Below are 57671 nucleotides of genomic sequence, written 5' to 3' on the forward strand. Positions count from 1 at the left end.
GATGTGTCGGATCGTGCGGCTGTGGCGGGGCTGTTGGGTTCGGTGGTGGGGGAGCGGCCGTTGTCGGGTGTGGTGCATACGGCGGGTGTGCTGGATGACGGTGTGATCGGTGCGTTGTCGCGGGAGCGGTTGGCGGGGGTGTTCGCGCCGAAGGTGGGTGCGGTGACGCATCTGGATGAGTTGACGCGTGAGTTGGTGCCTGGTCTGGGTGCGTTCGTGGTGTTCTCGTCGGCTGCGGGGGTGTTCGGTTCGGCGGGGCAGGGTAACTATGCGGCGGCGAACGCGTATGTGGACGCGGTGGTGCAGCGGCGCCGGGCCGACGGTTTGGCGGGTGTGTCGTTGGCGTGGGGTCTGTGGGAGCAGGCCACCGGCATGACCGCCCACCTCGACACCGCCGACCAGGCCCGGGTGAGCCGGAGCCGCAGCCAGACCATCGCCTCCGACGAGGGCCTGGACCTGTTCGACGCGGCCCTGCGCGCCGGTGACCCCCTGCTCGTCCCGATCAAGCTGGATCTGCGATCCATGCGTGCCGATGCCGTTGCCGGCCGGGGCGTACCGCCCCTGCTGCGCGGCCTGGTCAAGATCCCCCGGCAGGTGGCACGCGCGGCCACCGCCACCGACGGCACCAACGAACTCGACCGCCGTCTGGTCGTGTTGGAGACGGCGGAGCAGGAGGCGCTGCTGCTGGACCTGGTGCGCACGCACGCGGCGACCGTGCTCGGACACGCCGGCCCCGACGGGATCAAGCAGGAGACAGCGTTCCGCGACTCCGGGTTCGACTCGCTCACGTCGGTCGAACTGCGCAACCGGCTGCGTGACGCCACCGGCCTCAAGCTGCCCGCCACCGTCGTCTTCGACCACCCGACCCCGCTCGCCCTAGCCCGCCACCTGCTCGGCGAACTGGGGCAGACGACAGCCGCGATCGCCCACGCCCCCACCCCGGCGGTCACCCTCGCCGACCCGGACGAGCCGATCGCGATCGTCGGCATGGCCTGCCGCCTGCCGGGAGGCGTCAGCAGCCCCGACGGACTCTGGCGGTTGGTGGTCGAAGGCCGGGACGCGATGTCCGGCTTCCCCGACGACCGCGGCTGGGACCTGGAGGGCCTGTTCGACTCCGACCCCGACAAGGCCGGCACCTCCTACGTCGACCAGGGCGGCTTCCTGCACGAGGCGGCCCTGTTCGACGCGGGCTTCTGGGGCATCTCGCCGCGCGAGGCGCTGGCGATGGACCCGCAGCAGCGGCTGCTGCTGGAGACGTCCTGGGAGGCGCTGGAACGGGCCGGCATCGACCCGCTCTCCCTGAAGGGCACCGACGTCGGCGTCTTCTCCGGCCTCATGGGCCAGGGCTACGGCTCCGGCGGCGAAGTCCCCGCGGAACTGGAGGGATTCGTCACCACCGGCGCCGGCAGCAGCGTGGCCTCGGGCCGGGTGTCGTACGTCTTCGGCTTCGAGGGCCCGGCGGTGACCGTGGACACCGCCTGCTCCTCCTCCCTGGTCGCCATGCACCTCGCCGCGCAGGCCCTGCGCGGCGGCGAGTGCGCCCTCGCACTGGCCAGCGGCGCGGCCGTCATGTCCAGCCCCGGCGCCTTCGTCCAGTTCTCGCGGCAGCGGGGTCTGGCATCGGACGGCCGGTGCAAGTCCTACGCGGACGCGGCCGACGGCACGGGCTGGGCCGAGGGCGCGGGAGTCGTCGTACTGGAGCGACTGTCGGAGGCCCGGCGCAAGGGGCACCGGGTGCTGGCGGTCGTCCGGGGCAGCGCGGTGAACCAGGACGGCGCCTCCAACGGCCTCACCGCCCCCAACGGGCCTTCGCAGCAGCGCGTGATCCGCAAGGCTCTCGCGAACGCGGGGCTGACTCCGGCGGACGTCGACGCGGTGGAGGGGCACGGAACGGGCACGGTCCTCGGTGACCCGATCGAGGCCCAGGCCCTTCTCGCCACCTACGGCCAGGACCGCGAACGACCGCTGTGGCTGGGCTCGTTGAAATCCAACATCGGCCACACCCAGGCCGCCTCCGGCGTGGCCGGCGTCATCAAGATGGTGGAAGCCATGCGGCACGGCATCCTGCCGCCCACACTGCACGTGGACGCGCCGTCCTCCCAGGTCGACTGGACCTCCGGAGCGGTCGAACTGCTCACCGAAGCACGCGACTGGCCCGAGACCGGACGCCCCCGCCGGGTCGGTGTCTCCTCCTTCGGGCTGAGCGGCACCAACGCCCACCTGATCCTGGAGCAGGCACCGGAGGAGCCTGCTGCCGAGGCTGTGGTTCCGGACGGTGGTGTGATGCCGGTGGTCGTGTCGGCGCGCAGTGCGGGGGCGCTGGCCGGGCAGGCGGGGCGGTTGGCGGAGTTCGTCACCGACACGGATGCTTCGTTGGCGGCCGTCGCGGGAGCGCTGGTGTCCCGGCGGGCGGTGTTGTCGGAGCGTGCGGTGGTCGTCGCCGGGTCCCGTGAGGAGGCGGTGGCCGCGTTGGAGGCGTTGGCTGCGGGTGAGTCGTCGCCGGTGGTGGTCACGGGTGCGGACGCCGACGGGAAGACGGTGTTCGTCTTCCCGGGGCAGGGCTCGCAACGGGTCGGTATGGGTCGGGAGTTGTACGACCGGTATCCGGTGTTCGCACAGGCCCTCGATGACGCATGCGCCGCCTTGGACGGCCACCTCGGTGCGGAGATCCCTGTCAAGGATGTGATCTTCGGCAACGCGGGCTTGCTGGATCAGACGGTGTTCACGCAGGCCGGGTTGTTCGCGGTGGAGTCGGCGTTGTTCCGGCTGGTGGAGTCCTGGGGTGTACGACCGGACGTGGTGGCCGGGCACTCGATCGGCGAGGTGGTCGCGGCTCATGTGGCCGGGGTCCTGTCCTTGGAGGACGCGGCGGCACTGGTCGCGGCCCGGGGACGGCTGATGCAGGCCCTGCCGGCGGGCGGCGCGATGGTCGCCGTAGCCGCGACCGAGGCGGAGATCACCGAACACCTTGGCGCTGGCGTGGACTTGGCGGCGGTGAACGCACCGGGCTCGATCGTCTTGTCCGGCGACGAAACGGCCGTCCTCACCCTGGCGGAGAAGCTGCGCGAGCAGGACCGCCGCGTCAAGCGACTCACCGTCTCCCACGCTTTCCACTCGGCGCTGATGGAGCCGATGCTCGCGGACTTCGCCGAGGCGCTGGACGGTCTGACCTGGAACGAACCGTCGATCCCGGTGGTGTCGAACGTGTCCGGCCGGCTCGCGGAGCCCGGCCAGTTGACGGACCCGTCCTACTGGGTGGACCACGTCCGCCGCCCGGTCCGGTTCGCCGAGGGGATCGCCGCGTCCGGCGGGGCGGTGTTCCTGGAACTCGGCCCCGGCGGCGCCCTGGCCGGTGCCATCACGGAAATGCTGGACGCGGCCTGCGTGCCCGCCCTGCGCGACGACCGGCCCGAAGCCCGGACGCTCCTCTCGGCCGTAGCCCACCTCTTCGTACGCGGCACCAAGGTGAACTGGGCGGCCTCCCTCCCGAAGGGCGCCACCGAAGCTCACGTGGACCTGCCCACGTACGCCTTCGACCACCGCCACTACTGGCTTCAGGCCGCACCCGCCACCGACGCCGCCGCCCTCGGGCAGACCACGGGGAACCACCCGCTGCTGGGAGCGGTGGTGTCGTTGCCGCAGTCGGACGGGGTGGTGTTCACCTCCCGGCTGTCCCTGCGCACGCATCCCTGGCTGGCCGATCACGCCGTCGGGGGAGTGGTCCTCGTACCCGGCGCCGGGCTGGTGGAGCTGGCCGTACGGGCAGGGGACGAGGTCGGCTGCGGGGGAGTGGAGGAGTTGGTGATCGAGGCGCCGCTGGTGGTGCCGGAGCAGGGCGGAGTGCGGGTGCAGGTCACGGTCGAGGCCGCGGGCACGGGGGGCCGCCGGGCGGTGGTCGTTCACTCCGCGCGGGAGGATGCCGTCGGCGAGATCGGCGCCGAGGCGTGGACCCGGAACGCCACCGGAAGCCTCACCGATACGGTGCCGACGGGCGGCGCGTTCGACTTCGCCGCCTGGCCACCGCCCGGGGCGCGGCCGGAGAACCTGGCCGGTGTCGAGGAGCGGCTGCTCCGGTACGGCTACGAGTACGGGCCGGTGTTCCAGGGCCTGCGGGCGGTGTGGCGGCGCGGCGAGGAACTGTTCGCCGAGGTCGCGCTGCCGGACGGGCAGCGGGACGCGGCGGCACGGTTCGGCATCCACCCCGCCCTGCTGGAAGCCGCTCTGCGCCCGGCGCTGCTGGATGCCTCGGCGGCCGATGACGGTCGGCTCAGGCAACCGCTGGAGTGGGGCCGGCTGGCGCTGCACGCGGAGGGCGCCACCGCACTGCGGGTGCGCCTGGCGCGGTCCGCGGCCGGCACCCTGGCGGTCGAGGCCGCCGACGAGGCCGGCGGCACGGTCGTCACGGCGGAAGCCGTCACGCTACGGCCGCTCTCGGCCGACCAGTTGTCGACGGCGGCCGGTGCCGGCGCGGACGACGGGCTGTTCCGGGTGGAGTGGAGCGAGCTGCCGTCGGCCACCGGCACCGGGGAGGTGCCGGAGGCCACGGTCGTGGAGACCCGGGGAGCGGGTGCTGACGACACGCCCCTGGCGTTGGCGAGCCGGGTGCTGGAGGCCGTACAGGCGTGGCTGGCCGACGAGGGGACCGAGGACGGCCGGCTGGTCGTGGTCACCCGGGGTGCCGTGCCCGCCGGCGGTGACGCGGAGGTCACCGACCCGGCCGGTGCGGCCGTCTGGGGCCTGGTGCGTGCCGCGCAGGCGGAGCACCCCGACCGGATCGTCCTCGTCGACACCGGGACGGGCGAGGCCGACCTCGGTCCCGTCCTGGCGAGCGGCGAGCCGCAGGTGGCCGTGCGGGGTAAGGCGCTCTACGTGCCGCGGCTGGCGCGCCTGGCCCCGGCCGGTGGCTCCGAGGCGCCAGGGCTGGACCCGGAGGGCACGGTCCTGATCACCGGTGGCACCGGGACGCTGGGCGCCGAGGTCGCCCGGCACCTGGTCCAGCGGCACGGCGTACGGCACCTCGTGCTGGCCGGCCGTCGCGGGAAGGCGGCCGAGGGCGCGGACCGGCTCGTCGCCGAACTCGAGGAGCGGGGCGCCGACGTATCGGTGGTGGCGTGCGACGTCACCGATCGCGAGGCGCTCGCCGCGCTTCTCGCCGCCGTACCCCAGGCGCACCCGCTGACGGCCGTCGTGCACGCGGCGCGCGTCTTCGACGCCGGGGTGATCGGCGAGATGGACCGGGACCGGCTCGCGCGGGTCTTCGCCCCGAAGGTGACGGCCGTCCGGCACCTGGACGAGCTGACCCGGGAACTCGCCCCCGATCTGGCCGCGTTCGTCCTGCTGTCCTCCGCGTCGTCCGTCTTCCTGGGCGCGGGCACCGGTGGCTACGCGGCGGCCAACGCCTGCCTCGACGCGGTCGCCCACCGGCGCCGGGCGGCCGGTCTGCCCGCGGTCTCGCTCGCCTGGGGCCCGTGGGAGCCGACGAGCGGACCGGACACGGCCACCGGTGACGCCGTACGCAACTGGACCGGAGCCGCACCGGACACGGCCACCGGTGAGACCGTACGCAACCGGACCGGCCGGCGTGGCGGTGTCGTACCGCTCACGCCCGCGGAGGGAATGGAGCTGCTCGACGCGGCACTGTCGGCCGACGAGGCGCTGGTGCTGCCCGTGAAACTGGACCTGCGGGCGTTGCGCGCCGACGCCGCACTGGGTGCCGGTGTCGCGCCCCTGCTCAGGGGACTGGTACGCACCGGACGGAAGGCGGCCAGGGCCGGCGCCGGAGACTCCGGCGGACTCGCCCGCAAGCTGGCCGCACTGTCCCCGGCCGAGCAGCAGACGCTGCTGCTGGAGCTGGTGCAGGGCCGCGTGGCAACCGTTCTCGGCCACACCGGGGCCGACCAGGTCAGGGCCGAGACGGCCTTCAAGGACGCCGGGTTCGACTCCCTCACCTCCGTCGAACTGCGCAACCGGCTGCGCGAGGCCACCGGCCTCAACCTGCCCGCCACCGCCGTCTTCGACTACCCGACCCCGCTCGCCCTCGCCCGCTACCTGCACGACCGGCTGGCCCCCGGCGACCAGGCCGCTCCGACCACGAATCCCCTGCTCGCCGAACTCAGCAAGCTGGAGGCGCTGTTGGCCGACACCCAGGCCGACGACACCACCCGCAGCCAGGTCGCCACCCGGCTCCAGGGCCTGCTGACCGCCTGGTCCACCACGAACGTTTCCGAACCGGACGCCGAGGAGGACCTGGACTTCGATTCCGCCTCCGACGACGAACTGTTCGAACTCATCGACACCGAATTCGGCCAATAGCCAATAGCCAACAGGCGATGGTTACCGGCGACCGGCCTCCGCGGCTCCCCACACGCCACGCCCACGTCCACGCCCGCCCCGCAGTCCACCTGACGCCCTTAGCCCCACTAGGAGCTGACCCGCAATGGCGGATGAAAGCAAGCTTCGCGACTACCTCAAGCGCGTTCTCGCCGACGCGCGCCGCTCCCAGCAACGCGTCCGTGAACTTGAGGCCGAGAAGGCGGAGCCGATCGCGATCGTGGGCATGGCGTGCCGACTGCCCGGCGGGGTGGCCGGCCCCGACGACCTGTGGCGGCTCGTCCGCGACCGCGGCGACGGCGTCTCGGCGTTCCCGACCGACCGGGGCTGGGACCTGGAGGCCCTGTTCGACGCCGACCCCGACAAGACGGGCAAGTCCTACGTCGACCAGGGCGGCTTCCTGCACGAGGCGGCCCTGTTCGACGCGGGTCTGTTCGGGATCTCCCCGCGCGAGGCGGTGGCGATGGACCCGCAGCAGCGGCTGCTCCTCGAAATGTCCTGGGAGGCGCTGGAGCGGGCCGGTATCGACGCGGTGACACTCAAGGGCTCGGACACCGGTGTCTTCGTGGGCGTCATCAACGAGGGTTACGCGACCGGTGGACCGGTCCCGCCGGAGCTGGAGGGCTTCACCGGCACCGGCACCACCGGAAGCGTCGCCTCGGGCCGCATCTCCTACGTCTTCGGGCTCGAGGGCCCGGCGGTGACCGTGGACACCGCCTGCTCCTCCTCCCTGGTCGCCATGCACCTGGCCGCCCAGGCCCTGCGGCGCGGCGAGTGCTCGATGGCCCTGGCCGGCGGCGCCACCGTCATGGCAGGACCCGGTATGTTCCTGCAGTTCTCGCGGCAGCGGGCGCTGGCCGCCGACGGCCGCTGCAAGTCGTACGCCGACGCGGCCGACGGCACCGGCTGGGCCGAGGGCGCCGGTGTCGTCGTCCTGGAACGCCTGTCCGACGCCCGCCGCAACGGCCACCGGGTCCTCGCCGTCGTCCGCGCCTCCGCCGTCAACCAGGACGGCGCCTCCAACGGCCTCACCGCCCCGAACGGCCCCTCCCAACAGCGGGTCATCCGCAAGGCGTTGGCCGAGGCGGGCCTCACCCCGGCGGACGTGGACGTGGTCGAGGGCCACGGCACGGGCACGGTCCTCGGCGACCCGATCGAGGCACAGGCCCTCCTCGCCACCTACGGCCAGGACCGCGAACGACCCCTGTGGCTCGGCTCGTTGAAGTCCAACATCGGACACACGCAGGCGGCCGCCGGGGTCGCCGGTGTCATCAAGATGGTGCAGGCGATGCGGTACGGCATCCTGCCCCCGACCCTGCACGTCGACACCCCGTCCTCCCAGGTCGACTGGTCGGCCGGGGCCATCGAGCTGCTCACCGAGGAACACGAGTGGCCCCGAACCGGCCGCCCCCGCCGGGCCGGCGTCTCCTCCTTCGGCGTCAGCGGCACCAACGCCCACCTGATCCTCGAAGAACCCCCGGAGGAGCCGGCCGCGGAACCGGTGACCCCGACCGCCGGCGCGGTACCGCTGGTGGTGTCGGCGGCCTCCGAAGCGGCACTGTCCGGCCAGGCCGGACGCCTGGCCACCTTCACCGGCGACACCGACACCCCAGTCGCCCACCTCGCCGACGCCCTCGTCACCCGGCGCGCCCTCCTGAACGAGCGGGCGGTGATCGTCGCGGAGTCGCGGGACGAGGCGGTTGCGGGGCTGGCCGCGCTGGCCGCCAGGGAGAACAGCCCAGCGGTGGTGACCGGATCCGTGGGGGCGCCTGGGCGGACGGTGCTGGTGTTCCCGGGGCAGGGGTCGCAGTGGCTGGGGATGGGCCGGGAGCTGCTGGACTCCTCGCCGGTGTTCGCGGAGCGGATCGCCGATTGTGCTCGGGCCCTGGCGCCTTGGGTGGACTGGGACTTGGAGGCTGTCCTTCGCGGTGACGTCGATCTGCTGGAGCGGGTGGACGTGGTGCAGCCGGCGAGCTTCGCGGTGATGGTGGGCCTGGCCGCCGTATGGGCGTCCGTCGGGGTCGTACCGGACGCGGTGGTCGGCCATTCGCAGGGTGAGATCGCGGCCGCGTGTGTGGCCGGTGCGCTGTCGTTGGAGGACGCGGCCCGGATCGTCGCGGTACGCAGTCAGGTGATCGCCGGGCGGTTGGCGGGCCGGGGTGGTATGGCCTCCGTGGCGCTCCCCGAGACGGAGGCTGGCGAGCGTATCGCCGCCTGGGACGGCCGTGTTGAGGTCGCCGCCGTCAACGGTCCCTCCTCCGTGGTGATCGCCGGTGACGCCGAAGCGCTGGACGAGGCCCTCGCCGCGCTGGAGGGCGACGGGGTGCGGGTGCGGCGGGTCGCGGTGGACTACGCCTCCCACACCCGCCATGTCGAAGCTATCGAGGGCGCGCTATCGGAAGCCTTTGCCGACATTCGCACTCAGGCCCCCATGGTGCCGTTCTTCTCGACGGTCACCGGTGAGTGGGTGCGTGAGGCTGGCGTGTTGGACGGTGGTTACTGGTACCGCAACCTGCGCAGTCAGGTCCGCTTCGGCCCGGCGATCACCGCGCTCCTTGCCGAGGGGCACTCGGTGTTCGTCGAGTCCAGCGCCCACCCCGTCCTGGTCCAGCCGGTGAACGAGATCGTGGACGAGACGGGGACGGAGGCCGTCGTCACCGGCTCTCTGCGCCGTGAAGAGGGTGGCCTGCGGCGGCTGTTGACGTCGATGGCGGAGGTCTTCGTCAGGGGTGTCCCCGTCGACTGGACCGGCGTACTGCCCCAGGGTGCCCGTGACGCTCGCCTGGAGCTGCCGACGTACGCCTTCGACCACCGCCACTACTGGCTCCGGTTGAACGGCGCGAGTGACGCCACCGCGCTCGGGCAGGCGCCCACGGACCACCCGTTGATCGGTGCCGTCGTGGAAGTGCCCGAGACCGGCGGGGTGCTGTGCACCGCTCGGCTGTCGCTGCGCACGCATCCCTGGCTGGCGGATCACACGGTCGGCGGGGTGGTCCTCGTCCCCGCCGCGGCCCTGGTCGAGCTGGCGGTGCGGGCCGGTGACGAGGTCGGGTGCGCAACCGTGGACGAACTCACGGTCGGCGTGCCGCTCGTGCTGCCGGAGCAGGGCGGGGTGCGTGTCCAGGTCGCGGTCGGCGGCGCCGACGAGAGCGGCTGCCGGACGGTCACCGTGTACTCGACGCGCGAGGACGCCGCCGAGGTGAGCGGGGCCGAGGCGTGGGTGCGGCACGCCACCGGCGTGCTGACGGCGACACCCAAGCCGGGCGAGAGCCCGCTGGCCGACTTCGGTGCCTGGCCGCCGCCCGGTGCCCGGCGCGTCGACGTGGAGGCCCTGTACGGAGGTCTGGTCCGGCGCGGTTACGAGCACGGGCCCCTCTTCCGTGCCGTCCGCGGGCTCTGGCGGCTCGGTGAGGAGATCCTCGCCGAGGTCGCCGTACCCGAGGGCGACCGGGAGGAGGCCGGCCGGTTCGGGTTGCATCCGGCGCTGCTGGACGCGGCTCTGCACCCGGCGCTGCTCGACTCCGCCGAGGCCGACGGCAACTCCCGGGTGTGGCAGTACCTGACCTGGCACGGGCTCGCGCTACACGCCGTCGGTGCCACGGCGCTGCGGGTGCGGATCACGCCGCAGGGCCGGGACGCCCTGGGGCTGGAGGCGGTCGACCTGGCCGGCGGGCTGGTGCTGCGGGCGGAGTCGGCGGAGCTGCGGCCGCTGTCCACGGAGCAGTTGGAGAGTGCCGCGGGTACCGCCGGCGACGACGCGCTGTTCCGTGTCGAGTGGACCGCGCTGCCCGGAGCCGACGCGTCGGCGGGTGAGCCGCCGGCCTGGGTCGGGGTGCGCTCCGCCGCCGAGGTCACCGCCCTGGCGGAGGACTCGGCCACGGCGGCGGACCTGCCCGCCCTTGTCGTGCTGGAGGCCGTCGCGGACCACGACCAGGACGCGGACGACCCGGCGCTCGCCTTGACGAACCGGGTGCTGGCGGCCGTGCAGGCCTGGCTGGCCGCCCCGGCCCTGGAGTCGACACGGCTGGTCGTGGCCACCCGGGGCGCGGTACCGGCCGGCGCGGACGGCGCGGTGACCGATACGGCGGGTGGCGCGGTGTGGGGCCTGATCCGGGCCGCGCAGTCCGAGAACCCCGACCGGATCACGCTCCTCGACCTCGACCCCGCTCCCGGTCCCTCGGTCGAACTTTTCGAGGGCATCCCCGACGTCCTGGCCCGCGTGGCCGTCGACCCCGAGCCCGAACTCGCCCTACGCGGTGAGACCTTGTCCATCCCTCGCCTCGCCCGTGCCACCACGGCGGGCCGTGACCAAGCGGCGCCGGAACCCGTGGCGCTGGACCCGGAGGGTACGGTCCTCATCACCGGCGGTACCGGCTCGCTCGGCGGACTGCTGGCCCGGCACCTGGTCGCCCGGCACGGTGTCCGCCACCTCGTGCTGGCCAGCCGACGCGGCCAAGCCGCCGAGGGCGCCGCGGAGTTGGTAGCCGATCTCACGAGCCTGGGCGCCACCGAGGTCACGGTGGCATCCTGCGATGTCACGGACCGCGACGCGGTCGCCGCCCTGCTGGCCGAGGCGCGCCGGGACGGCCGTCCGCTGACCGGGGTCGTGCACACCGCGGGCATCGCCGACGCCGGAGTGATCGGGACGATCCGGCCCGAGCAGGTGGCGCGGGTGTTCGCGCCGAAGGTGATGGCCGTACGGCACCTGGACGAACTCACCCGTGAACTCGTCCCGGAGCTGGCCGCGTTCGTCGTCTTCTCGTCCGTGTCCTCCGTCTTCCTCGGTGCGGGCACCGGCAGTTACGCGGCGGCCAACGCCTTCCTGGACGCCGTGGCCCAGCAGCGCCGGGCCGCGGGCCTGCCCGCCACCTCGCTCGCCTGGGGCCTGTGGGACCAGGCCACCGGCGGTATGGCGGCCGGCATGGACGACCTGACCCGCAGCCGGATGAACCGGCGCGGCGGCGTCCTGCCGATGTCCCCCGACGAGGGCATGGGCCTCTTCGACGCGGCCCTGCGCACCGGCGAGGCCCTGCTCGTCCCGGCCAAGCTGGACCTGCGGCAGCTGCGCAGCGACGCCGGCGCCGGCCGGGCCGTCCCCACCCTGCTGCGCGGCCTGGTGCGCACCGGCAGGCAGACCGTACGGGCCGCGGCCGGCGACAGCGGCGGCGGCCTGGCGGACCGGCTGGCCGGGCTGAGCGCGGCGGAGCAGGAGGCGCTGCTGCTGGACCTGGTACGGACGCACGCGGCGACCGTGCTCGGACACGCCGGCCCCGACGGCATCAAACCGGAGACCGCCTTCCGCGACTCCGGGTTCGACTCACTCACCTCGGTCGAACTGCGCAACCGCCTGCGCGCGGCCACCGGCCTCAAACTGGCCGCCACCGTCGTCTTCGACCACCCGAACCCCCTCTCCCTCGCCCGCCACCTGCACGGCGAACTCGGCGAGACGACGGCCGCGAACGCTCTCGCCCCCGTTCCGGCGGTCACCCTCGCCGACCCGGACGAGCCGATCGCGATCGTCGGCATGGCCTGCCGCCTGCCCGGCGGCGTCAACAGCCCCGACGAGTTGTGGCAGTTGGTGTCGGAGGGCCGGGACGCGATGTCCGGCTTCCCCGACGACCGCGGCTGGGACCTGAGCAGCTTCTTCAGCGACGACCCGGACCAGGCCGGCACCTCGTACGTGAGCCAGGGCGGTTTCCTCTACGACGCCGCCCTGTTCGACGCCGGCTTCTTCGGGATCTCGCCGCGCGAGGCGCTGGCGATGGACCCGCAGCAGCGGCTGCTGCTGGAGACGTCCTGGGAGGCACTGGAGCGGGCCGGTATCGACCCGCTGTCGCTGAAGGGCGCGGACGTCGGCGTCTTCTCCGGCCTCATGGGCCAGGGCTACGGCACCTCGGGCCCGGTACCGCCCGAGCTGGAGGGCTTCACCGGCACCGGAGGCATGGGCAGCGTCGCCTCCGGGCGCGTCGCCTACGTCTTCGGCTTCGAGGGCCCGGCGGTGACCGTGGACACCGCCTGCTCCTCCTCCCTGGTCGCCATCCACCTCGCCGCGCAGGCGCTGCGGGGCGGCGAATGCTCGATGGCCCTGGCCGGCGGCGCCACCGTCATGGCGACTCCGGGCACGTTCGTGGAGTTCTCGCGGCAGCGGGGTCTGGCGTCGGACGGCCGGTGCAAGTCCTACGCGGACGCGGCCGACGGCACGGGCTGGGCCGAGGGCGCGGGAGTGGTCGTACTGGAACGGCTGTCGGAGGCCCGGCGCAAGGGGCACCGGGTGTTGGCGGTGGTCCGGGGCAGCGCGGTCAACCAGGACGGCGCGTCCAACGGTCTCACCGCCCCCAACGGGCCTTCGCAGCAGCGCGTGATCCGCAAGGCTCTCGCGAACGCCGGCCTGACTCCGGCGGACGTCGACGCGGTGGAGGGGCACGGAACGGGCACGGTCCTCGGTGACCCGATCGAGGCCCAGGCCCTTCTCGCCACCTACGGCCAGGACCGCGAACGACCGCTGTGGCTGGGGTCGTTGAAGTCCAACATCGGACACACCCAGATGGCCGCGGGCGTCGCCGGCGTCATCAAGATGGTGCAGGCCATGCGGCACGGCGTCCTCCCGGCCACCCTGCACGTCGACTCCCCGACATCCCAGGTCGACTGGGCTGACGGAGCGGTCGAACTCCTGACGGAGTCCCGCGACTGGCCGGACCTCAACCGGCCGCGCCGCGTGGGCGTCTCCGGGTTCGGCGTCAGTGGCACCAACGCCCACGTGATTCTGCAGCAGGCGCCGGAGGAGCCCGCTGCCGAGGCTGTGGTTCCGGACGGTGGTGTGGTGCCGGTGGTCGTGTCGGCGCGCAGTGCGGGGGCGCTGGCCGGGCAGGCGGGGCGGTTGGCCGCGTTCCTGGGAGAGAGCGATGCCCCACCGGCCGCCGTGGCGGGGGCACTGGTCTCGCAGCGGGCGCTGCTGCCCGAGCGTGCGGTGGTCGTCGCCGGGTCCCGTGAGGAGGCGGTGGCCGGGCTGGAGGCGTTGGCTGCGGGTGAGTCGTCGCCGGTGGTGGTCACGGGTGCGGACACCGGCGGGAAGACGGTGTTCGTGTTTCCGGGGCAGGGGTCCCAGCGGGTCGGTATGGGTCGGGAGTTGTACGACCGGTATCCGGTGTTCGCGCGGGCACTCGATGAGGCATGCGCCGCGCTGGACGGGCACCTCGGGGCGGAGATCCCTGTCAAGGATGTGATCTTCGGCAACGCGGGCTTGCTGGATCAGACGGTGTTTACGCAGGCCGGCCTGTTCGCGGTGGAGTCGGCGTTGTTCCGGCTGGTGGAGTCCTGGGGTGTACGGCCGGACGTGGTGGCCGGGCACTCGATCGGTGAGGTGGTCGCCGCGCACGTGGCCGGGGTGCTGTCCTTGGAGGACGCGGCGGCCCTGGTGGCCGCACGGGGACGGCTGATGCAGGCCCTGCCGGCGGGCGGCGCGATGGTCGCCGTAGCCGCGACCGAGGCGGAGATCACCGAACATCTCGGTAGTGGCGTGGACTTGGCGGCGGTGAACGCACCGGGCTCGGTCGTCCTGTCCGGCGACGAGACGGCGGTACTCGCCGTAGCGGAGAGGCTGCGCGAGGAGGGCCGCCGGGTCAAGCGGCTGACGGTGTCTCATGCCTTCCACTCGGCGCTGATGGAGCCGATGCTGGCGGAGTTCGCCGCAGCCCTGGATGGTCTGACGTGGCAGGAGCCCGTCATCCCCGTCATATCGAACGTCACCGGAAGGCCGGCTGCCCCCGGCCAGTTGACGGACCCGTCCTACTGGGTGGACCACGTCCGTCGCCCGGTCCGGTTCGCCGAGGGGATCGCCGCGTCCGAGGGCTCGGTGTTCCTGGAAGTGGGTCCCGGTGGCGCGCTGACCGGTGCCATCACGGAAACGGTGGACGCGGCCTGCGTGGCCGCCCTGCGCGACGACCGGTCCGAAGCTCAGACGCTCCTCTCGGCCGTAGCCCTCCTCTTCGTACGCGGCACCAAGGTGAACTGGGCGGCCGCCCTCCCGAAGGGCGCCACCGAAGCTCACGTGGACCTGCCCACGTACGCCTTCGACCACCGCCACTACTGGCTTCAGGCCGCACCCGCCACCGACGCCGCCGCCCTCGGGCAGACCACGGCGAACCACCCGCTGCTGGGCGCGGTGGTGGAGGTGCCGGAGACCGGCGGGGTGCTGTGCACGTCCCGGCTGTCCCTGCGGACGCATCCCTGGCTGGCCGATCACGCCGTCGGGGGAGTGGTCCTCGTACCCGGTACCGGGCTCGTGGAGCTGGCCGTACGGGCCGGGGACGAGGTCGGCTGCGGGGTGCTGGACGAGCTCGTCATCGAGGCGCCGTTGGTCGTGCCCGACCAGGGTGGCGTACGCGTCCAGGTCGCCGTCGGCGGGCAGCACGACGAGGGGCCGCGGACAGTGGCGGTGTACTCCGCCAGGGAGGACGCTGCCGGTGGGATCGGCGGAGCGGCCTGGACCCGGCACGCCACCGGCACCCTCACCCCTGCGACCACCGGCACCCTCACCCCCACGACCCCCGCGACCACCGGCACCCTCGACGCCACCGACCCCGCGACCGGCGCCTTCGACTTCGCCGCGTGGCCGCCGCCCGGCGCCGAGCGGGTCGAGGTGGACGTCGACGCCTTCTACTCCGGGCTCATCGAGCAGGGCTACACCTACGGCCCGGTGTTCCAGGGGCTGCGGACGGTGTGGCGGCGCGGTGACGAGGTGTACGCCGAGGTCGCCCTGCCGGACGGGCAGCGGGAGGAGGCGGCCAGGTTCGGCATCCACCCGGCCCTGCTCGACGCGGCCCTGCACGCCAACGGATTCGTCACCCCGGTCGACGCGACCGTTCCCGGTGCCGCCCCGCGTACCGTCCTGCCGTTCGCCTGGAACCGGCTGGTGCTGCACGCGACGGGCGCCTCGGCGCTGCGGGTGCGGGTGGCGCCGTCCGGGCCCGACGCGGTGGCGGTGCAGGCCGCCGACGAGACCGGGGCGCCGGTGCTGACGACCGAGTCCCTGGTGTTCCGCGCGGTCAGCGCCGAGCAGTTGGAGGCCGCGGCCGGAGCGCCCGGCGCGGACGCGTTGTTCCGCGTCGAGTGGACCGACGTCACCGTGCCGACCCGCCCGGGCACCCCGATGACGGCTCCGATGTCAGGCCCGATGTCGGCCCCCGCGCCGGGCCAGGCGCCGACCTGGGCGCGGGTCGTCACCGCCGCCGACCTCGCCGGTGACACCGTGCCGGAGCTGCTGGTCGTACCGGCCGACGGGCCCGACGACGACGCCCTGGAGCGCACCGCCCGGGTCCTGGACGTCCTGAAGGCATGGCTGGCCGACGAGCGGCTCGCGGACTCCCGGCTCGTGGTCGTGACCCGGGGCGCGGTGCCCGCCGCAGGCGAGGACACCGTGACCGACCCTGCGGGGGCGGCGGTCTGGGGGCTCGTCCGGACCGCACAGGCGGAGAACCCCGACCGGATCACGCTCGTCGACACCGACGCGCAGCCGGAGGACGACGACTCCCTCTCCGCCCTCCTCACCACGGTGGTGGCGGCCGGCGAACCGCAGCTCGCGCTGCACGGTACGACCGTCCGCGCGCCGCGCCTGGTACGGGCCGCCACCGGCGGCGAGGGTCCGGGCTGGGACCCGGACGGCACCGTTCTCGTCACCGGGGGCACCGGCTCGCTGGGCGCCCTGCTGGCCCGGCACCTGGTCGAGCGGCACGGCGTACGGCACCTGCTGCTGGCGAGCCGGCGCGGCCCGGCCGCCGGGGGCGCGCGGGACCTGGTCGCGGAACTGACCGCGCTCGGCGCGACGACCGTACGGGTGGCCGCCTGCGACCTCGCCGACCGGGAGGCGCTCGCCGCCCTGCTGGACTCCGTACCCGACGAACACCCGCTCACCGCCGTCCTGCACACCGCGGGCGTCCTGGACGACGGGGTGATCGGCACGCTCGACCGTGAGCGGCTGGCCCACGTCTTCGCGCCGAAGGTGGCGGCCGTGCAACACCTGGACGAGCTGACGCGGACGCGGGACCTGGCCACGTTCGCGGTGTTCTCCTCCGCCGCCGGACTGTTCGGCTCCGCCGGGCAGGGCAACTACGCCGCCGCCAACGCCTGGTTGGACGCCGCGACGGCCCGGCGCCGGGCGGCCGGCCTGCCCGCGCTGTCCCTGGCCTGGGGCCCCTGGGAACAGACCACCGGGATGACCGCCGGCGCGGAAGCGGCGGCCCGCACCCGCGGCAACCGGCGCGGTGGCATCCTGCCGCTCCCCCCGCGGGAGGGCCTGGCCCTCTTCGACGCGGCCCTGGCAGGCGACGATTCCCTGCTCGTCCCGGTCAAGCTGGACCTCGGGGCCGTACGCGCCGAGGCGGCCACGGGCCCCGGCGTGCCGCCGCTGCTCCGCCAACTCGTACGGCCCGGGCGGCAGTCGGCGCGGGCCGCCGCGGGCGACGGCGGGGACGGTCTGCTGCGCCGACTGGCCGGCCTCGACCGCGACCGGCAGGAGGCCCTGCTGCTGGACCTCGTCCGCGGCCATGTGGCCGGCGTGCTCGGTCACACCGGGGCGGACGGCGTCGGTGCCGAAACCGCCTTCAAGGACGCCGGGTTCGACTCCCTCACCTCCGTGGAACTGCGCAACCGGCTGCGCGCCGCGACCGGCGTCAACCTCTCCGCCACCGTGGTCTTCGACCACCCCACACCGCTCGCCCTGGCCCGCCACCTGCACGGCGAACTCGCACCGCAGGGCGCGGCGGGGCGGCGACCGGCGGCGGAGGCCGACGAGGAACGGCTGCGGCACGCGCTGATCAGCCTTCCGCTGGAGCGGTTCCGGGAGGCCGGCCTGCTGGACGCGCTGGTCGAACTGGCCGCCCTGGAACCCGGCACGCCCGCGCCCGGCGCACCGGACATCACCCCGGGAGCACTGGCCGACCTGGACGTCGACGACCTCATACACCTCGCGCTCGGCGACAGCGAATCCCTCGAAGGCTGACGCGGCACACGACAGATTGGGGCAGGGACAGTGAGTGCTTCCTACGAGAAGCTTGTCGAGGCGCTGCGGAAGTCGCTGGAAGAGGTCGGCACGCTGAAGAAGCGGAACCAGCAGCTGCTGGCCGCCTCACGCGAACCGATCGCGATCGTCGGCATGGCCTGCCGGCTCCCGGGCGGTGTCGACACACCCGAGGACCTGTGGGAGTTGGTCGCCGAGGGCCGTGACGGAGTGTCCGGATTCCCGGCCGACCGCGGCTGGGACCTCGACACCCTGCTGGACACCGACCCCGAGAAGACCGGCACCTCCTACGTCGACCAGGGCGGCTTCCTGCACGGCGCCGGCAGGTTCGACGCCGAGTTCTTCGGGATCTCGCCGCGCGAGGCACTGGCCATGGACCCGCAGCAGCGGCTGCTGCTGGAGACGTCCTGGGAGGCCCTGGAAAGGGCCGGCATCGACCCGCTCTCCCTGAAGGGCACCGACGTCGGGGTGTTCAACGGCATCATGGGCGTCGACTACTTCGCCGGTGGCAGTGTCCCGCCCGAACTGGAGGGCTTCACCGGCACCGGCGCCGCGTCCAGCGTGGCCTCGGGCCGGATCTCGTACGTCTTCGGCTTCGAGGGCCCCGCCGTCACCCTCGACACCGCCTGCTCCTCCTCCCTGGTCGCCATCCACCTCGCCGTGCAGGCGCTGCGGCGCGGCGAGTGCACGATGGCCCTGGCCGGCGGCGCCACCGTCATGGCCACACCTGGCCTGTTCATCGACTTCTCCCGGCAGCGGGGTCTGGCCGCCGACGGCCGCTGCAAGGCCTACTCGTCGGCCGCCGACGGCACGGGCTGGGCCGAGGGCGCGGGAGTGGTCGTACTGGAACGGCTGTCGGAGGCCCGGCGCAAGGGCCACCGGGTGCTGGCCGTCGTCCGGGGCAGCGCGGTCAACCAGGACGGCGCCTCCAACGGCCTCACCGCCCCCAACGGCCCCTCCCAGCAACGCGTGATCCGCAAGGCCCTGGCCGCCGCCGGCCTCACCCCCGCCGACGTGGACGCGGTGGAGGGCCACGGCACGGGCACGGTCCTCGGCGACCCGATCGAGGCCCAGGCCCTTCTCGCCACCTACGGCCAGGACCGCGAACGACCGCTGTGGCTCGGCTCGTTGAAGTCCAACATCGGACACACCCAGGCCGCCGCCGGCGTCGCCGGTGTCATCAAGATGATCCAGGCCATGCGGCACGGCGTCCTCCCGGCCACCCTGCACGTCGACGAACCGTCCCCGCGCGTCGACTGGGACACGGGCGCCGTACGACTGCTCACCGAGGCCCGCGAATGGCCGCGACCGGACCGGCCGCGCCGCGTGGGCGTCTCCGGCTTCGGCGTCAGCGGCACCAACGCCCACATCATCCTGGAGGAGGCGCCGGAGGAGCCCGCCACCGAGCCCGTGGCGCCCGCCGAAGGCCCCGTACCGGTCGTGGTCTCGGCGCGGAACGAGGCTGCCCTCGCCGGACAGGCGGAGCGCCTGGCGAAACTCCTGGCCGACGACTCCGATGCACCGCTGGCGGCCGTCGCGGGGGCGCTGGTGTCCCGGCGGGCGGTGTTGTCGGAGCGTGCGGTGGTCGTCGCCGGGTCCCGTGAGGAGGCGGTGGCCGGGCTGGAGGCGTTGGCTGCGGGTGAGTCGTCGCCGGTGGTGGTCACGGGTGCGGACACCGGCGGGAAGACGGTGTTCGTGTTTCCGGGGCAGGGGTCCCAGCGGGTCGGTATGGGGCGGGAGTTGTACGACCGGTATCCGGTGTTCGCGCGGGCACTCGATGAGGCATGCGCCGCGCTGGACGGTCATCTCGGGGCGGAACTTCCGGTAAAGGATGTGATCTTCGGCAACGCGGGCTTGCTGGATCAGACGGTGTTCACGCAGGCCGGTCTGTTCGCGGTGGAGTCGGCGTTGTTCCGGCTGGTGGAGTCCTGGGGTGTACGACCGGACGTGGTGGCCGGGCATTCCATAGGCGAGGTGGTCGCGGCTCATGTGGCCGGGGTGCTGTCGCTGGAGGACGCGGCGGCACTGGTGGCCGCGCGGGGACGGCTGATGCAGGCCCTGCCGGCGGGCGGTGCGATGGTCGCCGTAGCCGCGACCGAGGCGGAGATCGCCGAACACCTCGTCGATGGTGTGGACTTGGCGGCGGTGAACGCACCGGGTGCGGTTGTGCTGTCCGGTGACGAGACGGCGGTACTCGCCGTAGCGGAGAGGCTGCGCGAGGAGGGCCGTCGTGTCAAGCGGCTCACGGTGTCCCATGCCTTCCACTCGGCGCTGATGGAGCCGATGCTGGCGGAGTTCGCCGAGGCGTTGGACGGTCTGACGTGGAACGAGCCGTCGATCCCGGTGGTGTCGAACGTGTCCGGCCGGCTCGCGGAACCGGGCCAGTTGACGGACCCGTCCTACTGGGTGGACCACGTCCGTCGCCCGGTCCGGTTCGCCGAGGGGATCGCCGCGTCCGGCGGGGCGGTCTTCCTGGAACTCGGCCCCGGCGGCGCCCTGACCGGTGCCATCACGGAAACGCTGGACGCGGCCTGCGTGCCCGCCCTGCGCGACGACCGGCCCGAAGCTCAGACGCTCCTCTCGGCCGTAGCCCACCTCTTCGTACGCGGCACCAAGGTGAACTGGGCGGCGTTCCTCCCCGAGGGTGCCACCGGACCTCACGTGGAGCTCCCCACGTACGCCTTCGACCACCAGCACTACTGGCTCCCGGCCCCCCGACCCCTCCTGGACGCCACCGCCCTGGGCCAGGGCGCGGCGGATCACCCGCTGTTGGGGGCGGTGGTGCAACTGCCGCAGTCGGACGGGCTGGTGTTCACCTCCCGGCTGTCCCTGCGCACGCATCCCTGGCTGGCGGACCACGCCATCGGGGGAGTGGTGCTGGTGCCCGGTACCGGGCTGGTGGAGCTGGCCGTACGGGCCGGGGACGAGGTCGGCTGCGGAGTGCTGGACGAACTCGTCATCGAGGCGCCGTTGGTCGTCCCGGAGCAAGGTGCCGTACGGGTCCAGGTCGCCGTCGGCGGGCCGGACGAGACCGGTGCCCGTGCCGTGGAGGTGTACTCCACGCGCCAGGACGTCGGCACGGAGAGCGGCCCCGACGCCTGGACCCGGCACGCCACCGGCACCCTCACCCCGACGGCCCTGGCGACCGGCGGCACCGGCGACTTCACCGCCTGGCCCCCACCCGGCGCCCGGCAGGTCGACATCTCCGGTGGCTACGAGAAGCTGACGCGCGCGGGATACGGGTACGGCCCGGCGTTCCAGTGCGTGCGGAAGGTGTGGCGGCGCGACGGCGAACTGTTCGCCGAGGTCGCCGTGCCGCAGGAGCAGCGGGAGAACGCCGCCGGGTTCGGTATCCACCCGGCGCTGCTCGACGCCGCGCTGCACGCGAGCATCCTGGACGCGGCCGCCGGGGTCGGCGACGGTGCCGTGGCGGACGAGGAGGCGGTCGTACGGCTGCCGTTCGCCTGGAACGGGCTCACGCTGCACGCCTCCGGGGCCACGTCCATCCGGGTGCGGCTGCTGCGGCCCGACCCGGACACGCTGTCGCTCGAAGCGGTGGACGACGCCGGTGAACCGGTGCTGACGCTGCACTCGTTGGTCTCGCGGGCGGTCTCCGGCGAACAGCTCGAAGCGGCGGCGGGCGCGCCCGGCACCGACGCGCTGTTCCAGGTGGAGTGGAACGAGCTGCCGCCCGTGGCCGCCGCCGGTGACGTGCCGGCGGCGACGGTGGTCGAGGCCCGCAGCGGCGCCGGTGAGACGCCCGTGGCGTTGGTGGCGCGGGTGCTGGCGGCCGTGCGGGCATGGCTGGCGGACGAATCCGCCGGGGACGGGCGGGTGGTCGTGGTGACCCGGGGCGCGGTGCCCGCCGGCGGTGACCAGGCGGTCACCGACCCCGGTGGTGCGGCCGTCTGGGGTCTCGTACGTGCCGCACAGGCGGAGAATCCCGACCGCATCACCCTCGTCGACACCGACACCGACACCGACGAGGCCGGTATCGGTCCGGCACTGGCGACCAACGAGCCGCAGGTCGCCCTCCGGGGTCCGGCTCTCCTCGTGCCGCGTCTGGCCCGTGCGGCGGCCGGGTCGGGGGAGCCGGTGCTGGACCCGGAGGGTCGGGTGCTGATCACCGGTGGTACCGGTTCGCTGGCCGGTCTGCTGGCCAGGCATCTGGTGGTCCGGCACGGCATCCGGCACTTGGTCCTGGTCAGCCGTAGCGGTCCGGCGGCCGGCGGGGCGCGGGAGTTGGTGGCCGAGTTGGAGGCGTTGGGTGCCGAGTCGGTCGCCGTACCGGCCTGTGACGTGACGGACCGGGACGCGGTGGCCGCGCTGCTCACCGGCCTCGCGGGGAGCGGGCCCCGGTTGACCGCCGTCGTCCACGCGGCCGGTGTCTTCGATGCGGGCGTGGTCGGTGAGATCGAACCCGAGCGGCTGGAGCGGGTGTTCGCGCCCAAGGTGAGCGCCGTCGAGCATCTGGACGAGCTGACCCGGGAACTCGTCCCCGGTCTGGACGCGTTCGTCGTCTACTCGTCCGTCTCCGGGATCTTTCTCGGTGCGGGTACCGGGAGTTACGGTGCCGCGAACGCCTGCATGGACGGGCTGATGGCGCGGCGCCGGGCGGCCGGGTTCCCGGCGCGGTCGCTCGCCTGGGGCCTGTGGGAGCAGACCACCGGCATGGGCGCCGGCCTGGACGACCTGTCCCGCAGCCGGATGAGCCGCCGGGGTGGCGTGCTGGCGCTCGGGCCCGAGGAGGGCATGGAGCTGTTCGACGCGGCGCTGGGCAGCGACCGGACCCTGCTGGTGCCGGTGAAACTGGACCTGCGCGGGCTGCGCGCCGACGCGAGCGCCGGAGCCACCGTGCCGCCGCTGCTGCGCGGCCTGGTCCGTGCGGGCCGGCGTGCCGCGCTCGGGGCCGGAGGCGAGGGCCGGGACGGGCTGGCCGGACGGCTGGCCGGGCTGGCGGACGCCGAGCAGGAGGCCCTGCTGCTGGACCTCGTCCGCACCCATGTCGCGGGCGTCCTCGGGCACGCCGGGCCGGAGCGGGTCAGGGCCGAGACGGCGTTCAAGGACGCCGGGTTCGACTCGCTCACCTCCGTGGAACTGCGCAACCGGCTGCGCGAGGCCACCGGGCTCAACCTGCCCGCCACCGCCGTGTTCGACTACCCGACCCCGCTCGCCCTCGCCCGGCACCTGCACGAGGAGTTCCAGGGTGTCACCCCGGCCGCGTCCGCCCCGCGGGCCGTGGTCCGGGACCCGGACGAGCCGGTCGCCGTGGTCGGCATGGCCTGCCGGCTGCCCGGCGGGGTCGCCGGACCCGAGGACCTGTGGCGCCTGGTCCGTGAGGGCCGCGACGGCGTCACCGGGTTCCCCACCGACCGCGGCTGGGACCTCGACGCGGTCTACGACGCCGACCCCGAACACGCCGGCACCTCCTATGTCGGCCAGGGCGGCTTCCTGCACGAGGCACCGCTGTTCGACCCGCTGTTCTTCGGGATCTCCCCGCGTGAGGCGATGGCGATGGACCCGCAGCAGCGGCTGCTGCTGGAGACGTCCTGGGAGGCGCTGGAGCGGGCCGGCATCGACCCGCTGTCCCTGAAGGGCACCGACGTCGGCGTGTTCAGCGGCATCATGGGCGTCGACTACTACTCCGGCGGTGACGTGCCGGAGGACGTCGGCGGGTTCGCACTGACGGGCGCCGGGGCGAGCGTGGCCTCCGGCCGGGTGTCGTACGTGTTCGGCTTCGAGGGCCCGGCCGTGACCGTCGACACCGCCTGCTCCTCCTCGCTGGTCGCCCTGCACCTGGCCGCGCAGGCCCTGCGGGGCGGCGAGTGCTCCCTGGCCCTCGCCGGCGGCTCCACGGTGATGGCCGGGCCCGGGATGTTCATGGAGTTCTCCCGGCAGCGGGCGCTCGCCACGGACGGGCGCTGCAAGTCCTACGCCGACGCCGCCGACGGCACCGGCTGGGCCGAGGGCGCCGGAGTGGTCGTACTGGAGCGGCTGTCGGAGGCGCGGCGCAGGGGGCACCCCGTGCTCGCGGTGCTCCGGGGCAGCGCCGTGAACCAGGACGGCGCCTCCAACGGTCTCACCGCCCCCAACGGGCCCTCGCAGCAGCGGGTGATCCGCAAGGCGCTGGCGAACGCCGGGCTGACCCCGGCGGACGTGGACCTGGTCGAGGGCCACGGCACGGGCACCGTCCTCGGCGACCCGATCGAGGCACAGGCCCTGCTGGCGACCTACGGCCGGGAACGGGATCCGGAACAGCCCCTGTGGCTCGGCTCGTTGAAGTCGAACATCGGGCACGCGCAGGCCGCCGCCGGAGTCGCCGGCGTCATCAAGGCCGTACAGGCGCTGCGGCACCGCGAGATGCCCGCCACCCTGCACGTGGACGCGCCCTCCTCCCAGGTCGACTGGTCGGCCGGGGCGGTGCGCCTGCTCACCGAGGCCCGGCCGTGGGCCGACCCGGGGCGGCCGCGCCGGGCCGCCGTGTCCTCGTTCGGGCTGAGCGGCACCAACGCGCACGTCATCCTGGAGGAGGCCACCGGGGAGCCGGCAACGCCGGCCGCCCCGGAGCCGGTGGAATCGGCCGGTGCCGTGCCACTGGTCGTGTCGGCTCGCGGCACCACGGCGCTCGCCGGGCAGGCCGCGCGGCTCGCCGCGTTCCTCGACTCCACCGCGGCCGCGGCCGCCGATGTCGCGGCGGCCCTGGTGACCCGGCGGGCCGTCCTGCCGGAGCGCGCCGTCGTCGTGGCCGGCACCCGTGCCGAGGCCCTGGCCGGACTGGGCGCCCTGGCCCGCGGCGAGAGCAGCCCCGCCGTGGTGACCGGAAGCCCCACCCCGGCCGGCGCCGGCAAAATCGTCTTCGTCTTCCCCGGCCAGGGCAGCCAGTGGGCCGGCATGGGCCGCGAACTCCTCGCATCCTCACCGGTGTTCGCCGAGCGGATCACCGAGTGCGCCCGGGCCCTGGAACCCTGGGTGGACTGGAACCTGGAGGACGTGCTGCGCGGCGAGGCGCCGGACGACCTGCTGCGGCGCGCCGACGTCGGGCAGCCGGCGGCCTTCGCCGTGATGGTCGCCCTCGCGGCCGTGTGGGCGGCGGCCGGGGTCGTACCGGACGCGGTGGTGGGCCACTCGCAGGGGGAGATCGCCGCGGCCTGCGTCGCCGGGGCCCTGCCGCTGGACGAGGCGGCCCGGCTCGTGGCACTGCGCTCTCAGGTGATCGCCGAGCGGCTGTCCGGACACGGCGGCATGATCGCCGTGTCCCTGCCGGAGGCCGAGGCGGCCGCCGCCGTCGCACCCTGGGCCGGCCGCGTGCGGGTGTCCGCGGTCAACGGCCCCTCCTCGGTCGTGGTGGCCGGGGACGCCGACGTCCTGGACGACATCGTCGGGACGCTGACGGCCCGGGGCGTGCGGGCCCGGCGGATCGCGGTCGACTTCGCCTCGCACACCCCGCACGTGGAGGCGGTGCGCGAACCCCTCGCCAAGGCGTTCGGGGACGTCCGCGGCCAGGCCCCCGTCATCCCCTTCCACTCCACCGTCACCGGCGAACGCGTCACCGAGGCCGGCACCCTGGACGCCGACTACTGGTACCGGAACATGCGCCGGCAGGTGCGGTTCCAGCCCGTCGTCGCCGGCCTGCTGGAGAGCGGGCACACCGTGTTCGTGGAGGTCGGCGCCCACCCGGTGCTGACCCCGGCGGTCAGCGAGACCGCCGACGGCGCCGACGTGCTGGTGACCGGCACCCTGCGCCGCGACGACGGCGGCACCGGGCGGCTGCTGGCGTCCTTGGCCGCGCTGTTCGTGAACGGCGTCCCCGTGGACTGGACGGGCGTCCTGCCGGCCACCGCACGCCCCGTGGAGCTGCCCACCTACGCCTTCGACCACCAGCACTACTGGCTGCCCGCCCCCGCCGCCGCGGGCGACGCCGCCTCGCTGGGCCTGGCCGGCGCCGACCACCCGCTCATCGGCGCGGTGGTCGAGGTGCCCGACACCGGGGGCGTGCTGTGCACCGCCCGGCTGTCGCTGCGCACCCACCCCTGGCTCGCCGACCACGCCGTGGGCGACGTCGTCCTGCTGCCCGGCACCGGCCTGGTGGAACTCGCCGTACGCGCCGGCGACGAGGCCGGCTGCGCCACCCTGGACGAACTCGTCATCGAGGCCCCGCTGATCCTGCCCGCGCAAGGCGGCGTACGCGTCCAGGTCGCCGTCGGCGGCCCCGACGACCAGGGCGCCCGCACCGTCGGCATCCACTCCGCGCCCGACGGCGCGACCGGCGCCGACGGCTGGACCCGGCACGCCACCGGCGTCCTCACCCCGGCCCCCCGCACCCGGCCCGCCGCCCACCCCGACCTCACCACCTGGCCGCCGCCCGGCGCCGAACGCGTCGAGGTGACCCCGGAGGACTTCTACGCCGGACTCCGCGACCACGACTACCGTTACGGCCCCGTCTTCCGCGGCCTGCGCGCGGTGTGGCAGCGCGGAGAGGAACTCTTCGCCGAGATCGCCCTGCCCGAGCAACAGCACGCGGCAGCGACGGAGTTCGGACTCCACCCGGCGCTGCTCGACGCCGCCCTGCACACCAAGGCGTTCCTCGGCGGCGGCGAGCACCGCACCATGCTGCCCTTCGCCTGGAACGGGCTCACCCTGCACGCCTCCGGGGCCGCGGCCCTGCGGATCCGGGTCACCCGGCCCGCCCCGGACGCGCTCGCCCTGGAGGCCGCCGACGAGACCGGCAGCCCCGTCCTGAGCGCGGACTCCCTGGTGTTCCGCCCGGTCGCCCCCGAGCAACTGCGCACCGCGGGCGGCTCCGGCATGCTCTTCGGCGTCGACTGGGTCCCGCTGCCCCGGCCCGCGGACCCGGGGACACCGTCGTGGCATCGGCTGGCCACCGCGGAAGAGGTGGCGACCCTCGCCGAGGACACCCCGGAGGGCGCCGAACTGCCCCGCGCCGTCGTCCTGGAGGCCCGGACCGCAGGGCCGGACGACACCCCGCCGGCCCTGACCGAGCGCACCCTGGAGGTCGTCCAGACCTGGCTCGCCGGCGGCGGCCTGGAGGACAGCCGGCTGGTCGTGGTGACCCGGGGCGCGGTGCCCGCCGGCGGTGACCAGGCGGTCACCGATCCCGGTGGCGCGGCCGTCTGGGGGCTGCTCCGCGCCGCGCAGGCCGAGAACCCGGACCAGCTCGTCCTGCTCGACACGGACGACGAACCGGCCGATCTCGGCTCGTTGCTCGGCGCGGTCCTGGCCACCGGTGAACCGCAGCTGGCCGTGCGCGGCTCGGCTCTCCTCGTGCCGCGTCTGGCCCGTGCGGCGGCCGGGTCGGGGGAGCCGGTGCTGGACCCGGAGGGCAGGGTGCTGATCACCGGTGGTACCGGTTCGCTGGCCGGTCTGCTGGCCCGGCATCTGGTGGTCCGGCACGGCATCCGGCACCTGGTCCTGGCCAGCCGTAGCGGTCCGGCGGCGGACGGGGCGCGGGAGTTGGTGGCCGAGTTGGAGGCGTTGGGTGCCGAGTCGGTCGCCGTACCGGCCTGTGACGTGACGGACCGGGACGCGGTGGCCGCGCTGCTCTCCGGCCTCGCGGGGAGCGGGCCCCGGTTGACCGCCGTCGTCCACGCGGCCGGTGTCTTCGACGCGGGCGTGGTCGGTGAGATCGAACCCGAGCGGCTGGAGCGGGTGTTCGCGCCCAAGGTGAGCGCCGTCGAGCATCTGGACGAGCTGACCCGGGAACTCGTGCCCGATCTGGACGCGTTCGTCGTCTACTCGTCCGTCTCCGGGATCTTTCTCGGTGCGGGTACCGGGAGTTACGGTGCCGCGAACGCCTGCATGGACGGGCTGATGGCGGGGCGCCGGGCGGCCGGGTTCCCCGCGCGGTCGCTCGCCTGGGGGCTGTGGGAGCAGACCACCGGCATGGCGGCCCGCACCGACGACCTCACCCGGAGCCGGCTCAGCCGCCGCGGTGGCGTCCTCGCCCTCACCCCCGAGGAAGGCATGCGCCTGTTCGACGCGGCACTGGACAGCGAACGGACCCTGCTGGTGCCGGCCAAGGTCGACCTGCGCGGGCTGCGCGCCGACGCGAGCGCCGGAGCCACCGTGCCGCCGCTGCTGCGCGGACTGGTCCGCGCGGGGCGGCAGTCGGCGCGGGCCGCCGTCACCGGGGACGAGCGGCGCCGGCTCGCCGAACGCCTCGCCGGGCTGCCGGCCGGGGAGCGGGCCGAGGCCCTGCTGGAGCTGGTGCGCACCCAGATCGCCGTCGTCCTCGGCTACCCCGGCGGCCACCAGGTCGACGCCGGCCAGGGCCTGTTCGAGATCGGCTTCGACTCGCTGACCGCCCTCGAACTACGCAACCGGCTGGGCGAGTTGACCGGCACCAAGCTCGGCGCGGGCCTCGTCTTCGACCATCCGACGCCCGCCCTGATCGTCGCCCACCTGACCGAGCGCCTGTACGGCGAGGACGCGCCCGGGCCCGTGGCCCTGTCCGTCTGAGGCGTCCACGCACCGCACCGACCCCGAAGGGAGTAATCGCCGCATGTTCGACGTGGATGCCTACCTCCGCCGCATCGGCCGGCCGGAAGGACGACCGAGGCCCGACCTCGACACCCTGCGCACCCTGCACAAACAGCACCTGATGAGCCTGCCGTACAACGTCGCCGGGCAGGGCTTCGCCGACGGCGTGCACCTCGTGGACATCGACGAGGACGAGGTGTTCCGCACCGGGATCATGGAGGGCCTGGGCGGCACCTGCTTCCAGCTGAACCGGCTCTTCTTCCGTCTGCTGACCGAACTGGGCTACGACGTCTCCCTGTTGGCGGCGAGCACCGCCGAGGGCCGGGAGAACTTCGGCACCGAGATCGAGCACATGTTCATCCGGGCCGTCCTCGACGGCGAGGAGTGGCTGGTCGACGTCGGCTACCCGGGACCGTCGTACCTCGAACCCCTGCACGTCGGCGACGAGGTGCAGACCCAGTACGGCTGCCAGTACCGGCTCGTCCGCGGCGACGACGGGGTGATCGCCGTTCAGCGGCGCGGACGCGTCACCCGCTGGGGCACCGTCTACACCTTCCGGCTCCAGGCCCGCCAGTGGCACGACTGGAAGGACCTGGAGGACCGGGCCCGCGCCCACCACGCGGACGCCGCCGACGACGACGGCCAGGGCACCCTGTGCGGCCGGACCTTCCACAACGGCCAGGCCGTGCTCAAGGGCCGCCGGTACCTGGTCGTCCGCGACGGCCGCGAACGCGTCCGCACCGTCGTGGACGACACCGAACACCGAAGGCTCGTCGGCGCCATCCTCACCGGCGACCTCGACCCCGCCGACCTCGCATGACCGGGCGGCGGACCAACCCGACCAACGCCACCAGCACACGACCGGAAGGACATTCCATGGGCAACACAGCGGCCGACGTCGTCATCATCGGTGGGGGACCGTCCGGCGCGGTGAGCGCCTACACCCTGGCCAGGGAAGGGCACTCCGTGGTCCTCCTGGAACGCGAGGAGAACCCGCGCTTCCACATCGGCGAGTCCCTGCTGCCGTACATGATGGGCCTGTTCGACCGGATCGGCATCCGGGAGGCCGTGGAGAGCGGGGGATACGTCCCCAAGTTCGGCGGCGAGTTCATCGACCCCACCGAGACCAAGTTCTTCTCCGGCGTCTTCCGCGCCGACTTCGCCAAGCAGGGCGAGGGCCGCTACGACCGGGCCTTCCAGGTCCAGCGCGCCAGGTTCGACCGCATGCTCGTCGAGGAGGCCGGCAAGGTCGGCGCCGAGGTGCACTACGGCGCCACCGTCGGCGACCTGCTGATGGAGGGCGACCGCATGGTCGGCGTCCGCTACACCAAGGACGGCGAGGAGCACGAGGTCCGCGCGCAGTACGTGGTCGACGCCAGCGGGCGAGCCGGGCGCATCGCCCACAGGTTCGGGCTGCGCAAGACCCTGGAGAAGCTCCGCATGGTCGCGGTGTTCCGCCACTACGACGGCCTGGACGAGCAGCACAACCTGGGTGTGGAAGGCGACATCCAGGTCGGCGCGCACGCCGACGGCTGGGTCTGGGCGATCCCGCTGTCCAAGGACGTCATCAGCGTCGGCACCGTCATGCCCCGCGACGTCTTCCGCGCCTCCACCCCCGAGAAGGTCTTCGAGGAGCACCTCGCCCGGGTCCCCCGGATCACCACCCGGCTGACCGGCACCCGGCCGATCATGGACCTGAAGGTCGAGACCGACTACTGCTACCACACCGACACCGTCACCGGCCCCGGCTGGGTGATGGTCGGTGACGCCGGCTGCTTCGGCGACCCCATGTTCTCCGGCGGCGTGCTCGTCGCCTCGGCCACCGCGGTCCGCGCCGCCGAGAACCTGAGCCGGGCCCTGAAGAACCCCGAGGACGCCGACCGGCTCATCGCCGAGTACGAGAACTTCTTCAAGACCGGCTACGACACCTACATCCGGCTCATCCACGCCTTCTACGACGGTGAACTGGTCGCGGTCGCCGCCGACGCCGGCCGCACCACCGACCGCGACACACTGGAGCGCTACCTGATCCGGCTGATCGGCGGCGACTTCTGGAGCGAGCACAACGCCGTCGCCCAGGAGATGCGCCGGCGCACCGAATGGGACACCTTCGAACCGTTCCAGCGGGTCTTCGGCTGCCCGTCCTACCCGCACCTGGACGAGCAGGACCGCAAGGAGCGCGCCGAGTCCCGGGTCCGCCGGGTGACCGCCGGCCAGTAGCCCCGACGGCCCCTCCGGGGCCCCGCCCGCCCAGGTCCGGCCGCGGTGTGCCACCGCGGGCCGGGCCCCGGGCGACCGACCGAGTCCGCGCGCTACCGAACAAGGTGAAACGGAAGTGACCAGACAAGTCCCGGTGCGCTGCGGCGACCGGTCCTACGACGTGCTCATCGGCCCCGGGGTCCGCTCCGCCCTGCCCGGGATCATCGGCCGCATCGGCGCCCGGCGCGTCGCCGTGGTCTCGGCCCGCCCCGACGCGTGGGTGCCCGACACCGGCGTGGAAACGCTGCTGCTGCCCGCCCGGGACGGCGAGCCCGACAAGAACCTCGCCACGGTCGAGGCCCTGTGCGCCGCGTTCGTGCGGTTCGGGCTGACCCGCTCCGACGCCGTCGTCTCCGTCGGCGGCGGCACCACCACGGACGTCGTCGGCCTCGCCGCCGCGCTCTACCACCGCGGGGTGCCCGTCGTCCACCTGCCGACCACCCTGCTCGCCCAGGTCGACGCCAGCGTCGGCGGCAAGACCGCCGTCAACCTGCCCGAGGGCAAGAACCTGGTCGGCGCCTACTGGCAGCCCGCCGCCGTGCTCTGCGACACCGACTACCTGACCACCCTGCCGCCCCGCGAACTGCGCAACGGCCTCGGGGAGATCGCCCGCTGCCACTTCATCGGCGCCCCCGGCCTGCACGGACTGCCCCTCGCCGAACAGATCGCGGCAAGTGTGACGCTCAAGGCGGGCATCGTCTCCGCCGACGAACGCGACACCGGGCCACGGCACCTGCTCAACTACGGCCACACCCTCGGCCACGCCCTGGAGACGGCGACCGACTTCGCCCTCCGGCACGGCGAGGGCGTCGCCATCGGCACCGTCTTCGCGGGCCTCCTCGCCGGCACCCTCGGCCGCATCCCGCCCGCACGGGTGAGCGAACACCGGGCCGTGGTCGCCTCCTACGGCCTGCCCACCGCCCTGCCCGACGACACCGACCCCGGCACCCTGCTGGCGCTGATGCGCCGGGACAAGAAGGCCCGCTCCGGCCTCACCTTCGTCCTGGACGGCCCGGCCGGCGCCGAACTCGTCGCCGACGTGCCCGAACAGGCCGTGGCCGACGCCCTCGCCCGGATGGAGCGCGCCCCCCTCGGCGGGCTCGTCGCCGGCGCCCCCGCCGGCGTCGCGGGAACGGAGGCGGCGGTGACATGACGTACTCCCCACGGTGGCCGCCCGACACCCCCGGGCGGATCCGGCGGCGGACGGTCGAGCACCACCTCGCCGACCGGCTCGAAGCGGCCCTGGCCAGGCCCGCCGCGCAACAACCCGGCTGGCCGGACCCGGACCGGGCCCGGGTCGTGGTCCGCCGGCTCACCGCCGGCGACCCCCTCGTCACACCCGCCGAGACCCGGCGGCTGCTCGACCGGCTCGGCGCCGTCGCCCGCGGCGAAGCCCTGCTGCTCCAGTCCGGCGACTGCGCGGAAACCTTCGCCGAGACCACCGGGCCCCACCTGCGGGCCAACCTCGGCCTGCTCCGGCGGATGGCGCTGGTCCTCACCCACGGTGCCGGCCTGCCCGTGGTCACCGTGGCCCGCGCCGCCGGACAGTACGCCAAGCCCCGCTCCGCCGCCGTCGGCGCCGACGGACTGCCCGTCTACCGGGGCGACATCATCAACTCCGCCGAGGCGACCGCGGCCGCCCGCACCCCCGACCCCGAACGCATGGCCCGGGCCCACGCCCACGCAGGCGAGGCGATGACCGTCGTACGACGGCTCTCCCGCGGCGACCTCGCCGACGCGCACGCCCTGCACGAGGAGAACCGGCACTTCGTCAGCACCGCGCCCGGCGGCCGCCCGCACACGGCACGGGCCGCGGAGATCGGCCGCGGGCTGCGCTTCATGACCGGTATCGGCGCCCCCGCCCCACGGCTCGGCGAGATCTGGACCAGCCACGAGGCCCTGCTCCTCGACTACGAACGCACCCAGCTGTGGATCGACACCGACGGCCCCGAACCCCGGCTGTCCAGCGGCCTCGCCCACTTCCTGTGGATCGGCGAGCGCACCCGGCACCCCGACGGCGCGCACATCGCCTTCGCCGAACTCCTGGCCAACCCCATCGGCGTGAAGATCGGCCCCGGCACCACCCCGGAACAGGCCGTGGAGTACGTACGCCGCCTCGACCCGCACGGCGTGCCCGGCCGGCTCACCCTGATCAGCCGGATGGGCCACGACCGGGTCCGCGAGGTGCTCCCGCCGATCGTGGAGAAGGTCACCGCCTCCGGCCGCCAGGTGATCTGGCAGTGCGACCCCATGCACGGCAACTCCCGCACCACCGCCACCGGTTACAAGACACGGTGCTACGACCACATCCTCGCCGAGATCACCGGCTTCCTGGAGGTGCACCGGGCGCTCGGCACCCACCCCGGCGGCCTGCACCTGGAGGCGACCGGCGAGGACGTCACCGAGTGCACCGGCGGGGCCCGCGGCCTCACCGAGGAGGACCTGCCCACCCGCTACCGCACCGCCTGCGACCCCCGGCTCAACGCCGAACAGTCCATGGAACTCGCCTTCGCGGTCGCCGAGTTGTACGCGACCGGGGCGGCGCCCGGCACGGAGGCACGACGATGACCGACACCCCCCGGCAGACCCTGGTCAGCGGAACCACCCGGCTCTACGCCGTCCTCGGCGACCCGGTCGCCCAGGTCCAGTCGCCCGGACTGCTCAACCCGCTCTTCGCCCGCCTCGGCATCGACGCCGTGCTCGTCCCCGTGCACGTCCGCCCCGCCGACCTGGAGACGGTCGTCCGGGGCCTGCAACACATCGGCAACCTCGACGGCCTGTTCGTCACCGTCCCGCACAAGACGACCGCCGCCCGGCTCGCCGACCGGCGCAGTCCCACCGTCGAGATCACCGGCAGCGCCAACGCGCTGCGCCGCGAAGACGACGGCACCTGGCTAGCCGAGAACTTCGACGGCTCCGGCTTCGTGTCCGGCCTCGCCCAGGCCGGACACCAGCCCAAGGGCGCCCGCGTGGCCCTGGCCGGCGCGGGCGGCGCCGGCAGCGCCATCGCGGCGGCCCTGCTCGACGCCGGCGTGGACCATCTGACCGTCACCGACCCCGACACCCCCAAGCTGACCACGCTCGTCGGCCGGCTCGCCGCCCACTGGCCCGGCCGGGTCCGCGCCGCCGCCGAACCACCCCTGGCCGACAGCGACATCGCCGTCAACGCCACCCCGCTCGGCCTGCGCCCCGACGACCCGCTGCCCTTCGCCCCGCACACGCTGCCGCCCGGCGCGGTCGTCGCCGACATCATCATGAAACCCCGCGACACCCGGCTGCTGCGCGAGGCCGCCGCCCACGGACTCGCCGTGCACCACGGACACCACATGCTCACCGGTCAACTCGACTCCTACCGCGCGTTCTTCGGACTGCGCACGCCCTGACCTGCCGCCACCGGCGACTACCAGACCGAGGGATGTCAGGCCCGGCACACCGCGTCCTAGTCTGAGGACGGCCAGCACTGCGCACCGTCCGGACCGGCTCTGTCGCCCCCTCGCCTCGCCCGCTCACTCCCGCCCAGCCCGTTCCCGACGGAGATTTGGAGAACCATGAACGCGCGACCGGCACCGGAATTCCCCACGTGGCCGCAGTACGACGACGCCGAGCGGACCGGACTGATCCGGGCCCTGGAACAGGGCCAGTGGTGGCGCATGGGCGGGGAGGAAGTCGACTCCTTCGAAAGCGAGTTCGCCGACTTCCACGGCGCCCCGCACGCCCTCGCCGTCACCAACGGCACCCACGCCCTCGAACTCGCCCTCCAGGTCATGGGCGTCGGCCCGGGCACCGAGGTGATCGTGCCGGCCTTCACCTTCATCTCCTCCTCCCAGGCCGCCCAGCGCATCGGCGCGGTCGCCGTCCCCGTCGACGTCGACCCGGACACCTACAACATCGACGTCACCGCGACGGCCGCCGCCGTCACCCCGCGCACCCGGGCGATCATGCCCGTGCACATGGCCGGTCTGATGGCCGACATGGACGCCCTCGGCAAGCTCTCCGCCGACACCGGCGTCCCGATCCTCCAGGACGCGGCCCACGCCCAGGGCGCCCGCTGGCAGGGCAAACGGGTCGGCGAACTCGGCACCGTCGCCGCGTTCTCCTTCCAGAACGGCAAACTGATGACCGCCGGCGAGGGCGGCGCCGTCCTGTTCCCCGACAGCGACCTGTACGAGTCGGCGTTCCTGCGGCACAGCTGCGGCCGGCCCCGCACCGACCGGCACTACCTGCACCAGGTCTCCGGCACCAACATGCGGCTGGGCGAGTTCTCCGCCGCCGTGCTGCGCGCCCAGCTGCGCCGCCTGCCCGCCCAGACCGCCCTGCGCGACCGGCGGTGGGCGCTGCTGTCCCGGCTGCTCGACGCCGTCGACGGGGTCGTACCGCAGGGCGGTGACGTCCGCGCCGACCAGAACACCCACTACATGGCGATGTTCCGGCTGCCCGGCATCGCCGAGGACGACCGCAACGCCCTCGTCGACCGGCTGGTCGCGGCCGGGCTGCCCGCCTTCGCCGGGTTCCGCGCCGTATACCGCACCAACGCCTTCTGGGAGGTCGGCGCCCCCGACGAGACCCTGGAGCAGATCGCCGAGCGCTGCCCGAACACCGAGGCCATCAGCGCCGACTGCGTCTGGCTGCACCACCGGGTGCTCCTCGCCGCCGAACGGGACCTGGAGCTGACGGCCGAGATCATCGCGGACGCAGTGGCCGCCGTATGAGCGTGCGGGCCGCCGTGGTGGGGCTCGGCTGGGCGGGGCGGGAGCTGTGGCTGCCCCGCCTGCGGTCCCACCCGGCCTTCGACCTGGTCGCCGTGGTCGACCCCGACCCGGCTGCGCGGGCCGCCGTCGGCGCGGCGACGGGCGCCCCCGCCCACGCCACGCCGGACGCCCTCGACGCCCGGTCGGTGGACCTCGCCGTCGTCGCCGTACCCAACCACCTGCACACCACCGTCGCCGCCGGCCTGCTCGGCCGGGGCGTGTCCGTGTTCCTGGAGAAACCGGTGTGCCTGTCCAGCGACGAAGCCGACGTCCTGGCCGCGGTCGAACGGACCGGCGGCCTGCTGCTGGCCGGCAGCGCCGCCCGGCACCGTGCCGACGTCCGCGAACTCGCGGCCTTGCTCCCCGAGTTGGGACGGATACGGCATGTCGACCTGGCCTGGGTGCGGGCCCGCGGAGTACCGCGGGCGGGTGGCTGGTTCACCCGGCGCAGCGAGGCCGGCGGCGGCGCCTTGGTCGACCTCGGCTGGCACCTCCTGGACACCCTGACCGCGCTGCTCGGGCCCTCCCCGGTCCGCCAGGCCGTCGGCGCCGTCTCGGACGACTTCCTCAACGCCGGTGCGTGGTCGGCCGCTTGGCGCCGCGAGCAGCCGGCCGCCGCCCTCACCGGCGACGTCGAGGACACCGCCCGCGGATTCCTGCTCCGCGAGGACGGCATCTCCGTCTCCCTGCGGGTCAGTTGGGCCTCGCACGAGGCGACGGACCTCTCCCTGATCCGCATCGAGGGCAGCACCGGCACCGCCGAACTGCGCTGCACCTTCGGCTTCAGCCCCAACCGGCAGCCCGAGCCCGTGCTGACCCTCACCCGGGAGGGCACCACCCGCCGGGTGCCGGTACCCGCCGAACCCGTCGGCGCGGAGTACGGCCGCCAGCTGGACGGCGTACCGGCCCTCCTCGCCGACCCCGCCGGCCGGGGCCGGGCCGTCGCCGAGGCGCGGACCACCGTACGGCTCATGGAGCGGCTCTACGCCTCCGCCCGGGCCGGCCGCGACGGGCCGCACGAGCCCGTGTACCAGCAGACCACCAGCAGATGAGGACCCCATGACAGTCCACTCGACCGACCGGCCCCCCACCCCGGCCGGCCTCCTGACGACGCCCCTGCGGGCGGTCGTCTTCGACCTGGACGGGGTGATCGTCGACAGCTTCGCGGTCATGCGGGAGGCCTTCGCGGTCGCCTACGCGGAGGTCGTCGGCGACGGCCCCGCCCCGTTCGAGGAGTACGTGCGCCACCAGGGCCGCTACTTCCCCGACATCATGCGGATCATGGGGCTGCCGCTGGAGATGGAGGAACCCTTCGTCCGCGAGAGCTACCGGCTCGCCCACCGCGTGGAGGTCTTCGACGGCGTCCTCGAACTGCTGCTGACCCTCCGGGTGCGCGGCCTGAGGCTGGCCGTGGCCACCGGCAAGGCCGGCGACCGCGCCCGCTCACTGCTCGACGGGCTCGGCCTGCTGCCGTTCTTCGAGCACGTCATCGGCTCCGACGAGGTGGCCCGGCCCAAGCCCGCCCCGGACATCGTGCGCCGCGCGCTGGAACTGCTGGACGTGCCGCCCGAGCAGGCCCTCATGGTCGGCGACGCCCCCACCGACCTGGCCAGCGCCCAGGGCGCCGGCATCGCCTCGGCCGCCGCGCTGTGGGTCGGCCCCGACGAGGAGGAACTGCTCGCCGCCGGACCCGACGCGGTGCTGCGCCGCCCCGGCGACCTGCTCGCCCTGTGCCCCGCCGTGCCGGGCGACTGAGCGTGCCCGCCGCGCCGGCCTACCTGGGCATCGATGTCGGCGGCACCAAGGTCGCCTTCCGCGCGGAGCGGGCCGACGGCCGCACCACGGAGTCCGCCTTCACCTGGGGCCCGCACCGGGACGCCGACCGCGACCTGGCCCGACTCGCCGCGCACCTGGCGGAGTTCCCCGGTACTGCGGACGTCGGAGCCGTCGGCGTGGCCATGCCTGCCACCGTCGGCCCCGACGAACGGATCACCGCCTGGCCCAGCCGCCCCGCCTGGACCGGGCTCGCCCTGGGCCCCGCCCTGCGCGCCCTGTTCCCCGGGGCGCGGGTCGCCTGGGCCGACGACGGCGACCTCGGCGCCCTCGCCGAGGCGGACGCGGCACACTGCCCGGACCTCCTCTACGTCGGCGTCGGCACCGGGATCGGCGGCGGACTCGTGCTGAACGGTGCCCTGTGCCCGGGCCCCGCCCGTGGTTCCTTCGAGATCGGCCACCTCGTCGTCGACCGGGACGGCCCCGAGTGCGTCTGCGGCCGCCGCGGCTGCCTCCAGGCGACCGCGTCCGGCCCGGCCACCCTGGCCCACGCCACCGCCCTGCGGGGCACCCCGGTCACCTTCGACGCACTCCGCCACGGCCTGGGCGGCCGGCAGCCCTGGGCCGTCGCCGCACTGGACCGCACGGCCCGCGCCCTCGCCACGGCCATCACCGGCGTCGGCGAGCTCCTCCACCCCGAACGCGCCGTCCTGGGCGGCGGCTTCGCCGAGAAGATCCCGGCCCTCCTGGAAGCCACCACCACCCACCTGGCCGCACTGTCCCGCCCAGGCCACCCCACCCCCGCCCTGACCCCGGCCCACCTGGGAGGCCTGTCATCCCTGAGGGGCGCGGTACTCCTGGCCCGCCGGCTGTAACCCCGACCGAACCCCCGCTCGCGCCTCCCGACGCCCCCGCCCCCGCCGCGCCCACCGCTGCCCGGCACATCCGGCGGACCCGTTCGGCGCGTAGGCCCCGTCTCCCTCAGCCCGCGCGGCCCGCGTTCACCGGTGCCGGGGCGGTCAGCTGGGTGCGCAGGTCGTCCACCAGGGCGTTCAGGCCGGCCGGGTCGGCCGCTGTGCCGAAGACGTGGTAGTCGGGGCGTACCAGCAGGGCGGTCGCGCCGTAGCGGTCGAGGTAGGCGCGCAGCACCCCGTCGGCGTCCACCGCGTCCACCGCGTCGGCCGTACCGTCGTACGACGTGCCCGCCGGCCACAGGCGGACCACCCCCGCGCCCACCTCCCGCATGAAGGCCAGCCGGTCCGGGCTGAGGGCCGGCTCCGTTCCGGACGTGGTGTACAGGACGAATCCGCGGCCCACCGGGTCCTCCAGCGGCGCCCCGGACGGCCCGAGCAGCCGGCCGTGCGGCAGGACCTCGCCCGCCGGCGGCACCCGGGTGTCCGTGCCGGCACCCGTCGGGCGGTGCAGCAGGCCGCAGGTGACCGGCCGCGCCGGATCCGGTCGGCCCGGCCCCCGCCCGCGCCGGTTCGCCAGCACCGTCGCGTCCCGTTCCGCCGCGGCCGCCGCGTCCGTCACACAGATCAGCCGCCCCAGCTGGACCGACGACAGGATCGACTCGCGGACCTGCGCCCTGCGCTCCTCGGTGTAGCCGTCCAGCAGGGACTCGGGCGCGGTCCCGCGCAGCACCAGGTCCAGCCGCCACGCCAGGCCGGTCACGTCCCGGATGCCCGAGCACATGCCCTGCCCGGCGAACGGCGGCATCAGATGGGCCGCGTCCCCGGCCAGCAGCACATGGCCCGCCCGCCACTCGTCGGCCCACCGCGCCTGGAAGATGTACGTGGTGCTGCGCAGCAGCCGCGCGGTGTCCGGGGTGACACCGAACGGCGCCAGCAGCCGCCACGCGGTCTCCTCCCGGTTCAGGTCGGCCGCCCGCTCACCCGGCAGCCGCATGAACTCCCAGCGCCGGTGCCCCGGCCCGCTCCCGACCAGCGTGGTCGGCCGCGCCGGATCGCACAGCTGCACATTGGTCGGCACGAACGCGCGCGGCTCGCGCAACTCCACGTCGCACAGCAGCCACTCGTAGGAGAACCCGAGGTCGGTGACGGACACGCCCATCCGGTCCCTCACGAAGCTGTTGGCGCCGTCGCAGCCGACGACCCAGCGCGCCGTGAACGCCTCCGCCGTCCCCGCGTCGTCCTCGGCGGTCACCGTCACCCCGTCCGGCCCGTCGGCGACGTCCACGACCCGGCGGTCCCGCAGCACCGTGATGCCGGGCAGCCGCGCGGCGCGGGCGGCGAGGACCTCCTCCAGCGCCGGCTGGTGCATGGTGTTGGCGTCGGGCCAGCCGTACGGCCCCTCGGTGGTGAACTCGATGTCCAGCAGCGTCCCGCCGTCCGCCGTACGCCACTGGTAGCCGGTGCCCGGCTCGGTGATCCGGCCCAGCTCCCCGGCGATGCCGGTACCGGCCAGCAGCCGGGCGGTCTCCCCGTCGAAACTCGTCGCCCGGGGCAGCGTGTACGGCCGCCGCCGGCGTTCGAGCACGGTCACCCGCCAGCCGCGCTGCGCCAGCAGCACGGACAGCACCGAGCCGGCCGGCCCGTACCCGACGACGAGTACGTCCGCCCCCGGCCCCGGCCGCGGCGAACCGGCGGACGTCATCGGGTCGTCGGTGGGCACAACGGACATGGAAACCCCCTCGGTGCGGCCCGGCCGGCGGGCCCTGCTCGGGCGACTCGTGGTGAGCGTACGGCCCGGCGGCCGACCGTGGCCGGGATCCGCACGCGGGCTATCAGGTTGGGGGATACCGGCCCCGCTCCGGCGCGGCCTACTCTGCCGAAGTCCCGTACCAGACGCTGATCCCCGTTCGTCCCCGACGTGAAAGCGAGCCCTTCGGCATGCCTGGAGCAACGGCACGGTTCGAGAAGTGGGTCAGCGTCTTCCGCCCCTCACCGGACAGCGCGGTACGGCTCGTCTGCCTGCCGCATGCCGGCGGCTCGGCGAGCTTCTTCTTCCCGGTCGCCACGGCCCTCGCGCCCGCGGTGGAGGTCCTCGCCGTCCAGTACCCGGGCCGGCAGACGCGCCGGCACGAACCCGGCATCGACAACATCCCCGAGTACGCCGACGAGATCTTCGCGGCCCTGCGCCACCTGGACGACCGGCCGCTCGCCCTGTTCGGGCACAGCATGGGCGCCGTCCTCGCCTACGAGGTGGCCCTGCGCATGCGCGAGGCGCAACTGCCCTCCCCGGTACGGCTGTTCGCCTCCGGTCGCCGCGCCCCCTCCCGGTACCGCGACGAGCACGTGCACGACGCGACCGACGAGGAGGTGCTGGCCGAACTGCGCACCCTGAGCGGCCCGAACCAGGCCGCCCTCGCCGACCCCGAGGTGCTGGCCATGTTCCTGCCGGCGATCCGCAGCGACTACACCGCCATCGAGGGCTACCGGCACGACCCCGGCCGGCTGCTCGACTGCCCCGTGACCGTGCTGACCGGCGACGCCGACCCCCGCACCACCCTCGACGAGGCACACGCCTGGGAGGAGCACACCACCGGCCCGACCGACGTACACGTCTTCCCGGGCGGCCACTTCTTCCACGTCGAACGCGGCGCCGAGGTCATCGCGCTGCTGTCCCGCAGCCTCACCGGCCACGCGGCCGGCACCACCCGCTGACCCCACCGACCGCTCCCGACGAGGGAAGAGCCCGTGACGCTCGCCGACCCGGTGCCCACCATGGCCCCGCACTCGCTCCTGGTCTTCCTCCTCCAACTCGCCTTCCTGCTGCTGTTCGCCCTCGTCCTGGGCCGGCTCGCCGAGCGCTTCCGGATGCCGGCGGTCGTCGGCGAGCTGTGCGCGGGCCTGCTGCTCGGCCCGTCCGTGCTCCAGCACGCGCTGCCCGGCTTCTCCGCGTGGCTGCTGCCCCGGCAGCCGGAACAGATGCACCTGCTGGACGCCACCGGTCAGCTCGGCGTGCTGCTCCTCGTCGGAGTCACCGGCGCGGAACTGAACTTCGGCCTGGTCCGCAAGCGCGGGGTCACCGCCGCCCGGGTCAGCATCGCCGGCCTGGTGCTGCCCCTCGGCCTCGGCATCGCCACCGGCTTCGCCCTGCGCGGTGTCCTCCTGCCCGACGGCGTCGACCCCACGGTGTTCGCGTTCTTCCTCGGTGTCGCGATGTGCGTCACCGCGATCCCGGTGATCGCCAAGACCCTCCTCGACATGAAGCTGCTGCACCGCGACATCGGCCAGTTGATCCTGTCCGCCGGTGTCGTGGACGACATCGTCGGCTGGTTCCTGCTCTCCGTGGTCTCCGCGATGGCCACCGCCGGACTCACCGCGGGTGTCATGGCGACCTCCGTGCTCTACCCGGTCGGTGTCGTGCTGTTCGCCGTCCTCGTCGGCCGCCCGCTGGTGGGTGCCGCGCTGCGGCTGGCCGGCCGCGCCGAGGGCTCCGCACCCACGATCACGACCGTCGTCGTCCTGGTCCTGTCCGGGGCCGCGGCCACCCAGGCCATGAAGCTGGAAGCGATCTTCGGCGCCTTCGTCTGCGGTGTGCTGGTCGGCACCAGCAAGGACCTGGACCGGGCGAAGCTGGAACCGCTGAAGACGACCGTACTGGCCTTCCTCGCCCCGCTGTTCTTCGCCACCGCCGGGCTGCGGATGGACCTCACCGGCCTGCGCCACCCTGCCGTGCTCGCGGCCGCCCTCGCCGTGCTCGCCGTCGCCGTCCTCGGCAAGTTCTCCGGCGCCTTCCTCGGCGCCCGGTTCAGCCGCCTCAACCGCTGGGAGGCGCTCGCCCTCGGCGCCGGCATGAACTGCCGTGGCGTGGTCGAGGTCGTCGTCGCCATGACCGGCCTGCGCCTGGGCGTCCTGGACACCGACGCCTACACCATCATCGTCCTGGTCGCCATCGCGACCTCGCTGATGACACCGCCCGTCCTCCGGCTCGCGATGACCCGCGCCGAGGAACTCGCCGACGCCGGGCTCATCTTGGAGGACGCGTCCCCGCGCGACCCCGGGCGGTCCGGCGCACCCGACCGTCCCGACCGTGAGGTGACCCCATGAGCATCCTGCTCCTGCTGAACGGCCCCAACCTCGGCATCCTGGGGCGCCGCGAGCCGGAGATCTACGGCACCGACACCCTCGCCGACATCGAGAAGGCCGTCGCCGCCGAAGTGAGCGGCGCCGGCTGGGAGGTGCTCTCCCTCCAGCACGACTCCGAGGGCGACCTGGTGCGCGACCTCCACCGGCACCACTTCGACACCGTCGGCGCCGTCGTCAACCCCGGCGCGCTGATGATCGCCGGCTGGAGCCTGCGCGACGCCCTCGCCGCCTACCCGCAGCCCTGGATCGAGGTGCACCTGAGCAACGTGTGGGCCCGCGAGCAGTTCCGGCACGAGTCCGTGATCGCCCCGCTCGCCTCCGGTGTCGTCGTGGGCCTCGGCTCCCTGGGCTACCGGCTGGCCGCGCGTGCCCTGCTGGAACTGGCGGGGGCGAACGGCCGACCACGGACCGACCACTGACTGATCACTGATCACAGACCACCGACGGGCCGCTGACGGATCGCTGACCACGGGCGAACCGCCTCCCGCCGCGCCCACACCCTCACCGCACCCGTGTCGCGAAAGGACACCGCTCATGAAGCTCGCCCTGCACGAGGCCGGCGACGGCGACCGGACGGTGCTGCTCGTCCACGGCGTGATGTCGTCGGCGGACACCTGGCGCCGGGTGGCACCGGCCCTCGTGGAGCGCGGCTACCGCGTGCTCATGCCGGACCTGCGCGGCCACGGGGACAGCCCGCACGCCGACGAGTACACGCCCGAACTGCTCGCGGCCGACCTCGTGGAGACCGTCCCCGCCGGCGTCGACCTGGCCCTCGCCCACTCCTTCGGCGCGCCCGTGCTCGCCCTCGCGGTCGCCGGCCTGCGCCCGGCCCGGGTCGTCTACAGCGACCCCGCGTGGAAGCTCGGCGTCAAATCCGTCGACGAGGTACGGGAGTTCGCGCAGGCCACCAAGTCCGCCATCGCCGAGAGCATCCGGCAGCTGTGCCCCCGCTGGCTGCCCGAGGACATCGAGGCGGAGCTGGCCGGATACGCCCGCTGGGACGTCCGGGCCATCGAGTGGCTGCGCAGCGACCGGGACCTGATCCCCGCGCGCGCCGAGGTGCCCTCGCTCGTCCAGGGCGCCGGCGACCACCACCTCGTACCGGACGAGCTGGCCGAACGGCTCCGCGCGCGCGGCTTCGAGGTGGTGTACGTCCCGGACACCGGGCACTGCGTCCACCGCGACGATCTCGACGGCTTCCTGAAGTCGCTGGACGGCTGGCTGTGACCGCGGGGGCGGGACCCCCGGCCGGCGCCCCGCCCCGTGTTAGGTTCCTCCCATGGACGCAGGTCACCTCACGCGGGTGGAGACGGCGAACACCACGGCCGCCGACCCGGCACCCCCCGCGCTGCACGGCTCGTTCACGGTCGACCTGGACTTCACGGTGCCGCGCGCCGAGGTGTTCCGCGGTTTCGCCGACCCCTCCCTGCGGCGCCGCTGGTTCCGGCTTCCCGGCCGGTCCGCCACCGCCCGGCACGAGCTGGACTTCCGGGTCGGCGGCGAAGAGAACGCCGGCAACGTCTTCGTCTCCGGTGACGCCGAGGAACACCTCGCCTACCGCTCCCGGTTCCTGGACATCGTGCCGGACACCCGGATCGTCTACGTCTACGAGGCCGAGGTCGACGGCATCCGCCGCTGGATCTCCCTCGTCACCGTCGAACTCACCGACCGGCCCACCGGGTCCCACCTGACCTGGACCGAGCAGTACACCTGGCTCGTCCCCACCGGAGACGGCACCCAGGACGCCGCCCACCTCCGCGGCGGCACCCGCCTCCTCCTCAACGGCCTCACCGCGACAGTCGCCCCCGGCGAGCTGTTCCCCCGGTACAGGATGCCGTCCAAGTAGGCCGTCGCACCCACGAGTCCAGCCTCCGGACCCGACCAGCGGCCGTTCGGATGTCAGACCCGGCCAGTAGCGTGGTCACATGACCTCTCTCAGCCTCGCACCGTGGTCCGACCAGGGACTCGACCTGCTCCGCCGGCAGAACACCGCCGAGTCGACCGAACACCTCGGGGGCCCGGAGACCGAGGAACAGCTCCGGCGCCGCCACGAGCGGTACCTCGCGCTCGCCGACGGCCGGATGTTCCTGGTCGTACGGGACGGACAGGTCGTCGGCTCGATCGGGTACTGGCCGCGGGAGTGGGAGGGGGAGCAGGTCTACGAGACGGGCTACGGCATCCTCCCCGAGCACCGGGGCCGTGGCCTCGCGGTCGGGGCACTGCGCCTGTGCGCCGAACGGGCCGGCCGCCAGGGCGCACGCCGGTGGCTGCACGCCTTCCCCTCGGTGCACCACGACGCCTCCAACACGGTGTGCCGCAAGGCGGGCTTCGAACTGGTCGGGGAGTGCGCGTTCGAGTACCCGCCGGGGAACCCCATCCGGTCCAACAACTGGCGCCTCGAACTGACGCGGCCGACCGCCTACTGAGCGAGGGACGAACCGGCCCCCGGCCGCCCGCGCGGAACCGGCCGGCGTCGGCACCCTCCCCGCCCGCCGCCCTGACCGAAGCGATGGTCGGCCGGCGAAGCGGCTACCTCTGTTCTCCCTCGCCGCCCCGCAGGTACGCCCCCGCACGCGCTGCGGCCGCCGCGGCCTCGGCGGCCTGGTCCGCCGCGGCTTCATCGAGGGGGTCGCCGCTGGTCAGCAGGCGGTAGTAGAGCGGGGCGGAGACAGCACGGACCACCTCGCGGGCATCGGTGCCCTCGGGCAGCTCGCCCCGGTCGACGGCCTGCTGGACGCAGGGTGCCCACTCCGTGATCCGGATGTCGTAGAAGCGGTGCAGGGCCTCGGCTGTCTTCGCCTCACAGGTGGCGGCGGCGATCACCGCCTTGAACAGCGCTCCCTGCCGCGGGTCGGCCAGGGTGCGCTGCACGAGCCGGGCGTTGGCCTTGAGATCGCCGAGCAGGGAGCCGGTCTCGGTACGCGGCAGTGACTGCTCGGCCATGTCCACCAGCAGGTCGGCCACCAAGCTGGTCACCGTTCCCCAGCGGCGGTAGACAGTGGTCTTGCCCACCTCGGCACGGCGCGCGATGTCGGCGAGGTCCAGGTGGGCGAAGCCGTGCTCCGCCAAGGCGTCCCCGGCCGCCTGCAGCACCGCCGACCGCACCCGCGCCGTGCGCCCTCCAGGACGGATGGTCCCCGGATCCGCACCCTCAAACCCCATAACGGGACTCCAGTTTCATTAATTGCCCACGCCTGCTATGTTGTGGAACACATTAACGGAACTGCAGAACCGTTAGCCAGTCGGGCGGCGGGTCCAGTCAGGCAGCGAGAGAGGAACAGTCATGGAATACAGGCGGCTGGGTGCATCCGGCCTCATGGTCCCCGCACTGAGCTTCGGCGCCGGCACCTTCGGCGGCCAGGGGCCGCTGTTCGGTGCCTGGGGCAGCACCGATGCGCAAGAAGCACGCCGGCTCGTGGACATCTGCCTCGACGCCGGCCTCACGATGTTCGACACCGCCGACGTCTACTCCAGTGGGGCCTCCGAGGAGGTGCTGGGCGAAGCGATCAAGGGCCGCAGGGACCAGGTGATCGTGTCCACCAAGACCGGCCTGCCGATGGGCGACGGCCCCGGCGATGCGGGCACCTCTCGTACGCGCCTGATCAGGGCGTGCGAGGACGCCCTGCGCCGGCTCGGCACCGACTACATCGACCTGTTCCAGCTGCACGCCTTCGACGCCGGCACGCCGATCGAGGAAGTCCTGTCCACGCTCGACGATCTCGTGCGAGCAGGAAAGGTCCGCTACGTCGGCATCTCCAACTTCTCCGGCTGGCAGGCGATGAAGTCCCTCGCGAGCGCGGAGAGGTACGGCCACCCGCGCTATGCCGCGCATCAGGTCTACTACTCCCTCGTCGGCCGCGACTACGAATGGGAGCTGATGCCCCTCGGGCTCGACCAGGGCCTCGGCGCCGTCGTCTGGAGCCCGCTCGGCTGGGGACGGCTCACCGGCAAAGTCCGCCGCGGCCGGCCGCTGCCGGCCAACAGTCGGCTGCACCAGACCGCGGACTACGGCCCGCCGGTCGAGGAGGAACACCTCTACCGCGTGGTCGACGCCCTCGACGAGATCGCGCAGGAGACCGGCAAGAGCATTCCGCAGATCGCCATCAACTGGCTGCTGCAGCGACCGACCGTCTCCTCCGTCATCATCGGCGCCCGCAACGAGGTGCAGCTCCGCCAGAACCTCGGTGCCGTCGGCTGGACGCTCACGCCCGACCAGATGGCGAAGCTCGACGCGGCGAGCGACAGGACGGCGCCCTACCCGTACTTCCCCTACCAGCGCCAGGAAGGCTTCGCCCGCCTCAACCCCCCGGTCGTCGCGCCTCGGCCTGCTCCATGACATCGCCGTCGAGCCCGGAGCGCACAGCCGCGCATCCCCCACTCGTGCGCTCGTCCGTCTGCTCCCGGTGCGACCGGACTGCGCCCTACCCGGGGCCCCGCGAGGGCCCGCACGCTCGACGGCATGGGGGACGCCGACCACATCATCCCGTTGCCCGGACCCGGCCCGGACGGTTCCCGGCAGTCGCCCGCCGGTACGCCCGCGCCGTGGGAGAGCGCCGACCGCGCCCAGGCCGCCCTGGACGGCGCCACCGGCCCCGAACCGCCCCGGCCGCCGGTCTGCCCCCACTGCGGGCTCACCGGCGACCGCCGCCCCACGTACACCGGACAGCACGTCCTCCTCGAACCCCGCCTGACCGTCCCCGCCCACCTCGTACCCGGCGGCCACCGCTGGCACCTGGACAGCGACGGCACCGCCTGGAACGGCGGCCTGGACGAACCCCTGCCCGGGGCGACCTGCCGGATCCCGCACCAGCTGGCCTGCCCGGGCCTCACCCTGGACGAGATCCAGCCGTGGCGGTGGCTGACGGCGGTCCGGGAGCACAACGCGCTGGCGGCCCGGCACAGGGCCGACGAGGAGCGCGGACGGACGTTGCCGGATGCCGGGTGACACGGCAGGCGGCGCGGCTTTGGCCCCCGCTGGTCCGCCGCCCCGGGAGTGGCGGACCAGCGCCGTCGAAGGCGCCGTCGCGGGGTAACGGGAACCTACGCTTCCCGCGCCCGCGACGGAAGGGCCAGAGATGTGACCCAGGTCATACGGGCCCGGCTAGTCGCACGTCAGCGTCGGCTCGGCCCAGTCGCCGTGGTCGTTGCCGTTGCCGTCGCCGGCGTCACCGACCTTCAGGTCGATCACCTGGGCGCCGCTGACGTCGACGTCGATCGGTACCGCGGCCTGTCCGCCCCGGACCGTCGGCGTGGTCACCAGCGTCCTGCCGTCGGCGATCACGGAGAAGGTCACCGTGCCCGCGCCCCCGGTCTCGTCGTCGACCCCGACGTCCGCCGTCAGGCGGGAGCACTTCCCGGCGAGGTAGACCGTGACGTCACTGACGGCGTTGGTGCCCAGGCCCTTGGCGTGGGAGGTGCCGGCGATGCTGATCGCACGGCCGTCCCCGGCCGCCCGCTCGCCGACGCTGCTGTCCCGCTCGACCGGCCCCCACCCGTTGGTGGACGACAGGAACGACAGGTCGCTGACCGCGTTCTTCCCGGCCGGCGGGGCCGGCGGGATCCCGTGGACGATGCGCTCGTCCTCGCCGGAGGCCTGCCGCCCGTGCTGCACGTAGCGCACGGTCGCGGTGAGCGCCGAGGCGTCGGGCAGCTTCCCGTCCGGTGGCCGGACCCTCCAGGCGAAGGTGGCCGTTCCACCGGGTCGCACGCGCTCGACCGACGTGGGACCGGTGGCGGTCGCGGTCCAGCCGCCGGGCGCGGTGAGCGAGGCCGTCAGGCGCGTGGCGGACGGTTCGCCCTTGGGCACCCGCACCGTCGCACGGGCCGTGAAGGCCTGGCCCGGCTGAGCGGTGTCCGGCACGCCGAGTCCCACCTCGGCTCCCGGACGCCTCGGCATCGCGTACCTGTGGCGGTCGTAGCGCGGGCTGTCGTTCTGCGCGACGCGCAGGGACGAGGCGTAGCTGCCGTAGTCGGTCAGCGAGACCTTGCCGAGCCCTCCGGTGCTGCCGTCCAGGTTCCACACGGCGATGGCGACGCTGTTGCGGCCGTTCGGGTCGAGGATGCCGTTGGGGACGGGGAACGTGTGCTGCGGGCCGAGGTAGTTGACGTAGGTGCCGACCTGCCAGCCGTTCACGAAGACCGTGGCACGGTACTTGCGTGACGGATCGTCGGTGAACGTCAGACCCAGCGAGGTGTCCTGTCCGCGCGGCAGGTCCAGGGCGACGTCGGTGCGGTACCAGGACACCCCGGGGCGGCTGTCGGCGGCCGGCAGGGACACCTTGTCCCAGCCGCCGTCCGGGTAGCCCGGCAGGGACCAGCCGGCCCGCTCACCGTACAGACCGCCCGTGGACAGCGGGCCGCGCACCGGGTCCTGGAGATCCTCGCCGCCGCGTACGCCCTGCAGCCGCCAGGTGACGGTGGTCAGCGGCGCCCCGAGGAGGGAGGCACTGGTCAGGCCGCGCGCGGCCTTGTTGCCGTTGGTCGCGTTGTAGTCCTCCTCGTGCCCCATGTTCACGGTGAGCACCGAGAGGACGTTGTCACCCTTCCGCTTGAGCGCACCGGCAGGGAAGGTGAGGTCGGCGCTGCCCGTGGTGGAGCTGCCGAGGAAGGTGCCGTTCAGCCAGGCGGAGAACGCCTGCGCGCCCCCGCCGGAGTCCGAGACGAGGTGGATACCGGTCTCCTTGCCGCCCGCGTGGAAGCGGCCGCGGTACCAGGTGTTGCCGGTGTGGAAGCCGTAGTCGTCCGCGTAGAGCACCGGCAGCGAGTTGACGCCGGAGACGCTGTTCGTGGTCGTCCTGTCGGCCACCTGCCAGCCGGAGTCGTCGAATCGGGGGGCCGCTTCGGGGGACTCCTCGGCGTGCTTCCACTGCGTCAGCGCCGGCAGGTGGACCGGGGTGGCCACCGGGATCCTCCCGGCGAGGCCACCGGTGCCGGTGGTCCGGGTGTCCAACGCCCTGCCGTTCCAGGTGACATGACCGGCGGAGGTGAACACCTCGATGTCCTTGGCGTCGGCGTTGTCACCGGTCAGGGCCACGCCACGGCCGCCGTTCAGGCTGGTCGCCGTCCGCAGCAGGTGGGTGCCGCGCACGAGGACCGGGCCGCTCGCCGTGTCCTGGCGCCAGAAGGTCTTCGCCGTGGCCTTGTCGCCGACGAGGAGCAGCAGCGGGCGCGATCCGCCGCCGCTGACGGCGATGCGGGTCAGACCCCGGTGCGTGTAGTTCAGGCGCAGGTCACTGGTGGCCGCGTCCCAGGTGGTCGTGACCGTGCCGCCGCTGGTGGTCACGGTGGGCCGGGAGGAGTAGCGCAGTACGGTCTCGCCGTCGCTGCCCTGGTCGCCGTAGAACACGGCGACGTCCCGGTCGCCGATGTGCGCGTCGGTCATCAGCTCCGACGTCGAGTACCGCAACTGCGAGTCCCCGAGCCGGTAGTTCGCCACGATCACGTGCGAGTCGCGTCCGTCGAGCGTGATCGCGGTGCCCGGCTGCTGCGGCACCACCGGGTAGGTGGGCGTGGCGGTGGCGGCCGTCGGCACGTCGATGGCGTCGATGGACACGTAGTCGTCCGTGGACCCCGAGGCGTGCTTGCCGTTGACGACGATCTTCAGGGTGTGCGCCCCGGGCGTCAGGCCGGTCTTCTCGAAGACCACCGCCTGGTTCTCGCCGCCGGAGTCGTCCACCGTCGCCGCCTTCGTGCCGTCGAGGTAGACGTCGGCGTAGCCGTGGTTGCCGGTCTTCGAGCCGATCCAGCGGACGGCGGTGCCGTCGAAGGGGACGGTGACCGAGTCGCCGGCCTCGCGGGAGAACGACTCGGTGTGCCGGTAGTCGCCGCCGGTGTAGCTCGTGTCGGCCACGTGCGACCACGAACCGGTGTACTGCACCGCGGAGTCGGGGTCGTCCCAGGTGTAGGTGGTGTCCGAGGCCGGCCGGGCGTTGAAGTCCAGCGCGATGTGGGTCTTGTCGACCGCCGTGGACGTGGAGTTGCCGTGCCGCAGCACGTGGAACTGCGTCTTGGTGTCGGGGTTCATCCGGGCGGTGTCCACGACCGCGGAGTCGTCCGGCGGGGTGGCCCTGATCGCCTCGGTCTTGGTCAGCGGGGCGACCGACTGCGTGAAGTAGCCGATCAGCTTGTCCTCGTAGTACTTCGGGTCGAGTTGGCGTGTCTCGCGGATCGCGGCCCCGTAGTCGTACGACGTGTAGTTCTGCGGCATGCCCAGCCAGCCCCAGTTGGTGCCGCCGTAGGTCATGTAGAAGCTCTGCGCGGTGGCGCCCACGGCTATGTTCTGCTTGTAGAACACGTTGGCGAACCGGTCGTTGATGAGCTCGGCGCACTTGTCGTAGCCCGGGCCGCCCCACGGGTCGAAGGCGCCGCCCTGGAACTCCGGCGAGTACAGCGGCTTGCCGGCCGGGTGGTCGTAGCCGATGTCCGGGACGCCGTTCCACTTCGAGGGGTTCGAGCAGTCGAAGCCCTGCGGGTAGGAGTCCGGACCATCGACGTCCAGGGCGCCCGTACCGGAGTTGAAGGTGCCGTTGTTGTTACCGGTCAGCGGCACCGTGATGCCGTCGGCGCGGGCCTTGTCCGACAGGTGCTTCATGTAGGAGTGGCCGGCGGCCGACCCGTTGTAGTACTCGTTCTCGACCTGGTAGGCGATGACCGACCCGGTGCCGTTGGTCAGCTGGTGCCGGGCGATGATCCGGTCGATCTGCGTCAGCCACTCGTCGGCGTACTTCAGGAACTGCGGGTCGTCGCTGCGGTTGCGCCCGGCCGTGGTGGTCATCCAGCCGGGCAGGCCGCCGCCGTCGACCTCCGCGTTGATGTACGGCGCCGGACGCGCGATGACGTAGAGCCCGGCCTCCTCGGCCATGTCGAGCACCTTGTCGGCGTCCCGCACTCCGCTGAAGTCGTACACACCCTGCTTCGGCGAGTGGTATCCCCAGTCGAAGTACAGCGAGGTGCTGTTGAACCCGGCGGCCTTCATCTTCTGGAAGATGTCGCGCCACAGGTCCGGGCTCGGGAGCCGGAAGTAGTGGAACTCGCCGGACCACAGGTAGGTGCGCTTGCCGTCCACGAGGAACGAGTAGCCGTCGAGACTCACCGTGTGCGCCCCCGGCCCGGCGGCGGGCGCCTGTACGCCGGCGTCCCGCGCCGCGGCCCGCGTGGTCGCGCCCGCGGCCGGTGTGGTCATGCCCGCGGCCAGCGCGATGGCAGCGGCCGACGCGAGGCCCGCGCTCCACCATCGACGGCGTCCGGGTCTTGCGGTGGGTGAACCGATCCGAATACTCCGCACTGCGGCCTCCATACCGCCTGAGCGATCAGTATCAAACAGACTCAGGCAAAGCCGAACAGTAAAGCCGCGCAAGGAGCAACACAATGGTGCGGGACAAGCCGGCCGGGACGGCAGGGGAGGACCGGGACGGCAGGGGAGAGCCGGGAAGCAGCACGCGTGCCCGGCGCCGCGGATGGGCATAACCTTGCCCTACGCAGCCATGGGGGTCCCCCAGCGATGCTGGAGGTGCCTGGTGACCAGTACGGGCCGTCCGGCCGCTGACAGCACGGAGCTGGACGACGTCATCGCCGAGACGGTGCGCCGCACGGGCGCCTCCATCGGCGCCCTGTACCTGCTCGCACCGGACGAGCGGCTGCTGCGCCTGTACGCGGTGTGCGGAGTGGGCGCCGAGCTGGCCGCCCCCTGGTGGACGGTCTCCCTGGCCGCCCCGGTACCGGTGGCGGACGCGGTCCGGGACGACCGGGTGGTGTGGGTGGGCGACCAGGAGGAGATGGTCCGGACGTATCCGCGGACCGCGATGGTGCTGCCCTACCCGTTCGCGCTGGTCGCCGCGCCCGTGACCGGCGTCCGGCGGTGGGGCGCCCTGCTGCTGATGTGGCCGGCCACCCGGCCGCCGTACATGACCGGGCGGGAACGCGCCAACATCGCGTCCAGCTGCCGGCGGGTGGCACGGACGCTGGAGGAGGCGGCCGATCGCGGCTCCCCGGCCACGCCCGGCAGTGGTCCACGGGTTGTCCCCGCCGGCACCGGCCGCCCGTCCACCAGCCCGGAGTCCGCCCTCGCCGACTTCGTCGAGCGGCTGCCCGGCGGCAGTTGCGCGCTCGACCTGGAGGGGCGCTTCACCTTCCTGAGCGCCGGGGCCTGCGAGCTGCTGGGCGTCGACGCCGGCCGGCTGCTGGGCACGCAGCCGTGGCACTCCCTGCGCTGGCTGGACGACCCCGTCTACGAGGACCGCTACCGCGCCGCGGTGATCAGCCGGTCACCGGTCGCCTTCACCGCGCACCGCCCGCCGGACCAGTGGCTCGAGTTCCACCTGTACCCCGACGCCAGCGGCATCAGCGTCCGCATCGTCAGCACCGGCGAGGAACCCCCGCCCGCACGGGTCCACCGGTCCACGAACACGGTCACACCCGCCCGCGTGGGCCAGCTCTACCAGCTCACCCACCTGGCCGCCGCCCTCACCGAGGTCGTCGGCGTCCAGGACGTGATCGACCTCGTCGCCGACCAGATCATGCCCGCCTTCGGCGCCCAGGGACTGGTGCTGTCGACCGCGGAGGGCGGCCGGCTGCGGATCACCGGTCACAGCGGCTACTCCGCCGAGACCGTCGAGCGCCTCGACGGCCTGCCCCTCGACACCGCCCTCACCCCGGCGGGACGCGCCCTCAGCACCGGCGTCCCGGCGTTCTTCGCCGACCGGGACGAGATACGGCGCAGCTACCCGGAGGCGCCCCGCATCAGCGGCGCCCACGCCTGGGCCTTCCTCCCGCTGATCGTCTCCGGCCGACCGGTCGGCTGCTGCGTCCTGTCGTACAGCCGGCCCCACGAGTTCCCGGCCGAGGAGCGAGCCGTCATGACCTCGCTCGCCGGGCTCATCGCCCAGGCCCTCGACCGCGCCCGCCTGTACGACACCAAACACGAACTCGCCCACAACCTCCAGAAGGCGCTGCTCCCGCACACCCTGCCCCGGATCGACGGCCTGACCGTCGCCGCCCGCTACATGCCCGCCACCCGCGGCATGGACATCGGCGGGGACTTCTACGACCTGATCCGCCTCGGCGACACCGTCGCCGCGGCCGTCATCGGCGACGTGCAGGGCCACAACGCGGCCGCCGCCGCGCTCATGGGCCAGGTCCGTACCGCCGTGCACGCCCACGCGGCGCTCGACGCGCCCCCCGACCGGGTGCTCGCCGACACCAACCGGCTCCTCGCCGACTTCGACTCCGACCTGTTCACCAGCTGCCTCTACGCCCGCCTCGACTTCTCCCGCCGGAGTGTGGCCCTGGCCAGCGCCGGCCACCCGCCGCCCCTGCTGCGGCTTCCCGGCGGCGACACCCGGCCCGTCGCCGTCCCACCCGGACCGCTCCTCGGCATCGTCCTCGGCGCCGCGTATCCCGTGACCGAGATGCCGCTCGTCCCGGGCATGATCCTCGCCCTGTACACCGACGGTCTCGTGGAGCGGCCCGGCGTCGACCTGGACGACTCCATCGCCGGCCTCGCCCGGCACCTCGCCCGCGCCGACGACCGGGACCTGGACCTGCTCATCGAGGACCTCGTGAGCGAGACGGGCACCATCGGGCAGCGCGCGGACGACGTCGCCCTGCTCCTGCTGCAACTCCGGGCAGGGCGGTGACGGGGGTCAGAGGCTGAGCAGCTCCTCGTAGAAGCCCCCGAACTGCCGCTCGGTGTCGATGAGGTGGATCTCCAGGATCCAGTGGCAGGTGCGGCCGGTCCTGTCGGTGCGGCGCAGCGGGGTGTCGTTGGCGGGGGTGATGTACGACTCCGTGTCCGCGCCGTCGATCTTCTCGTGCGGGAACTCGCCCACCAGGTGCCCGGCGTGCCAGCCGCCCAGCTCCCAGCCGGCCTGGCCGGCCAGCCGCTCCACCTCGGCGTACAGCCGCTTCCCGGTGATGTCGGGGTGCTCGGCGAAGTACCGCTTGCCGGCCGCGAAGATCTTCGGCAGGTCGTCCCGGAGGCGCTGCTTGACCGGGTCGTCGCCGAGGACGAAGGTGCGCCCGAAGTCGGCCTCGTACTCCTCGAAGATCGGCCCGAAGTCCGCGAACACGATGTCGTCCGCGCCGATGATCCGGTCCGGCGGGTTCTCCTTGTACGGCTGGAGCGTGTTCGGGCCCGAGCGGACGATCCGCTTGTGCCAGTGCCGTGTGGTGCCGAACAGCTCGTTGGCCAGGTCCCGGACGCGGTCGCTGACCTCCCGCTCGCCCTGTCCCGGGACGACGAGCCCGCGCTCCTCGATCTCCGCGAAGAGCCGCTCGGCCTTCGCCTGGGCGTCCAGCAGCCGTGCCGCGCGCGTGGGTTCGTCATCCGCCATGGCGCCGAAACTAACCGGTTGGATCATCCGCGGCAACTTCGTGACGGTGCTCAGCCGCGTGGCCGGCCGCCCCGGTCATCGTCGCTTCGCACGAAGGCGACGGTCCGGCCCCCGCGGCTCCCCGACGGCGCACGCCCTGCCGTACGGCCGCCGCGTAGCATCGGACCATGACGACGGTTGAGCCCGGCCATCCGGACCCGTACACCGCACCGCGCTTCGCGACGTCCGCCCTCGTCACCATCGATGTGCAGCGCGACTTCCTGTCCGAGGCCCCGTACGGCGTACCGGGCACCACGGAGATCCTTCCCGCCCTGGCGCGGACCGCGTCCGCCTTCCGTGCCGCCGGGCGTCCGGTGGTGCACATCGTGCGCCTCTACGAGGAGGACGGGGCCGACGCCGATCTCGTACGGCGGCGCCTGCTGGAGTCGGGAGCGCGGATCGTGGCGCCGGGCACGCCGGGCAGTGAACCGGCCGAGGGCCTCCTGCCCGAGGGAGCGCCCGCCCTGGACGCCGAGCTGCTCCTGTCGGGCCGGCCGCAGCGGCTGGGGCCGTACGACCACGCGGTCTTCAAGCCGCGCTGGGGTGCGTTCTACCGCACGTGCCTGGAGGAACTGGTGCGTGAACTCCACGTCGACACCCTGGTGTTCGCCGGGTGCAACCTGCCGAACTGCCCCCGCGCGAGCATCATCGAGGCGTCCGAGCGGGACTTCCGGGTGGCACTCGTTCGGGACGCCGTCTCGCGGGTGACGGACGCGGCCCTGTCCGAACTCGCGGGCATCGGCGTGGAGATCCTCGACACGGCCACGCTGGAGAAGCGGCTGGCCGAGACGGCCTGAGGGAAGCGGCGGGGCCCCGGGAAAGGATGCGTGTTCCCGGAGCCCTCGCGGTGTCCGCCGGTGTGGTGCCGTCGCTCAGCCGGCGGCCGCGGAGCCGGGGACGCTTCCTCCGGCCCCGCGCGTGATCCCGCTCGCCTGCCCCTCCCGCACCAGCCGCACCTACGCACTCCACCCGGCCTCGTGTGCGGGCCGGCGGCCGGCCCGGTGCGGGGGCGCCGGCTCAGGCGAGGTCGAACCGGTCGAGGTTCATCACCTTGTCCCACGCCGCCACGAAGTCGCGTACGAACTTGTCGCCCCCGTCCCGGGACCCGTAGACCTCCGCGACGGCTCGGAGCTGGGAGTGCGCACCGAAGACCAGGTCGACGGCGGTGGCCGTCCACCTGACCTCGCCGGTGGCGCGATCCCGGCCCTCGAACACGTTCTCGTCCGTGGCCGACGCCTTCCACTCGGTGCCCATGTCGAGCAGGTTGCGGAAGAAATCGTTGGTCAGGACGCCCGGCCGGTCGGTGAACACACCGTGGGGCGATCCCCTGAAGCCGGTGTTCAGGGCCCGCATGCCGCCGACCAGCACCGTCATCTCGGGAGCGGTCAGCGTCAGCAGGTTGGCGCGGTCCAGCATGAGGGTCTCCGGGGACAGCTTCTCGCCCGCCGGAAGGTAGTTGCGAAAGGCGTCCGCCTTGGGCTCCAGTACGGCGAAGGACTCGGCGTCGGTCTGCTCCTGCGAGGCGTCCGTACGCCCCGGCGCGAACGGAACCGTGATGTCGTACCCGCCGTCCCGCGCGGCCTGCTCGACGGCCGCGCACCCGCCGAGGACGATCAGGTCGGCGAGCGAGACGCGCTTACCGCCCGTCTGGGAGCGGTTGAAGTCCTGCTGGATCCCTTCGAGCGTCCGCAGGACCTCGGTCACCTCGGGGACGTCGTTGAGCTCCCAGCTCTTCTGCGGCGCGAGCCGGATGCGGGCCCCGTTCGCCCCGCCGCGCTTGTCGGTGCCGCGGAAGCTCGACGCCGACGCCCAGGCCGTGGTGACCAGCTGGGGGACGGTGAGGCCCGAGTCGAGGACCCGGCTCTTGAGGGCGGCGATGTCCTCGTCCCCGACCAGTTCGTGATCGACGTCGGGAACGGGGTCCTGCCACAGCTGCGGCTCGGGAACCCACGGGCCGAGGTACCGCGAGCGCGGCCCCATGTCGCGGTGCAGCAGTTTGTACCACGCCTTGGCGAACGCCACCGCCAGTTCCTCGGGGTGCTCGTGGAACCGCTTGGTGATCGGGCCGTAGACCGGGTCCACCTTCAGCGCGAGGTCCGTCGTCAGCATCATCGGGGCGTGCCGCTTGGACGGGTCATGGGCGTCGCGTACGGTGTCCCGGGCCGCGGGGTCCGACGGGGTCCACTGGTGGGCGCCGGCGGGACTGCGCGTCAGCTCCCACTCGTACCCGTAGAGATTGTCCAGGTACCCGTTGTCCCACCGGGTCGGCTCGGTGGTCCACGCGCCCTCCAGGCCACTGGTGAGCGCGTGGGGGCCGGTGCCGGTGCCGTAGGTGTTCCGCCAGCCGAGACCCTGCTGCTCGATGGCGGCGGCCTCGGGTTCCGGGCCGATGTAACTCGGGTCGACCGCGCCGTGGCACTTGCCGAAGGTGTGGCCGCCGACGATGAGTGCGACCGTCTCCTCGTCGTTCATCGCCATGCGCCCGAACGTCTCCCTGACGTCCTGGGCGGCGGCCATCGGGTCCGGGTTTCCGTTGGGCCCCTCGGGATTGACGTAGATCAGTCCCATCTGTACGGCGGCGAAAGGACCGGTGAGTTTCCGGTCGCCGCTGTAGCGCTCGTCCCCGAGCCAGGTGTCCTCGGGCCCCCAGAAGATCTCCTCGGGTTCCCAGATGTCCTGCCGGCCGAATCCGAACCCGAAGGTCTTGAATCCCATGGATTCCATGGCGCAGTTTCCGGCGAATACCAGGAGGTCGGCCCAGGAGATTTTCCGGCCGTACTTCTGCTTGACCGGCCACAGCAGACGGCGCGCCTTGTCCAGGCTCGCGTTGTCCGGCCAGCTGTTAAGGGGCGCGAAGCGCTGCGCGCCGCTGCCGCCACCGCCCCGGCCGTCCGCGATGCGGTACGTTCCCGCGGCATGCCAGCTCATCCGGATGAAGAGCGGACCGTAGTGACCGTAGTCGGCGGGCCACCAGTCCTGGGATGCCGTCATCACCTCGAAGACGTCCCGCTTCAGCGCGTCCACGTCGAGGGTCGCGAACTCTTTCGCGTAGTCGAAGTCCTCGTCCATCGGATTCGACCGGGGCGAGTGCTGGTGCAGAACCTGGAGGTCCAGTTGGTTCGGCCACCAGTCCCGGTTCGTCCTGGGCCGCCGAGTCGGTGTGGGCGTCGGTGAAGGGATTGCTGGATTCTCGCTCTCGCTGCCGGACATGCCCGTCCTTCTTCCTGTCTCGCTGTTCCTTCTGCCGCCATGGAAAACACGCTGTACCGCGTTCGTATGGTCGCGCACGGCGGACCACACCTCTATGAAACACGCAGGGCATTCCGTGTGACAGGGGAGGAAAAAGGGGGCGAGAGAAAGGGGGGCGGAGAAAGAGCCGGGATCCCTGGCGCCCGGGAGCGCGGGGCCCTCTGCGCCCTGTGCTACTGTCACCCCTTTGCGTGGTCGTCGCGGTGGGCGGTTCCGGTCGGCCGGTTCCGTCGGTGCGTGGGCCCTTCACTCCTGCCGGGCCTTCCTCGGTACGTTTCCTCGCGGAAGGCTGGTCATGAAGCATCCCGATGACTCCGGTATCGCTCACGGCGGTCCGGCCCGGCCCGGGGCCACCGCCCCGACGCCGTCCCCGGCCGTT

Annotated in this window: 27 protein-coding genes and 1 pseudogene (1 of these 28 running past the window's edge); 23 read left to right on the top strand and 5 right to left on the bottom strand. The window is 73.5% G+C overall.

Annotation, left to right across the window (positions count from 1 at the left end; translation table 11 throughout):
• From ACZ3ZD_RS34965 to ACZ3ZD_RS35020, 12 genes and pseudogenes are all read left to right on the top strand, one after another.
• Positions 1 to 6312: SDR family NAD(P)-dependent oxidoreductase (locus ACZ3ZD_RS34965; RefSeq protein ID WP_467406745.1), on the top strand; the 6312-nt coding region annotated here is incomplete at its 5' end.
• 124 nt (positions 6313 to 6436) lie between these two features.
• Positions 6437 to 17326 (top strand): type I polyketide synthase, encoded by a 10890-nt coding sequence (locus tag ACZ3ZD_RS34970; RefSeq protein ID WP_467406748.1) that lies wholly within the window; start codon positions 6437 to 6439, stop codon positions 17324 to 17326.
• A 57-nt stretch (positions 17327 to 17383) separates the two neighbouring features.
• Positions 17384 to 27820: pseudogene (locus ACZ3ZD_RS34975) on the top strand (type I polyketide synthase); the annotation flags it as partial.
• Between the two features lie 43 nt (positions 27821 to 27863).
• Complete coding sequence (locus ACZ3ZD_RS34980) at positions 27864 to 28661, top strand: arylamine N-acetyltransferase (protein ID WP_467406750.1); 798 nt, start codon at positions 27864 to 27866, stop codon at positions 28659 to 28661.
• A gap of 56 nt (positions 28662 to 28717) precedes the next feature.
• Positions 28718 to 30061 carry an NAD(P)/FAD-dependent oxidoreductase gene (locus ACZ3ZD_RS34985; RefSeq protein ID WP_467406754.1) on the top strand — a complete coding sequence of 448 codons (1344 nt, stop codon included), beginning with the start codon at positions 28718 to 28720 and terminating at the stop codon, positions 30059 to 30061.
• A gap of 115 nt (positions 30062 to 30176) precedes the next feature.
• On the top strand, positions 30177 to 31253 hold the full coding sequence (locus ACZ3ZD_RS34990) for a 3-dehydroquinate synthase family protein (protein WP_467406758.1): 1077 nt from the start codon (positions 30177 to 30179) through the stop codon (positions 31251 to 31253).
• Complete coding sequence (locus ACZ3ZD_RS34995) at positions 31250 to 32668, top strand: 3-deoxy-7-phosphoheptulonate synthase (protein ID WP_467406760.1); 1419 nt, start codon at positions 31250 to 31252, stop codon at positions 32666 to 32668. The genes ACZ3ZD_RS34990 and ACZ3ZD_RS34995 overlap by 4 nt, the downstream gene beginning before the upstream one ends.
• Entirely contained in the window at positions 32665 to 33483 is an 819-nt protein-coding gene (locus tag ACZ3ZD_RS35000; RefSeq protein ID WP_467406764.1) for a shikimate dehydrogenase family protein, read from the top strand. Before ACZ3ZD_RS34995 ends, ACZ3ZD_RS35000 begins: the two co-directional genes overlap by 4 nt.
• 165 nt (positions 33484 to 33648) lie before the next feature.
• A complete protein-coding gene (gene rifK, locus ACZ3ZD_RS35005; RefSeq protein WP_467406766.1) occupies positions 33649 to 34809 on the top strand; it encodes a 3-amino-5-hydroxybenzoate synthase in 1161 nt (386 codons plus the stop codon).
• Positions 34806 to 35900 (top strand): Gfo/Idh/MocA family protein, encoded by a 1095-nt coding sequence (locus tag ACZ3ZD_RS35010; protein WP_467406768.1) that lies wholly within the window; start codon positions 34806 to 34808, stop codon positions 35898 to 35900. Before rifK ends, ACZ3ZD_RS35010 begins: the two co-directional genes overlap by 4 nt.
• A gap of 7 nt (positions 35901 to 35907) precedes the next feature.
• Entirely contained in the window at positions 35908 to 36603 is a 696-nt protein-coding gene (locus tag ACZ3ZD_RS35015) for an HAD-IA family hydrolase (protein ID WP_467406769.1), read from the top strand.
• 2 nt (positions 36604 to 36605) lie between these two features.
• Positions 36606 to 37496 carry an ROK family protein gene (locus ACZ3ZD_RS35020; RefSeq protein ID WP_467406773.1) on the top strand — a complete coding sequence of 297 codons (891 nt, stop codon included), beginning with the start codon at positions 36606 to 36608 and terminating at the stop codon, positions 37494 to 37496.
• Between the two features lie 106 nt (positions 37497 to 37602).
• Here ACZ3ZD_RS35020 and mhpA read toward each other — a convergent pair whose 3' ends face one another.
• Positions 37603 to 39264: a bifunctional 3-(3-hydroxy-phenyl)propionate/3-hydroxycinnamic acid hydroxylase MhpA gene (mhpA, locus tag ACZ3ZD_RS35025; RefSeq protein WP_467406775.1), complete on the bottom strand. Its 1662-nt coding sequence runs from the start codon at positions 39262 to 39264 to the stop codon at positions 37603 to 37605.
• Between the two features lie 209 nt (positions 39265 to 39473).
• Between mhpA and ACZ3ZD_RS35030 the strand changes: the two genes are divergently transcribed.
• The 6 genes from ACZ3ZD_RS35030 to ACZ3ZD_RS35055 all read left to right on the top strand — a co-directional run bounded on the left by ACZ3ZD_RS35030 (position 39474) and on the right by ACZ3ZD_RS35055 (position 44101).
• Positions 39474 to 40247 carry a thioesterase II family protein gene (locus ACZ3ZD_RS35030; protein ID WP_467406778.1) on the top strand — a complete coding sequence of 258 codons (774 nt, stop codon included), beginning with the start codon at positions 39474 to 39476 and terminating at the stop codon, positions 40245 to 40247.
• A gap of 33 nt (positions 40248 to 40280) precedes the next feature.
• A complete protein-coding gene (locus ACZ3ZD_RS35035; protein ID WP_467406782.1) occupies positions 40281 to 41636 on the top strand; it encodes a cation:proton antiporter in 1356 nt (451 codons plus the stop codon).
• A complete protein-coding gene (locus ACZ3ZD_RS35040) occupies positions 41633 to 42094 on the top strand; it encodes a type II 3-dehydroquinate dehydratase (RefSeq protein WP_467406786.1) in 462 nt (153 codons plus the stop codon). Before ACZ3ZD_RS35035 ends, ACZ3ZD_RS35040 begins: the two co-directional genes overlap by 4 nt.
• Positions 42095 to 42209: 115 nt before the next feature.
• A complete protein-coding gene (locus tag ACZ3ZD_RS35045; RefSeq protein ID WP_467406789.1) occupies positions 42210 to 42902 on the top strand; it encodes an alpha/beta fold hydrolase in 693 nt (230 codons plus the stop codon).
• 52 nt (positions 42903 to 42954) lie between these two features.
• Positions 42955 to 43521: an SRPBCC domain-containing protein gene (locus ACZ3ZD_RS35050; protein ID WP_467406793.1), complete on the top strand. Its 567-nt coding sequence runs from the start codon at positions 42955 to 42957 to the stop codon at positions 43519 to 43521.
• Between the two features lie 79 nt (positions 43522 to 43600).
• Complete coding sequence (locus ACZ3ZD_RS35055; protein ID WP_467406795.1) at positions 43601 to 44101, top strand: GNAT family N-acetyltransferase; 501 nt, start codon at positions 43601 to 43603, stop codon at positions 44099 to 44101.
• 103 nt (positions 44102 to 44204) lie between these two features.
• On the opposite strand, the gene ACZ3ZD_RS35060 is transcribed toward ACZ3ZD_RS35055, so the two are convergent.
• A complete protein-coding gene (locus tag ACZ3ZD_RS35060; protein ID WP_467406799.1) occupies positions 44205 to 44837 on the bottom strand; it encodes a TetR/AcrR family transcriptional regulator in 633 nt (210 codons plus the stop codon).
• A gap of 121 nt (positions 44838 to 44958) precedes the next feature.
• On the opposite strand from ACZ3ZD_RS35060, the gene ACZ3ZD_RS35065 reads away from it, so the two are divergent.
• Both ACZ3ZD_RS35065 and ACZ3ZD_RS35070 read left to right on the top strand, forming a co-directional pair.
• Positions 44959 to 46011, top strand: a complete 1053-nt coding sequence (locus tag ACZ3ZD_RS35065) for an aldo/keto reductase (RefSeq protein ID WP_467406803.1) — start codon at positions 44959 to 44961, stop codon at positions 46009 to 46011.
• 123 nt (positions 46012 to 46134) lie between these two features.
• Positions 46135 to 46620 carry a DUF6083 domain-containing protein gene (locus ACZ3ZD_RS35070; protein ID WP_467406807.1) on the top strand — a complete coding sequence of 162 codons (486 nt, stop codon included), beginning with the start codon at positions 46135 to 46137 and terminating at the stop codon, positions 46618 to 46620.
• 156 nt (positions 46621 to 46776) lie between these two features.
• Here the strand turns inward: ACZ3ZD_RS35070 and ACZ3ZD_RS35075 are convergent, their stop codons facing one another.
• On the bottom strand, positions 46777 to 50856 hold the full coding sequence (locus ACZ3ZD_RS35075; protein ID WP_467406811.1) for a beta-galactosidase: 4080 nt from the start codon (positions 50854 to 50856) through the stop codon (positions 46777 to 46779).
• A 334-nt stretch (positions 50857 to 51190) separates the two neighbouring features.
• On the opposite strand from ACZ3ZD_RS35075, the gene ACZ3ZD_RS35080 reads away from it, so the two are divergent.
• Positions 51191 to 53308 carry a SpoIIE family protein phosphatase gene (locus ACZ3ZD_RS35080; protein WP_467406816.1) on the top strand — a complete coding sequence of 706 codons (2118 nt, stop codon included), beginning with the start codon at positions 51191 to 51193 and terminating at the stop codon, positions 53306 to 53308.
• A 6-nt stretch (positions 53309 to 53314) separates the two neighbouring features.
• Here ACZ3ZD_RS35080 and ACZ3ZD_RS35085 read toward each other — a convergent pair whose 3' ends face one another.
• Positions 53315 to 54004, bottom strand: a complete 690-nt coding sequence (locus ACZ3ZD_RS35085) for a M24 family metallopeptidase (RefSeq protein ID WP_467406820.1) — start codon at positions 54002 to 54004, stop codon at positions 53315 to 53317.
• A gap of 167 nt (positions 54005 to 54171) precedes the next feature.
• Here ACZ3ZD_RS35085 and ACZ3ZD_RS35090 point away from each other — a divergent pair, with 167 nt between their 5' ends.
• Positions 54172 to 54840: a cysteine hydrolase family protein gene (locus ACZ3ZD_RS35090; RefSeq protein WP_467406825.1), complete on the top strand. Its 669-nt coding sequence runs from the start codon at positions 54172 to 54174 to the stop codon at positions 54838 to 54840.
• 220 nt (positions 54841 to 55060) lie between these two features.
• Here the strand turns inward: ACZ3ZD_RS35090 and katG are convergent, their stop codons facing one another.
• Positions 55061 to 57253, bottom strand: a complete 2193-nt coding sequence (gene katG / locus ACZ3ZD_RS35095) for a catalase/peroxidase HPI (protein WP_467406828.1) — start codon at positions 57251 to 57253, stop codon at positions 55061 to 55063.
• Between the two features lie 334 nt (positions 57254 to 57587).
• Here katG and ACZ3ZD_RS35100 point away from each other — a divergent pair, with 334 nt between their 5' ends.
• Positions 57588 to 57671 carry the beginning of a DEAD/DEAH box helicase gene (locus tag ACZ3ZD_RS35100; protein ID WP_467406833.1) on the top strand. 1338 nt of this gene lie beyond the right edge of the window, so 84 of the gene's 1422 nt are visible here — the first part of the coding sequence; the start codon lies at positions 57588 to 57590; its stop codon lies off the right edge, out of view.

The sequence above is a fragment of the Streptomyces sp. NPDC023481 genome, assembly GCF_055560195.1.

Excerpts from the sequence above, each read along its gene's own strand:
- ACZ3ZD_RS34970 (WP_467406748.1), top strand. The coding sequence starts at position 6,437 with ATGGCGGATGAAAGCAAGCTTCGCGACTACCTCAAGCGCGTTCTCGCC.
- ACZ3ZD_RS34980 (WP_467406750.1), top strand. The coding sequence starts at position 27,864 with ATGTTCGACGTGGATGCCTACCTCCGCCGCATCGGCCGGCCGGAAGGA.
- ACZ3ZD_RS34985 (WP_467406754.1), top strand. The coding sequence starts at position 28,718 with ATGGGCAACACAGCGGCCGACGTCGTCATCATCGGTGGGGGACCGTCC.
- ACZ3ZD_RS34995 (WP_467406760.1), top strand. The coding sequence starts at position 31,250 with ATGACGTACTCCCCACGGTGGCCGCCCGACACCCCCGGGCGGATCCGG.
- ACZ3ZD_RS35000 (WP_467406764.1), top strand. The coding sequence starts at position 32,665 with ATGACCGACACCCCCCGGCAGACCCTGGTCAGCGGAACCACCCGGCTC.
- rifK (WP_467406766.1), top strand. The coding sequence starts at position 33,649 with ATGAACGCGCGACCGGCACCGGAATTCCCCACGTGGCCGCAGTACGAC.
- ACZ3ZD_RS35010 (WP_467406768.1), top strand. The coding sequence starts at position 34,806 with ATGAGCGTGCGGGCCGCCGTGGTGGGGCTCGGCTGGGCGGGGCGGGAG.
- ACZ3ZD_RS35015 (WP_467406769.1), top strand. The coding sequence starts at position 35,908 with ATGACAGTCCACTCGACCGACCGGCCCCCCACCCCGGCCGGCCTCCTG.
- mhpA (WP_467406775.1), bottom strand. The coding sequence starts at position 39,264 with ATGTCCGTTGTGCCCACCGACGACCCGATGACGTCCGCCGGTTCGCCG.
- ACZ3ZD_RS35030 (WP_467406778.1), top strand. The coding sequence starts at position 39,474 with ATGCCTGGAGCAACGGCACGGTTCGAGAAGTGGGTCAGCGTCTTCCGC.
- ACZ3ZD_RS35040 (WP_467406786.1), top strand. The coding sequence starts at position 41,633 with ATGAGCATCCTGCTCCTGCTGAACGGCCCCAACCTCGGCATCCTGGGG.
- ACZ3ZD_RS35045 (WP_467406789.1), top strand. The coding sequence starts at position 42,210 with ATGAAGCTCGCCCTGCACGAGGCCGGCGACGGCGACCGGACGGTGCTG.
- ACZ3ZD_RS35050 (WP_467406793.1), top strand. The coding sequence starts at position 42,955 with ATGGACGCAGGTCACCTCACGCGGGTGGAGACGGCGAACACCACGGCC.
- ACZ3ZD_RS35055 (WP_467406795.1), top strand. The coding sequence starts at position 43,601 with ATGACCTCTCTCAGCCTCGCACCGTGGTCCGACCAGGGACTCGACCTG.
- ACZ3ZD_RS35060 (WP_467406799.1), bottom strand. The coding sequence starts at position 44,837 with ATGGGGTTTGAGGGTGCGGATCCGGGGACCATCCGTCCTGGAGGGCGC.
- ACZ3ZD_RS35065 (WP_467406803.1), top strand. The coding sequence starts at position 44,959 with ATGGAATACAGGCGGCTGGGTGCATCCGGCCTCATGGTCCCCGCACTG.
- ACZ3ZD_RS35070 (WP_467406807.1), top strand. The coding sequence starts at position 46,135 with ATGGGGGACGCCGACCACATCATCCCGTTGCCCGGACCCGGCCCGGAC.
- ACZ3ZD_RS35075 (WP_467406811.1), bottom strand. The coding sequence starts at position 50,856 with ATGACCACACCGGCCGCGGGCGCGACCACGCGGGCCGCGGCGCGGGAC.
- ACZ3ZD_RS35085 (WP_467406820.1), bottom strand. The coding sequence starts at position 54,004 with ATGGCGGATGACGAACCCACGCGCGCGGCACGGCTGCTGGACGCCCAG.
- ACZ3ZD_RS35090 (WP_467406825.1), top strand. The coding sequence starts at position 54,172 with ATGACGACGGTTGAGCCCGGCCATCCGGACCCGTACACCGCACCGCGC.
- katG (WP_467406828.1), bottom strand. The coding sequence starts at position 57,253 with ATGTCCGGCAGCGAGAGCGAGAATCCAGCAATCCCTTCACCGACGCCC.